Source organism: Chelativorans alearensis, from assembly GCF_010993735.1.
Lineage (GTDB): Bacteria > Pseudomonadota > Alphaproteobacteria > Rhizobiales > Rhizobiaceae > Chelativorans > Chelativorans alearense.
In genome coordinates this window covers 114,281-171,951 of record NZ_WQNI01000005.1, presented here as the reverse complement: position 1 = coordinate 171,951, position 57,671 = coordinate 114,281, and the positions used below count along the sequence as shown (strand labels likewise).

Annotated in this window: 49 protein-coding genes and 1 pseudogene (2 of these 50 running past the window's edge); 14 read left to right on the top strand and 36 right to left on the bottom strand. The window is 65.2% G+C overall.

Annotated features, from left to right (window positions below; genetic code table 11):
* From fliR to GPJ75_RS09020, 34 genes are all read right to left on the bottom strand, one after another.
* Window positions 1-403: the 5' portion of a flagellar biosynthetic protein FliR gene (fliR, locus tag GPJ75_RS09185; RefSeq protein ID WP_163267328.1), read on the bottom strand. It extends 344 nt beyond the left edge of the window; 403 of the gene's 747 nt are visible here — the first part of the coding sequence; the start codon lies at window positions 401-403; its stop codon lies off the left edge, out of view.
* A 51-nt stretch (window positions 404-454) separates the two neighbouring features.
* Entirely contained in the window at window positions 455-2,542 is a 2,088-nt protein-coding gene (gene flhA / locus GPJ75_RS09180) for a flagellar biosynthesis protein FlhA (RefSeq protein ID WP_163267326.1), read from the bottom strand.
* Between the two features lie 103 nt (window positions 2,543-2,645).
* A complete protein-coding gene (locus GPJ75_RS09175; protein ID WP_163267324.1) occupies window positions 2,646-3,524 on the bottom strand; it encodes a sigma-70 family RNA polymerase sigma factor in 879 nt (292 codons plus the stop codon).
* On the bottom strand, window positions 3,524-3,982 hold the full coding sequence (locus GPJ75_RS09170) for a carboxymuconolactone decarboxylase family protein (RefSeq protein ID WP_163267752.1): 459 nt from the start codon (window positions 3,980-3,982) through the stop codon (window positions 3,524-3,526). The genes GPJ75_RS09175 and GPJ75_RS09170 overlap by 1 nt, the downstream gene beginning before the upstream one ends.
* 112 nt (window positions 3,983-4,094) lie before the next feature.
* Entirely contained in the window at window positions 4,095-4,361 is a 267-nt protein-coding gene (fliQ, locus tag GPJ75_RS09165) for a flagellar biosynthesis protein FliQ (protein WP_159589111.1), read from the bottom strand.
* A 3-nt stretch (window positions 4,362-4,364) separates the two neighbouring features.
* Window positions 4,365-4,754: a flagellar hook assembly protein FlgD gene (gene flgD / locus GPJ75_RS09160; RefSeq protein ID WP_163267322.1), complete on the bottom strand. Its 390-nt coding sequence runs from the start codon at window positions 4,752-4,754 to the stop codon at window positions 4,365-4,367.
* 2 nt (window positions 4,755-4,756) lie between these two features.
* Complete coding sequence (gene flbT / locus GPJ75_RS09155; RefSeq protein WP_163267320.1) at window positions 4,757-5,194, bottom strand: flagellar biosynthesis repressor FlbT; 438 nt, start codon at window positions 5,192-5,194, stop codon at window positions 4,757-4,759.
* Complete coding sequence (gene flaF / locus GPJ75_RS09150) at window positions 5,191-5,538, bottom strand: flagellar biosynthesis regulator FlaF (RefSeq protein ID WP_163267318.1); 348 nt, start codon at window positions 5,536-5,538, stop codon at window positions 5,191-5,193. Before flaF ends, flbT begins: the two co-directional genes overlap by 4 nt.
* Before the next feature lie 41 nt (window positions 5,539-5,579).
* Entirely contained in the window at window positions 5,580-6,620 is a 1,041-nt protein-coding gene (locus GPJ75_RS09145) for a flagellar hook-associated family protein (RefSeq protein ID WP_163267316.1), read from the bottom strand.
* A gap of 2 nt (window positions 6,621-6,622) precedes the next feature.
* Entirely contained in the window at window positions 6,623-8,071 is a 1,449-nt protein-coding gene (gene flgK / locus GPJ75_RS09140; protein WP_163267314.1) for a flagellar hook-associated protein FlgK, read from the bottom strand.
* Window positions 8,072-8,102: 31 nt separating this feature from the next.
* Window positions 8,103-9,353, bottom strand: coding sequence for a flagellar hook protein FlgE (locus GPJ75_RS09135; RefSeq protein ID WP_163267313.1), 1,251 nt, complete (start codon window positions 9,351-9,353; stop codon window positions 8,103-8,105).
* Window positions 9,354-9,437: 84 nt separating this feature from the next.
* A complete protein-coding gene (locus GPJ75_RS09130) occupies window positions 9,438-10,109 on the bottom strand; it encodes a response regulator transcription factor (protein WP_163267312.1) in 672 nt (223 codons plus the stop codon).
* Window positions 10,110-10,234: 125 nt separating this feature from the next.
* A complete protein-coding gene (locus GPJ75_RS09125; RefSeq protein WP_163267311.1) occupies window positions 10,235-10,786 on the bottom strand; it encodes a lytic transglycosylase domain-containing protein in 552 nt (183 codons plus the stop codon).
* A complete protein-coding gene (locus tag GPJ75_RS09120; protein ID WP_163267310.1) occupies window positions 10,755-12,056 on the bottom strand; it encodes a flagellar hook-length control protein FliK in 1,302 nt (433 codons plus the stop codon). The genes GPJ75_RS09125 and GPJ75_RS09120 overlap by 32 nt, the downstream gene beginning before the upstream one ends.
* Window positions 12,053-13,198: a chemotaxis protein gene (locus tag GPJ75_RS09115; RefSeq protein ID WP_163267309.1), complete on the bottom strand. Its 1,146-nt coding sequence runs from the start codon at window positions 13,196-13,198 to the stop codon at window positions 12,053-12,055. Before GPJ75_RS09115 ends, GPJ75_RS09120 begins: the two co-directional genes overlap by 4 nt.
* Complete coding sequence (locus GPJ75_RS09110) at window positions 13,195-14,499, bottom strand: MotB family protein (protein WP_163267308.1); 1,305 nt, start codon at window positions 14,497-14,499, stop codon at window positions 13,195-13,197. Before GPJ75_RS09110 ends, GPJ75_RS09115 begins: the two co-directional genes overlap by 4 nt.
* On the bottom strand, window positions 14,496-15,137 hold the full coding sequence (locus tag GPJ75_RS09105; protein ID WP_246248988.1) for a hypothetical protein: 642 nt from the start codon (window positions 15,135-15,137) through the stop codon (window positions 14,496-14,498). The genes GPJ75_RS09110 and GPJ75_RS09105 overlap by 4 nt, the downstream gene beginning before the upstream one ends.
* Window positions 15,137-16,780: a flagellar basal-body MS-ring/collar protein FliF gene (gene fliF / locus GPJ75_RS09100; protein ID WP_163267306.1), complete on the bottom strand. Its 1,644-nt coding sequence runs from the start codon at window positions 16,778-16,780 to the stop codon at window positions 15,137-15,139. The genes GPJ75_RS09105 and fliF overlap by 1 nt, the downstream gene beginning before the upstream one ends.
* Before the next feature lie 118 nt (window positions 16,781-16,898).
* Window positions 16,899-17,813, bottom strand: coding sequence for a flagellin N-terminal helical domain-containing protein (locus tag GPJ75_RS09095; RefSeq protein ID WP_163267305.1), 915 nt, complete (start codon window positions 17,811-17,813; stop codon window positions 16,899-16,901).
* A 235-nt stretch (window positions 17,814-18,048) separates the two neighbouring features.
* Window positions 18,049-18,786 carry a flagellar type III secretion system pore protein FliP gene (gene fliP / locus GPJ75_RS09090; protein WP_163267304.1) on the bottom strand — a complete coding sequence of 246 codons (738 nt, stop codon included), beginning with the start codon at window positions 18,784-18,786 and terminating at the stop codon, window positions 18,049-18,051.
* Window positions 18,783-19,289, bottom strand: coding sequence for a flagellar basal body-associated FliL family protein (locus tag GPJ75_RS09085; RefSeq protein ID WP_163267303.1), 507 nt, complete (start codon window positions 19,287-19,289; stop codon window positions 18,783-18,785). The genes fliP and GPJ75_RS09085 overlap by 4 nt, the downstream gene beginning before the upstream one ends.
* Before the next feature lie 11 nt (window positions 19,290-19,300).
* Entirely contained in the window at window positions 19,301-20,008 is a 708-nt protein-coding gene (gene flgH / locus GPJ75_RS09080; RefSeq protein WP_163267302.1) for a flagellar basal body L-ring protein FlgH, read from the bottom strand.
* Window positions 20,005-20,529: a MotE family protein gene (locus tag GPJ75_RS09075; protein WP_163267301.1), complete on the bottom strand. Its 525-nt coding sequence runs from the start codon at window positions 20,527-20,529 to the stop codon at window positions 20,005-20,007. Before GPJ75_RS09075 ends, flgH begins: the two co-directional genes overlap by 4 nt.
* A gap of 9 nt (window positions 20,530-20,538) precedes the next feature.
* A complete protein-coding gene (locus GPJ75_RS09070) occupies window positions 20,539-21,639 on the bottom strand; it encodes a flagellar basal body P-ring protein FlgI (RefSeq protein ID WP_246249012.1) in 1,101 nt (366 codons plus the stop codon).
* Window positions 21,639-22,112, bottom strand: a complete 474-nt coding sequence (gene flgA, locus GPJ75_RS09065; protein WP_163267299.1) for a flagellar basal body P-ring formation chaperone FlgA — start codon at window positions 22,110-22,112, stop codon at window positions 21,639-21,641. The genes GPJ75_RS09070 and flgA overlap by 1 nt, the downstream gene beginning before the upstream one ends.
* Before the next feature lie 7 nt (window positions 22,113-22,119).
* Window positions 22,120-22,908: a flagellar basal-body rod protein FlgG gene (flgG, locus tag GPJ75_RS09060; RefSeq protein WP_163267298.1), complete on the bottom strand. Its 789-nt coding sequence runs from the start codon at window positions 22,906-22,908 to the stop codon at window positions 22,120-22,122.
* 11 nt (window positions 22,909-22,919) lie between these two features.
* The gene (gene fliE / locus GPJ75_RS09055; protein WP_163267297.1) at window positions 22,920-23,222 is read right to left on the bottom strand and encodes a flagellar hook-basal body complex protein FliE; all 303 of its coding nucleotides are present in this window, start codon (window positions 23,220-23,222) and stop codon (window positions 22,920-22,922) included.
* Window positions 23,219-23,641, bottom strand: coding sequence for a flagellar basal body rod protein FlgC (gene flgC / locus GPJ75_RS09050; RefSeq protein ID WP_163267295.1), 423 nt, complete (start codon window positions 23,639-23,641; stop codon window positions 23,219-23,221). The genes fliE and flgC overlap by 4 nt, the downstream gene beginning before the upstream one ends.
* A 4-nt stretch (window positions 23,642-23,645) precedes the next feature.
* Window positions 23,646-24,023: a flagellar basal body rod protein FlgB gene (gene flgB, locus GPJ75_RS09045; RefSeq protein WP_159589155.1), complete on the bottom strand. Its 378-nt coding sequence runs from the start codon at window positions 24,021-24,023 to the stop codon at window positions 23,646-23,648.
* A gap of 155 nt (window positions 24,024-24,178) precedes the next feature.
* The gene (locus GPJ75_RS09040) at window positions 24,179-24,544 is read right to left on the bottom strand and encodes a hypothetical protein (RefSeq protein ID WP_163267293.1); all 366 of its coding nucleotides are present in this window, start codon (window positions 24,542-24,544) and stop codon (window positions 24,179-24,181) included.
* Between the two features lie 99 nt (window positions 24,545-24,643).
* A complete protein-coding gene (locus GPJ75_RS09035; RefSeq protein ID WP_163267291.1) occupies window positions 24,644-25,246 on the bottom strand; it encodes a hypothetical protein in 603 nt (200 codons plus the stop codon).
* The gene (gene fliI, locus GPJ75_RS09030) at window positions 25,236-26,612 is read right to left on the bottom strand and encodes a flagellar protein export ATPase FliI (protein WP_163267289.1); all 1,377 of its coding nucleotides are present in this window, start codon (window positions 26,610-26,612) and stop codon (window positions 25,236-25,238) included. The genes GPJ75_RS09035 and fliI overlap by 11 nt, the downstream gene beginning before the upstream one ends.
* Complete coding sequence (gene flgF, locus GPJ75_RS09025) at window positions 26,612-27,331, bottom strand: flagellar basal-body rod protein FlgF (RefSeq protein WP_163267287.1); 720 nt, start codon at window positions 27,329-27,331, stop codon at window positions 26,612-26,614. The genes fliI and flgF overlap by 1 nt, the downstream gene beginning before the upstream one ends.
* 3 nt (window positions 27,332-27,334) lie before the next feature.
* The gene (locus GPJ75_RS09020; RefSeq protein WP_163267285.1) at window positions 27,335-28,111 is read right to left on the bottom strand and encodes a DUF1217 domain-containing protein; all 777 of its coding nucleotides are present in this window, start codon (window positions 28,109-28,111) and stop codon (window positions 27,335-27,337) included.
* A gap of 143 nt (window positions 28,112-28,254) precedes the next feature.
* Between GPJ75_RS09020 and motA the strand changes: the two genes are divergently transcribed.
* From motA to GPJ75_RS08990, 6 genes are read left to right on the top strand one after another with little or no spacing between them, the layout of a single operon-like run.
* The gene (gene motA, locus GPJ75_RS09015) at window positions 28,255-29,139 is read left to right on the top strand and encodes a flagellar motor stator protein MotA (protein ID WP_163267283.1); all 885 of its coding nucleotides are present in this window, start codon (window positions 28,255-28,257) and stop codon (window positions 29,137-29,139) included.
* A 5-nt stretch (window positions 29,140-29,144) separates the two neighbouring features.
* Window positions 29,145-30,086 carry a FliM/FliN family flagellar motor switch protein gene (locus GPJ75_RS09010; protein WP_163267750.1) on the top strand — a complete coding sequence of 314 codons (942 nt, stop codon included), beginning with the start codon at window positions 29,145-29,147 and terminating at the stop codon, window positions 30,084-30,086.
* Between the two features lie 13 nt (window positions 30,087-30,099).
* On the top strand, window positions 30,100-30,459 hold the full coding sequence (fliN, locus tag GPJ75_RS09005) for a flagellar motor switch protein FliN (protein ID WP_163267281.1): 360 nt from the start codon (window positions 30,100-30,102) through the stop codon (window positions 30,457-30,459).
* A 43-nt stretch (window positions 30,460-30,502) separates the two neighbouring features.
* Window positions 30,503-31,507, top strand: a complete 1,005-nt coding sequence (locus tag GPJ75_RS09000; protein ID WP_163267279.1) for a flagellar motor switch protein FliG — start codon at window positions 30,503-30,505, stop codon at window positions 31,505-31,507.
* Between the two features lie 15 nt (window positions 31,508-31,522).
* A complete protein-coding gene (flhB, locus tag GPJ75_RS08995) occupies window positions 31,523-32,605 on the top strand; it encodes a flagellar biosynthesis protein FlhB (protein ID WP_163267277.1) in 1,083 nt (360 codons plus the stop codon).
* Between the two features lies 1 nt (window position 32,606).
* Complete coding sequence (locus GPJ75_RS08990) at window positions 32,607-33,041, top strand: hypothetical protein (protein WP_159589175.1); 435 nt, start codon at window positions 32,607-32,609, stop codon at window positions 33,039-33,041.
* On the opposite strand, the gene GPJ75_RS08985 is transcribed toward GPJ75_RS08990, so the two are convergent.
* Complete coding sequence (locus GPJ75_RS08985) at window positions 33,038-34,321, bottom strand: NAD(P)/FAD-dependent oxidoreductase (RefSeq protein WP_163267275.1); 1,284 nt, start codon at window positions 34,319-34,321, stop codon at window positions 33,038-33,040. The two genes, GPJ75_RS08990 and GPJ75_RS08985, sit on opposite strands and share 4 nt — an antisense overlap.
* A gap of 890 nt (window positions 34,322-35,211) precedes the next feature.
* Here GPJ75_RS08985 and GPJ75_RS08980 point away from each other — a divergent pair.
* The 7 genes from GPJ75_RS08980 to GPJ75_RS08950 all read left to right on the top strand — a co-directional run bounded on the left by GPJ75_RS08980 (window position 35,212) and on the right by GPJ75_RS08950 (window position 55,506).
* Window positions 35,212-39,792 (top strand): DUF7507 domain-containing protein, encoded by a 4,581-nt coding sequence (locus GPJ75_RS08980; RefSeq protein WP_163267273.1) that lies wholly within the window; start codon window positions 35,212-35,214, stop codon window positions 39,790-39,792.
* Window positions 39,793-40,752: 960 nt separating this feature from the next.
* Window positions 40,753-44,442 carry a DUF7507 domain-containing protein gene (locus GPJ75_RS08975; RefSeq protein WP_163267271.1) on the top strand — a complete coding sequence of 1,230 codons (3,690 nt, stop codon included), beginning with the start codon at window positions 40,753-40,755 and terminating at the stop codon, window positions 44,440-44,442.
* Window positions 44,443-44,966: 524 nt separating this feature from the next.
* Window positions 44,967-49,526 (top strand): DUF7507 domain-containing protein, encoded by a 4,560-nt coding sequence (locus GPJ75_RS08970; protein ID WP_163267270.1) that lies wholly within the window; start codon window positions 44,967-44,969, stop codon window positions 49,524-49,526.
* A 237-nt stretch (window positions 49,527-49,763) separates the two neighbouring features.
* Window positions 49,764-50,360, top strand: a complete 597-nt coding sequence (locus GPJ75_RS08965) for a methyltransferase domain-containing protein (RefSeq protein ID WP_163267268.1) — start codon at window positions 49,764-49,766, stop codon at window positions 50,358-50,360.
* A 295-nt stretch (window positions 50,361-50,655) separates the two neighbouring features.
* Window positions 50,656-52,605 (top strand): PrkA family serine protein kinase, encoded by a 1,950-nt coding sequence (locus tag GPJ75_RS08960; RefSeq protein WP_163267266.1) that lies wholly within the window; start codon window positions 50,656-50,658, stop codon window positions 52,603-52,605.
* Window positions 52,606-52,630: 25 nt separating this feature from the next.
* Window positions 52,631-53,944 carry a YeaH/YhbH family protein gene (locus tag GPJ75_RS08955; protein ID WP_163267264.1) on the top strand — a complete coding sequence of 438 codons (1,314 nt, stop codon included), beginning with the start codon at window positions 52,631-52,633 and terminating at the stop codon, window positions 53,942-53,944.
* An 11-nt stretch (window positions 53,945-53,955) separates the two neighbouring features.
* Window positions 53,956-55,506, top strand: a complete 1,551-nt coding sequence (locus GPJ75_RS08950; protein ID WP_163267262.1) for a SpoVR family protein — start codon at window positions 53,956-53,958, stop codon at window positions 55,504-55,506.
* A 120-nt stretch (window positions 55,507-55,626) separates the two neighbouring features.
* Here the strand turns inward: GPJ75_RS08950 and GPJ75_RS08945 are convergent.
* Window positions 55,627-56,436, bottom strand: a pseudogene (locus GPJ75_RS08945) (GlxA family transcriptional regulator); the annotation flags it as partial.
* Window positions 56,437-56,669: 233 nt separating this feature from the next.
* Between GPJ75_RS08945 and GPJ75_RS08940 the strand changes: the two are divergent.
* A protein-coding gene (locus GPJ75_RS08940; RefSeq protein ID WP_163267260.1) for a class I SAM-dependent methyltransferase crosses the window boundary here: on the top strand, window positions 56,670-57,671 show its 5' portion. The gene runs 81 nt beyond the window's last position; the window shows 1,002 of its 1,083 coding nt (coding positions 1-1,002); it begins with the start codon at window positions 56,670-56,672; the stop codon falls past the right edge of the window.

Sequence of the window (57,671 nt, the reverse complement as noted above, 5' to 3'; positions counted from 1 at the left end):
AAAGCAGAAGCAGTGCGGAAAAGGAGATGAGGGCGGCGACCGCCGGCTGCGGCTCGTTCTCCTCGACCGCCACGCCGCCGCCGGCCATGCCATAGCCCATCATCATGGCCATGGCGGCGCCGATGAACTGGAGCGCCAGCACGTAGAAGCGTGCGACGAGGCCGATCAGCGCGCCGATGAGGAGCTCGGAACCGATGAGGACGAGCATCGCCTGGGGTTGGCGCGAGACATGCGGCACGATCGCCTCCCACAGATGCGCAAGCAGCGCCAGCGAGGCGCCGACGGCGACGAAGAGACGGACCTGCACGGGAACGCGCGCGCTCCCCAGCCCCGGCAGGAGGAGGAAACAGGCGCCGATGCGGCAGAAGGCGAGGAAGGCGGCGAGGATGGCGGTTTCCAGCATTGGTTACCGCGATACTGGGCGTGGTGGGGGAAGGGGGCTCGGCATTGACGGTTAGGAGATCGACCCCAGGACGCTGATCTCCACGCCCTTGGCGATCTCGACGTGGCTCAGCACCGGCAGGGTCGGGAACAGGCGCTCGACGATCATGCGCACGTAGGGGCGGGCCTCGGGGGCCGTTACAAGCACGAAGCGCTCGCCGGCGTCGATGTGGTTGCGGATTGCCTTGCCCGCTTCCTGGCCGAACTCCTCGAGCTGGCGCGGGTCGATGTCGAACTCGCGCACTTCGCCCTTGGGGTCGCGCTTCAGCGCCTGGTGGAAGGCGAGGTCCCAGCGGTTGCCGAGGCGGAGCACCTTGAGGACGCCGCCCTCGCTCAGATCGCCGCAGATCTGCTGCGCCATGCGGATGCGCACGTGCTCGACGATCTGCTCCGTGCGGCGGATATGCGGGGCGATCTCGGCGATGGCCTCGATGATGAGATGCAGGTTGCGGATGGAGATGCGCTCGGCCAAGAGCAGCTTCAGGACCGCCTGGAGGCCGGGGTAGGTGATGTGCGAGGAGCAGATCTCGTCGGCCAGCTTGCGGTACTCGGGGTCGAGCCGGTCGATCAGCGCCTTCATATCCTTGTAGGAGAGAAGCTGCGGCAGGTTGTTGCGGATCACCTCGGAAAGGTGCGTGAGCAGAACCGACATGTTGTCGGCGTAGGCAAGCTGCTTGTTCTTCAGTTCCTCGGCGAACATGTCGGAGACCGAATAGGCGCGCAGGCCGAAGGCGGGCTCCTTCACCTCTTCGCCCGGCAGGTCGGGCGCCGGCTTGCCGCCCAAAAGCACCATCAGCTCGCCGACGCGCAGGCGGTGCTCGGCCACGACCGTGCCATGGATATTGATGCGGTAGCTCTTGGGCGGGATGGTGAAGTCGTCGGTGAGCCGCACCTCGGGCACGACGAAGCCGTATTGCGCGGCGAATTTCTTCCGCATCTTGTTCATGCGGAAGGCGAGCTCCTGATGCGAGGCGATGAGCCGGGTGGAAAGCTGCTTGCCGATCAAAAGCTCGATCTCCGCCGTCTTGAGCGAGGATTTGACCGAGTTGCGCTCCTCCTCGACGGCGTCGAGCTTCTCGCGGCGCACGGCCTCGGCGGCGGCCTCCTCTCGCTGCCGTTCGCGGCGCGGCAGCAGATAGCCGAGCCCGGCCATGGTGCCGGCCAGCGCCAGGAAGGGCAGAGCCGGCAGGCCCGGCATCAGGGCGAGAACGGCAAGCAGCATGGCCGCCACGAAGAGGGCACGCGGATAAGCGCCCAACTGGTCGAATACGGCCTTGTCGGCCGAGCCGCGCGTGCCCCCCTTGGAGACGAGCAGGCCAGCGGCGAGCGAGACGATGAGGGCAGGAATCTGCGAGACGAGGCCGTCGCCCACCGAAAGCCTGGTGAAGACGTCCGAGGCCTCGCCGAGGTCCATGTCGTGGCGGGAATAGCCGATGGCGATGCCGCCGACGATGTTGATGGCGGTGATGATGAGGCCGGCGACGGCGTCTCCACGCACGAATTTCGATGCGCCGTCCATGGCGCCGAAGAAGGAACTCTCCTCCTCCAGCTCGCGGCGCCGGCGCTGGGCCTCCTTGTCGTCGATCATGCCGGCGGACAGGTCCGCGTCGATCGACATCTGTTTGCCGGGAATGGCATCGAGCGTGAAGCGCGCGCCGACCTCGGCGATGCGGGTCGAGCCCTTGGTGATGACGACGAAGTTCACGACGACGAGGATCAGGAAGATGATCAGGCCGATGACGAAGTCGCCGCTCATCACCAGCTTGGAGAAGCCGCCGATGACATGACCCGCCGCGTTGGTGCCCTCGTGGCCCTCGGACAGGATCATGCGCGTCGTCGCGATGTTGAGCGACAGGCGCATCATGGTGGCGATCAGGAGGATGGTGGGGAAGGAGGAGAAGTCGAGCGGGCGCTGGATCCACAGCGCCACCATCAGGATGAGCACCGAGAAGGCGATGGAGAAGGCGAGGCCGACGTCGATGAGGAAAGGCGGGATCGGCAGGAACAGGATCGCCAGAATAATGATGACGCCGACGGCAAAGCCAATGTCCCGGCTGTGCTTGCGGGGTTCGCTGCCGACAATGCCTTCGCTCAACGCCATTCACGCCTCCATGTGGGCGGGAGGATAGGCGGCGAAGCTTGTGCGAGGGCGGAAAGGGCGTCTGGCGGCAGCGTGTGTGCACCGCCGCCAGATCGTTGGCCGGTCAGTGGACCACGTGATCCTTCACATGCGCCAGCTTGTCGGGATTGCGGGTGATGTAGATCGCGGCGATCTTCCCGTCCTCGATCTGCAGCGCGGTGGTCTGCAGGATATCGCCCGGCTCGACCGTGACGAACCCGGGCAAGCCGTTGATGAAGCCGTAACGCACGAGTTGCGACATATTCTCGGCGAAAAGACGGGCGAGCGAGGCGTGGAGTTGCATGGCGCCTTCGAGCCCGACGATCGGCCGCGGCGCGGCCGGTGCCTTGCCGCCGCCATCGGCGTAGATGGTCACATCTTCCGCCAGGAGCGAGCGCAGTTGCTGCATGTCGCCGCCGCGGGAGGCCGCGAAGAAGGCGGAGGCGATTTCCAGGACGCGCTCCTTCGGCACCGCGAAGCGCGGGCGCGCGGCGCGCACGTGACCGCGCGCGCGGCTCGCGAGCTGACGGCAGGCCGCCGGCTCGCGCCCGATCGTCGCGGCAACCTCATCGAAGCCGACGCCGAACACGTCATGGAGGAGAAAGGCGGCGCGTTCGAGCGGCGACAGGCGCTCCAGCGCCATCATCAGCGGCAGCGTGACGTCGTCGTCGATCTCGTCCTCCTCCTCGATGACCGGTTCCGGCAGCCATGGCCCTACATAGGTCTCGCGGCGGTGGCGGGCGGATTTCAGATGATCGAGGCACAGACGCGTCACGATGCGGCGGAGATAGGCTTCGGGCTCCCGCACCGCATCGCGATCGGTGTTGAGCCAGCGCAGGAACGCCTCCTGTACGATGTCCTCCGCGTCGGCAACGGATCCCAGCATCCGATAGGCGACGCGGATCAATCGCGGACGCAGCGGATCGAAGGCCGCCGCTGCGTCCTGGCTGGGAATCCCCGCCATCAGGCGGCTTGGCGCTTTTCGACCGGGTGGATGCCGCGAAAGCCGACCTGGACCCGGTTCCAGCCGTTGATGGCTACGATCAGCAGGGTGAGATTCACCTGTTCCTCCTCGGTGAACTGAGCCTGCAGCGCATCATACACGTCATCGGGCGCGCGCGTCTCCGCCACCAGCGTCAGGGCTTCGGTCCAGGCAAGCGCGGCGCGTTCACGCTCGCTGTAGAGTGGCGATTCGCGCCATGCGTCGAGCAGATAGAGGCGCTCCTCCGTCTCGCCCTTCGCCCGGGCGTCGGTTGTGTGCATGTGAAGGCAGCGGGCGCAGCCGTTGATCTGCGAGGCACGTATCTTCACCAGTTCCATCAGGCTGGGTTCCAAGCCGCTGCCGATAATGTCCTTCCCAAAGGCGAGGAAGGATTGCAGGGAAGCGGGCGCGGCGGCAAAGGGGTCCAGTCGTGGTGTCATGTCGATCTCCTTCATCAGGGACAATTCCCGATGACATGACGAGATGGATCGCCGGTATGTGACACGCGGGCGAGATTTTTTGTAATCGCAGCGGATCGCGGGAGTCACAGCGTTAGAAGCTGTTCTCGATCCGCTGGAAGATCACCGTCGTGAAAGAGGATATCTGCGCGCCGACGAAGGGTCCGGAAAAGGCCACGGCCAACAGGATGGCGACGATCTTGGGGACGAAGGTGAGGGTGATTTCCTGCACCTGGGTCAGCGCCTGGACGAGCGCGATGCCGATGCCGACGACCATGGCGACGATCACCGCCGGGCTGGCGGCGATCAGCACCGTCCAGATGGCATACTGGACGATGTCGAGGGCGTCGGCCTCGTTCATGGGTCAGCGGATCACGACGCCGGGGCCGACGATCACTTCCTGGCCGCCTTCGAGCTTGGCGACCACGCCGTCGCTGTAGAGCTTCACCTCCGAGACGATGCCGGTCACCGTGCCGTCGGCCGAGGTGATCTCGCGGCCGACGAGGCTGCCTGCCTGGGAGAGCGAGGAGGCGGCGAGGATCTGTTCCAGCTTGTCATTGATCTGCACGGACTGCTCAACCTGGGAGAAGCTGGCGAGCTGGGCCACGTAGTCGGTGGATTCCATCGGGCTCGTCGGGTCCTGGTTCTTCATCTCGGCGACGAGCAGCTTGAGGAAGGACTGGTAGTCCACGGCCTGAGGCGCGGCGGTGCTGGTCTGGTCCTGCGCGGTGCCGGTTACGGTCGAAACGTTCATGTCTATTCCCCTACGGCCTTGGCGAATGCGGTTTCCTGGTGCCGGCGCGGCCCTTCCAGGATTTCCTCTTCCAACGGATAGAGCGCGCGGATCGCCTTCAGCGCCTCGTAGACCTGGCCCTCGCATACGAGCGTGTCGACGTGCTTCAGCCCGGCCAGCACGGGCTCGTTGCGGAAGGTGGCAAGCAGGTTGGCAAGGGTCCGGCGGAAGAGTTCGTGCGCGTTGTCCCCGCCGTCGGGGTTCATCAGCATGATCTGCACGATGAAATAGAGCTGGCGCAGCGGCGTCTTCGCGTCCTCCGGCTGGAGGACGTGATTCTGCAGCAGGAACTGCACGTCGTTCAGGAACTCCAGCGAGACCTTGCGGTCGACCTTGATGACGGCACCGTTGACATAGATCTTCTCGCCGGCTTTGAGCGATATCTTGAGCGTGTTGGTCATTTCAGCCCGTCGCGGATGATCTGCGAGACCTCGATAAGCCCATCGAAATTGTCCGAGCGGCCCTGGCGCACCTCCTCGCCCTCGCGCAGAAGCCACAGGCCGATGGAGATCAGGTTGGCGCGCAGCTCCTTCGGCAGCTCGTTGTCGGGGCTGCCCAGGTCGCTGATGAGCGAGGTCCACACCCGGTTCATGAACAGGATGGCCTCGATCGTCTCGCGCGCATTCGGCCCGGCGTCGCGCGCTGTGGCGAGAAGGTCGATGGAGCGTGTCAGCAACTGGCGCTCGCGGTCCTTCGCGTCGGCAACCGAATCCGTCTGAACCTCGCTATAGGAAAACTGGTACATGGGGTCTGAGGTCTCGCTTCCTGGTCGTCACGGATATGTCGTCACAGATATCGTAAGAGGCTGAGCTGCTGGATGCGGGCGGTCAGCGCGTAGGCGGTTTCGATCTGGGTCAGGAGGTCATTGACCTTCGTGGCGGCCTCGAACGGGTCGACGCCTTCAAGATCCGTGACCAATGTGTTGAACAGGTCGATCTGCGAGGAGATGCGTTCGCTGGCTTCCTCGACGCGGGTCTCGGCAAGGCCGACCTCGGATTGCGCGTGCGCGAAATCGGCGACTGCCGCGCCGACCAGCGCGGTGGCGCGCCCGTAGAGCGCCTGCAGCGCCTCGTCGTCAAGGGGTATCTGCATCAGATCGGTGAGTGCCGCGGTGGCCATGGCAAGCCTGCGCATGCCCGGGCCGTTGGCCGTGGTCGAGGTCTCGGCCGTCTCGTTAAGGGTGATGCGGCTGGTGATCTTCTGGTCCGAGGCCTCGGACCAATCGCTCCAGCCGGCGCCCATGAAGCTCGCCTCAAGGTCATCGAGGAACGCCGCCATTTCCGCGGCGGTGATGTTCTCGGCGGCGGGGTCGGTCTGGGCGAAGCCGAAATGGGCGGAGAAAAGCGTATCGAACTGCGCCTTGTTGGGCGAAGCGGGATCGGTGAAGTCGTTGAGCGGCTTCACATCGGTGTTGATGCCGGCGAACAGGTATTCGCCGTTCAGGTTGCTGTTGAGGATGCTCGTCATCGATTCCAGCGCCTGCTTGGCGCTGGCGCGGATGATCTCCGGATCGCTGTCCCCGGAAGATGCGGCCGTCAGCGCCTCCAGCATGTCTTGGGCGATGCCGCCGAGCTGCTCCAGGCCGTTTTGGGTGGCGGAGAGCCGGCCGGAGGCCAGGCCGTTGGCATCGATCAGGCTGTCCAGCCGCGCCATGTCGCGCGTCATGGAGAAGCTGACGCCGGCGCGGGCGCCCAGCGTCACGCCGGGATCGGCCACGCGGCCGGTGGTGGCCTCCTGCTGGCGCTCGGCTAGTTCCACCTGCATGCGCATCATCTGGTAGCGCAGGGTCTGCGAAATGCTGGAGGTGGAGATGAAGGAGGTTTTCATGGCTAGCGCGCGACCTCCATCAGTGTGTACAGCATCTCGTCGACGACGCTCATCAGCCGCGCCGAGGCCTCATAGGCGTGCTCGAGGTCGAGCAGCAGGGCCATCTCCTTGTCGATGTTGACGCCGGTGGCGTTGGAAAGTGCCGTGGCGGTGTGCGTGGCCAGCGCCTCCTTGGCCTCTACGCCGGTGGCTGCATCCTTGCGCAGGCTCTCCAGCCAGCCGATGGACTGGCTGGAGAAAGCGGTGAGGCTTAGCGTGGCGCCGAGGCCGGCAGCCGGATCGAAGCCCGCCGGCTCATCGAGCTTGGCGAGATAGGCGTTGAGGAGGTCGGAGTAGGACGCGCCGCCTTCTGTGTTGTGGACATAGCCGGCGCCGTTGGCGCCGCCGTCGCGCAGCAAGGTTGGGTCGGCCTCGAAGGCGGCGTTGAGCGTGATATTGCCGGCCAGCCCATCCTCCAACGCGCCGGCTGCTGGCAGGCCGGGGCCGCCGGGCCAGGTGAACAGACCCGCCGCGTCGGCAAGAACGCCGTCGGGATCGGTCTCGGCGAAGGCGGAAATCAGACCGCGGGCGATCTCGTCGAGCTGGCGCTGCATGCCCACCGCCACCTCGTCACGCAATTGCAGGTTTGCGGCCAGGCTGCCCGAGGCGGTGGTGTTGCCGCCGTTGCCGGCCGTCAACGGCACGCCATCGATGTAGATCGCATTGCCGGCCATACCGGCGGTGTAGGTGCCGTTGGGGGTGAAGGTGACGGGGCGCGCGACGGTTTCGAACAGCGTCACGCCGTCGGCCGTCAGCACGACCATGTCGTTGCCGGCGCGGGTGATGGTGGAGACCGGCACATAGGCCGAGATCTTCTTCAAGAGCGCGTCTCGCTGGTCGAGCGCGTCGGAAACGTCGCGGCCGGTGCGGGTGCCCGAGGTCACCTCCTTGTTGGCGGCCTCGAACTCGGCCAGGAGCCGGTTCAGCTCTTCCACGGAGATGGCGATCTCACGGTCGACATCGGCGCGGAAGGACTGGACGGCGGTGGTTCCGTTGTTGAGGGAGCGGACCACGCCGCGCGCTGCTTCGAGCGCGCTTTCGGCCACGGTGCGGTTGGAGGGCGCGGCGGCGTAGCTCTGCAGCGCCTCCTGCAGCTTGGTGAGCGCGGATGCCGGCGAGGTGGCGTTGTCGACGCCGTTCACCCGGATCTGCAGGCTGTCGAGGCCCCGCGACAGGGCGGACTGGCCTTCCCAGCCGGACAGGGCGGAAAGGTTCTGCCGGAAGAGGACGTCGTCGGTCGCCCGCTGGATGCCGCTGATGCGGGCGCCGGGCGCCGTGCTGGTGGTGATGCCGGAGCGGCGCGCATAGTCGGGGTTGGAGGCCTCGGCGACATTCCGCGAGACGATGCTGGTTTGGCGCGACGTGTTGAACAGCGCCGATTGGGCGGTACTCAGTGCGGACGTAAGCGACATTGCTTCCTTTCTCGACCCCTCTTCACATCAATTACCTTTTCAGGTTCACCAGAAGCTCCATGAGGTCGGAACCGGTCTGGAATACCTTCGAATTCGCCGTGTAGCTGCGCTGGGACTCGATCATGTCGGTGAGCTCCTGGGCGATGTCGACGTTGGAATTCTCCAGCGCCCCGGAGACGACCTTCCCAAACCCCGCCTCGCCGGCGAAGCCGATGCGCACGGCGCCGGACTCCGCGCCTTCGGCAAAGACGTTGCCCGAGACGACCTGTAGCTGGTCCGGGCTCGGCACGGTGGCGAGCGGAATGCGGTAGAGCGGGCGGAAGGAGCCGTCTGCATACTGCGCGTAGACGATGCCGTCGGTGCCGATCTCGACGCTTTCGATACCGCTCGGCGGCGTGCCGTCCACCTTGGCATCGGCAACGGCGAAGTCCGAGTCGAGCTGGGTGAGGGTGGAAAGGTCGAGCTCCAGATTGTCGCCGTCCGGAACCGGTATGGTGATGCCGGTGGCTGGACCTGTGAGCTTGCCGGTCGTCGCATCGAAGGTGAGGGTCTGCGTGGCCAAGGGCGCCGAGGCATAGGGGAAGGAGGTGTTGGGCGCCGCGTCGGCCCGGTCGAAGACGGCGACTTCCCACGTGTCGTCCGCCGTCTTGGTGAAATAGACGTCGAGCAGGACCTCTTCGCCGCGGTTGCCATAGGCGACCAGCGAGGTCTTGGCCGAGTATTGGGCGGTCGCCGCATTGCCCGAAGGCAGATCGGCGACGATGTCGGCGTCGAGCGGCAGGTTGCCGGCGAAGATGCCGTTGCGCGACGGCGATGCCACGAGCTCCGCCTGGGCGATGGTGATGGGCTCCAGGCCTGCATAGCCGTTGGCCGTGGGGGCGGGCTCGCCGTTTGCGTAGCTGTAGCCCATCAATTGAAAGCCGGCCGCGTTGACAAGGCGGCCTTCGCCGTCGAGGACGAACGAGCCGGCGCGCGTCAGATAAGGCTGGCCACCGGAATCCTGCACGACGAAGAAGCCGTCGCCCTCGACCGCGAGGTCGGTCACCGAGGTGGTGTACTGCAGCACGCCTTGCGTGGAGATCGAATTGCGCACCGAGGTGGTGACGCCGCCTGAATTGTAGGAGCCGGACGTGCTCGGGACGACCAGCGTGGAGAACTCGGTCTTTGCCCGCTTGTAGCCGTTGGTGCTGGAGTTGGCGATGTTATCGGCAACCGTGGACAATCGGTTGGCCTGTCCGTTCATGCCGGACACACCGGTTCTCATCATGCCATACAGACTCATCGCGGACCTCTCGTCGCTTTGCGCATTCGGGGCAAAGGCTAGCCGATGGGACTTGCGTGAAGCTGGTCTGCCGCCTGCGCGGCCTCAGGTGACCAGCCGGTATCCGAGGTAGCGTTTGGATTCGATGGGATCGAAGCCCAGCCTGGTGCGCAGTTTCTTGCGCAGCTTGCTGATGTGGCTTTCCACGACGTTCTCTTCGACTTCCTCGTCGAAGATGCCGTAGATGGCGTTGAAGATCTGCGTCTTGGTCACGCGGCGGGAGGCGTTGCCGGCGAGGTATTCGAGGATGCGCCGCTCACGGCGCGGCAGGGGCAGGGGCTCGCCGTCGATCTCCGGGTCACGGCCGTCGGCGTAGATGCGCATCGGCCCGACCTCGGTGAAGCTCGTGTCCTGCTGCTGGGTGCGGCGGCTGATGGCGGCGATGCGGGCGAGGATTTCGCGCACATGCACCGGCTTGCGCACCACATCGTCGACGCCGTATTCGAAAAGCCTCAGCGTGTCTTCGAGGGAGTTCTGCTCGCTCAACGCGATGACCGGCGCGTTCGACCTATCGCGGATGCTTCGCGCCGGCTTCTCCGGCGTATCGCATTGGCCGAGGAGGAAGGCGCTGACCGCCTTCAGGTCGTCTTCGGCCGCCGTTTCCACCCATTCGCCGAATTCGCCGGGCCCGAAACCCGCGGTGGCAACGCCTTCTCGGCCGAAAAGTGATGTGTACCCATCGGTTACGAGTTCGCGTTCGTCCACAACGACAATCATCAGCCCGCCTCCGAATCAGTTACCCCACCAAGAGGTACCCGGTGAGAGGAATCTCGCACAACTATTTATTTTTGTAATAAATCTTTAGGGATATTTTGATCCGCAGGTGCGAATCGGGACTTCAATCAGGAGTGGCAGAAGGAGCGCGCTTGCGGTGTCCACTCGCCGAAGCCGGTGGCGACCATGTTGGCGATGACGCGGCACAGGTAGCGCTTCTGCGCGGGATCGTTGTCGGGCCCGGCATGATAGCGCGCAACGGCCATGGACCAGGTCCCGTGTCGCCGCTTCAGCTGGGCTAGGAAGCGGGCCGCGTAGTCGACGTTGCGGCGCGGGTCGAGCATCTCGGCGAGGCTGCCGAACCGGTCGCCGTGGTAGTGGTGGTTGATCTGCATGCAGCCGAGGTCGATCAGCCTGGCGCCGCGCTCCCGTGCCTTTGCGAACTCCGTTGCCGCTTCCCTGGTGCTGCGGGCGAAGACGGCCTTGCCCTCGATGTTCAGCGCATACGGCTGCAGGCTGCCTTTCACGCCGGTTTCCGTAAGGCCTACCGAATAGAGGATGCCGGGCGGAACGTCGTATTTCTGCGCTGCGCGCAGGATTTCGGCCTCGCACGGATTGGCCGCGGCGAGGGCGGTCGAGAAGAGCAGGCTAGATATAAAGACCGCGGCCCGCGTCAGCATCGCGATGGTCCTCGTCCCTTCCGCGGGTGCCGTGCCGTTCGCCGCTGCGGTTGCCTTCACCCCGGGTGCCTCCGCCTTGCCGTCCCTCGTCGGCGGCCGACTGGAAGCCGGGTTCGCGGCCGCTCGTGCCGCTGCCCGCGTTGGCGTTCGTGCCGCCCGGCGCCTGCTGGACCGTCACGCGATCCACCTCGTAGCCGAGCGCGCGCAATGCCCGCGTCATGGCTTCGCCATCGGCATTCAGCTTCTGCCGGGCTTCCGCGGTCTCGACCTGCAATTCAACCAAAAGTTTGTCGCCGGAAATGCTGAGACGGGCCGTCACGGGGCCGAGTTCGGCCGGCTGAAGCTGGATTTTCAGGGTGTGCAGGGTTTCGTTTGCGCGCTGTGTGCCGGTGGCGATGGCGTTGGCGGCTTCCATCGCGGCCGATGCGAAGGCCGGACTGGCCTCGAGCGTGGAGATGAGGGCGGCGCTCGTGGGGCTCGTGCCGAAGGGGGAGGCCGGCGCGGGGGCGGACTGGACGCTCACCACACGCACCGGCGGCTTGCCGCTCTCGGCGTCCTGGCGGCTGCCGCCGGAGGGGTTGTCCTGTCTGGCTCCGTCCTGCGCCGTCAGCGTCGAGGCGGGGCGTGTGTCGGTCTTCGCGGAAGGCTCGGCGCTGTCTGTAAGGCGCGGTGGTGCCGGCTGGTCGGCCTCGGGAAGAGAGGAGAGTTCCTGCGGGTTCTGCCGGGCGTTTGTCTTGTCCGTGGTGGTTATGCTGGCCGGTGGCGCGCTGTCGCGGAGGAGGGCCGCGTCGTTCGTATCGGGTGCATCGGACGAACCGGGCGAGGGGGAGGTGGCGGCGGCCTTCTCGGAGCCTGCAGCCTTTCGCTCCGATATGGCCGTGTCTGGCCGCGCCGGATCCATCGCGGTCGCGATTTCATCCTCTTTCGCTTCGTCGGTTGAGGGGGCGGTGCTGGTTTCTCCGTCCTCATGCTCCGGTGCTTCGGCTTTCTTCGTCACCGGCAGCATGTCGAGGGTTTTGTCTTCACCGAATCCTTCTTCCCCCGGTGCGCCGGCTCCATGCTGCAAGGGGAGGGAGAGCTTTTCGGCGAGGTCGGCGAGGCGCCATGTGTGGCCGTCCGTTTCCCGCAGTAGGGTCGGCATCTTGTTTCCATCCTCCAGCAGGGCATCGCTGAAGGCTGGTGCCTGCAGGGGAGACCCCTTATAGCCGCGCGCACCGTCCCGCGCACCGAAGATGGCGGCAAGGCCAGCGGCTTTCACGGCCTCGGTCATGGTGTCTCCTCCTGAAGCAGCGCGTCGATCGCATGGAGCCTTTCCAAGGTCTCGGCGACGAAGGCGGTGTCCCCGCCATCCTCGGGCGGCGTTTCTTCTTGCGCCATGGGTTCCGGGGAGACCGGGCGCGCCACCACCCTTTCGGCGATCTTAGTCGCCGCCTTCAGCAAGCGCCGGTCGTTCGCGGAAAGACGCCGCACGTCGATACCCTTCAGCGTCTCCAGCACGTCGCCCGCGTTCTGCGAGTTCACGGAGGCGACGTTGGCGTAGAGGATGGCGCGCGGGTCGCTCTCCTCCTGCTCTCCGGCCACGTATTTCTCGGCATTGCGGGAGGCGAAGGCGAGCAGTCTTTCGTGGCCCTCGATGGCGCTCTGGCGGGCTATCCGCAGGTAGATGACGTGCGCCTGCTCGGTGTTCATCTCCATTGCCACCTCCTCGATCAATTCGAGGTCGACCTCTTCGTGCAGGGTGATGATGGCGGAGACGAAGGCCTCGGCGAACTGGCTGGCGTAGGGCGAGTGCAGGAAACGGCGGACATATTGCGATGCCGCCAGGGCAAAACGGTCCACATCGTGCAACGTCGCGCTGACGGCGATGGTGCGGCGCAGCGCCGCCTCCTCGATCAGCGTGCCGGGGCTCAGGAGCCGGGCCTCGTCGAACAGGCGGAGCGCGCCCGAAGGGTTTTCCTGCACCAGGAGTGAGCCGATCACCAGCGCCAGCGGGGCCGACAGCTCATCGGTCACATCCAGCGGCTCGACGTCGCGCAGGATTTCGCGCGCGCCGGAGAAATCGCCGCGGGCGTAGCGCACGAGGCCGTCGCCCAATGTCTGTTCCATTCCCTCCAAGGCGAGGCGCGAGACGGCCATGTCCAGCGTCGCGGGGTTGCCGCCGCTGGCGCCGTAGACGAGGAGGGCGTGGAAGTTGTGCGGGTCGTCGAACTCCTCCGGCCCGGCTGCGCGCAGGCGCTCGTCTATGATGCCCAGAAGCTTGCGCTGCATGGGAAGGGCGGCGTGGTCGCCGTCGGCGATCCGGTCTTGCAGGCGCTGCAGCGAACGCACCATCTGAAAGGGTTGCAGCCCGCCGGCCAGGGCCTGGCCGGACAGCATGGCGGCAAGGGCGATGGCGCCGAGATACCGCTTCATCGCTGCACCTCCAAGAGGATGTCGATGCGGCGGTTGGCGTCGGCCAGCGGGTCGTCGGGCAGCTTCAGACGCCGGTCGGCGAAGCCCGCCACTTCGGCGATGCGGCCTTCGTCCAGGCCGCCGCGCACCAGCATGTACTGCGCCGCATGGGCACGAGCGGTGGACAGCCGCCAGTTGTCGTAATCGCCGCTGTTGAACGGCCGTGCGTCAGTGTGGCCGTGCACGCGGATGGCGCCGGGGCGCTCTGCGAGCGTGCGGCCGATCTTTTCCATGGCCAGCACGAGCTGGCGCACCGGCACCGCCGAGCCGACAGCGAACATGCCGTTTTTCACTTCGTCGGTGACGGAGATCAGCACGCCGTCCTCTCCCGACGTCACGGTGACGGAGGTGTCGAGGCCTTCGCTCGCCAGTGCCTCCATGATCTCGGTGCGCACCGCATCGGCGGTCTTCTCGCGCGCCTCGGTGGCTTTGACGTCCGGTTCGGCTTCTCGTGCTTTTTTCTCGTTGCGTGCCTGCTCGGGTTCTTCCGGTCGGGCTGCAAGCGGCTCCACCTCAGGGACGGGCGCGAGTGACGTGGCCTCTTCCTGCCGGCTTTCCAGCTCGATCTCCGCGTTGGCGGCGGCAAGCTGATGCTTGCCCGTCTCGGCAGCTTCGGCGTCGGCGCCAGCCGGTTGCTCGCGGGCCTCATCGGGGTCGCCCTCCACGCCGATCCGCGGGACGGCGACCTGCTGCGACCAGAAGTCCGGCGCGAAGGGATCGCGGTAGGCTTCGCCGCCGGAGGCACCGGAGGAGGGGCCAGCGTCCTGTTGGCCGCCCTCGCCTTTTTCGGAGATGTTCTGCTCAGTGCCGATGTCGGCAGCGATCTCGGCCAGCACGGCATAGGGATTGGAGAAGAAGTTCTGGTCAGAATATTTGCGCGTGTCGGCGAGGTCGGCCGAGTTCTTGAAGGTCGAGGGACCGGAGGTCTTGTCGTTTTCGCCGGCCGGGGCATCGGTGATCTTTTCCGCGTCGGTGTCGCTCGACGTTGCCTGCGGGCCCTGGCCGATCTCCTCCAGGCCCTTGCGGTTGGTGTTGCGGTCGATGAGCTTGACGGGGTTGAAATAGCTGGCGAGGGCAGCGCGCGTCTGCTCGTTGGCGGCGTTGATGAGCCACATGACGAGGAAGAAGCACATCATCGCCGTCATGAAGTCGGCGAAGGCGATCTTCCATACGCCGCCGTGATGGCCTTCGTCCTCATCATCGCCGCCGCGGCGCACGATGATGATCTCGGGGTGGCGCTCCTCGCCGTCGGCCACGCTCATGACAGAACCTCGGCCAGCGCCTCGGACCATTCGGCAAGGCGCGTCTCGAACAGGCTCTCGTCTATCTCGGCGGTCAGGTCGAAGCCGGATGCCTCGGTAAAGCCCACCTGCTGAGCACGCTCGCCGAGCTTGCCCTTCAAGGCGCTGCACAGAAGCGTGGTGCCGCGGATGCGTATGCGCACCGCCTCACGGTCCTCCAGCGCCGCCTCGACGATGCGCGCGAGTTCGTCGACGGCGCGCTTCTGCAGGTCTTCGGTAAGCACCACGCCGAGGATGCGCGCCGTCACGGCGCTGGTGAGCGCCACTACCTCCCGCTGCATTTCGGCGAAGCGGGCGGCAACCGCAGTACCGGCTTCCTCGCCAAGACGGGTCATCGCCTCTTCCATCTCGGCGGCGTGGCGCTCTCGCTCGGCAGCAAGCTTCTCTTCATGCTCGCGCTGCAGACGTTCGGTGAGCGTGGCCTCGGCTTTGGCAACGATCTCCTCGATCGTCGGCCGCCGTTCGGCCGTAGCCACAGCTGGCGCCGGGGGCGCCTCCCGCAGCGTTCCGAAAGTGTCCGCGGCGGGTTTGCGCTTGCCGGGCGCGGATGCTCCGGCGCCGAAATCCGGCAGCGCGTCGGCAAGGGCCACAACCGGCATCAGCCCGCGGCCTCCGCTTCGGTGCGTGCCCATTTGCGCAGGATGTGGGCCGTGCGTTCCTCGCTAAGGTCGACCATGCGGGCGAGGCGCGCCTGGGGCGCCGGCCTGATCTTCAGCCGGAACTCCTCGTTCTCTTCTTCCATCTCCAGGCCGTCCGCCTCCTCGTCGCCGGCGGTGGGCAGGCGCGGCTCGCCGGCGGGGTTGGGCAGCGAGCGCTGCGCGGCGGCCGACTCCAGTTCGCCGACGGCCGCCGGCCGCATCAACGCGGTGCCGAGCGGCTTCAGGCCGAACCAGGTGACGAGGAAGGCGACGAGCACGAAGGCGGCGGCGTTGATCAACGTGCCGGCGTGCCGGTTGACGAAGGCCAGGGGGCCGGGCTCGGCGATCTCCACCCCGTCGAGCCCGTCGATGAATTCGACGGCGGTGACGTTCAGCACATCGCCGCGTGCTTGGCTGAAGCCGGTGGCCGAGGCCACGACCGCCTGTATCTCCTCGATGCGCGCCTCTACCTGATCGGGCGCGGCGCCCTCGCCGAGGATGGCGGTAAGGCGTGCCTCATTCACCACCACGGCGATGGAGAGCTTGGAGACCTGGTAGCCGTTGCTGGTGGTGGCGATGCGTTTCGTGTTGAGTTCATAGTTGGTGGTTTCCTCGCGCCGTTCGCTCTCCTCGGAGGAGCGGGGCAATTCGGCCGCCGGCGTTTCCTCCTGCGGCAGGTTCTGCAGGACGGTCGTCGGCGTGGCCGCCGTCTCCTGGGTGGCGTTGTCGCTGGAGCGCACGATCTGCACGGACCGCTCGACGCGCGAATCCGGATCGTAGATGATCTCCTCCACCTGGCGGGCGTCGGTGTTGACCTCGGCCCTTACGCTGGCGCGGAAGTTATCGGGGCCGAGATAGGGTGCGAGCGCGCGGCGAATGTTCTCTTCCACCTGGGTTTCCACCGTGCGCTCGATGCCGATGGAGCGCTGGGCGGTGTTGTTGGCCGGATCGTCGCCGGCGGCGAGCAGCGCGCCGGAGGAATCGAGCACGGTCACCTTTTCCGCCTCCAGCCCCGGCACGGCGGCGGAGACCAGGTAGCGGATGGCGGCAGCCTTGTCGGCGCCGTCGAGACCGGAGGCGCGGATGACGACTGAGGCGGAGGGCTCCTGCTCCTCGCGGCGGAAGTTGCCGCGCTCGGCCATGACGATATGCACGCGCGCGGCCCTCACCCCGGAGATGGACTGGATGGTGCGGGCGATCTCGCCCTCCAGCGCGCGCACGCGGGTCACCTCTTGCATGAAGGTGGTGAGCCCTAGCGAGCCGACATTGTCGAACAGCTCGTAGCCGGCGTTGGTGCTGGTCGGCAGGCCCTTTTCGGCGAGGAGCATGCGCGCCTGCGCCGTCTTGCCGGCCGGCACCAGCACGGCCGTGCCGTCCGAAACCACGTCGAAGCCGATGCCCGCCTCGCCGAGCACGAGGCCGATCTGGTTCACGTCCGAACGCTCCAGGCCGACATAGAGCGTCTCGTAGGCGGGGCGGTTGAGATAGACGGCGCCGGCGACGATGACGGCCATGACGAGCGCCAGGACGCCGCCCATCATGGCGAGGCGCCGCGGCCCCAGGCTTTTCAGATTTTCGACGACGGTCTGAAGCTGCTCCGGCAACGCCCCGATACTCCCAGCAATGAACCGGGGCGAGACTAGCGGTCGAAGCTTGTGCGAAAATGAAATGGGGCCGCACGAGACGGCCCCATCTTCCTGCTTGGTGGGCTGTTCCCCGAACTTAGCGGAACAGCGACAGGATGCTCTGAGCGTTGGAGTTGGCGATCGACAGCGCCTGGATGCCGAGCTGCTGCTGGGTCTGCAGGGCGGCGAGGCGGGTCGACTCCTCGTTCATGTCGGCATCGACGAGCTGGCCGACGCCGCGGTCGATGGCATCCATCAGCGCCGAGGTGAAGCTCGTCTGCAGATCGATGCGCGACTTGGCGGCACCGAGCGAGGAGGCGCCGGTGGCGATGTCGCTGAGGGCGGTTTCGACGCCGGTCAGCATCTCGTTGAAGTCCGTGTCGTCCAAGCCCGCCGCGGTGACGTCGAGCGTCAGGACCGATGCCGTGACGGCGCCGGCGCCGGTGGTCGTGAACGTGGTGTCGAGGATGCCAGTGTCGGCACCGCTGTCAACCAGCCGGATGTCGGCCAGCGTCACCGAGATCTCACCGGTCGTGACGTTGCCGGTAGCGTCACGGCTGTAGGAGGAGATGACACTGAACTCGGTCGCGGTACCCGTGGAGTCGGTGGTCAGAAGGCTGGAGCCGGCATAGCTTGCCGAGGCGGCCTCGGTGAGCTGCGCCTGCAGGGCAGTGATCTCGCTCTGGATCTTGGTGCGGTCCTCGGTGCTCGACGTCTTGGCGAGCAGGACCTTTTCCTTGATCTGGTCGACCACGTCCTTGGCCGAGTCCATCGCCGTGTAGGCGGTGTCGATCTTGCCGGCGGCGAGGCCGAGGGCGTCCTGGACGACGGAGTTGGCCTTGTTGTCCGAGCGCATCGTGGTGGCGATCGACCAGTAGGCGGCGTTGTCGGACGCCTCGTTCACGCGCAGACCGGTGGAAATGCGGTTCTGCGTGGTGGCGAGGTCCTTGTTGATGTTGGTCAGGGTCTGCAGCGCCGTCATGGCGGACGCATTGGTCAGAAGGCTGGACATAGGAAGTGCCCCTTTGATTCGAATGGAGATTTTTGAGGGACATACCGGGCGATCCGGTATGGCGGGACGGCATCATGCCTGTGAGCTCGTTCGAGATCAGCCCGCCATGCGTTCGGCGCCCTTTATGGCGGGGAACTTCCTACCAAATCGTAATCAGGTGAAATTATTCGTGAACTTTTTGTTTTGTCGCAATTCCGGAGGGAAAACCGGCTTCCGCTTTTCCTGGAATTGCTATCTATGCGAACGAGCGCACGAGGCTGCCAACGAGCAGGTTCCAGCCGTCGATAAGCACGAAGAACAGGATCTTGAAGGGCAGGGAAACGACGGTTGGCGGCAGCATCATCATGCCCATGGACATGGTGATGGTGGCGACGATCAGGTCGATGACCAGAAAGGGCAGCACGACGAGGAAGCCGATCTCGAATCCGCGGCGGATCTCGGAGATCATGAAGGCGGGGATGAGGACGCGCAGATCGGCTGTTTGAGGGGAGACCTCAACCCCGCCGCGCTCGGCAGCCAGGTCGGCGAAGAGGTTGTAGTCTGCTTCCCGCACATTGCCGGCCATGAAGGCACGGAACGGCTCGGCGATCCGCGCCACCGCCACTTCCTCGGAAATCTCGTTATCCATCAGCGGGCGCATGCCGTCGTTCCACGCCCGGTCGAAGGTCGGCGCCATGACGTAGAATGTCATGAAGAGCGCCAGGCTGATGAGGATGAGGTTGGCCGGGGTCGTCGGCAGGCCCATGCCGGCGCGCAGGATGGAGAAGGCGATGACGAAGCGGGTGAAGCTCGTCACCATGATGAGGAGGCCAGGGGCGATCGACAGCACCGTCAGAAGGCCGAAGAGCTGGATGATGTAGCCGACGGTCGTCCCGTTCGCATCGCCGGCGAGGGCACCGAGGTCGAACGTCTGCGCGGCGGCGGGAGCCGCGGCGGCGACAAGGATCGCTATGGCAAGGCCGAGGCGCTTCATTCGTAGATGAAGGTTATGACGAGAACGTCGCTGACGCGGCCCTCGCTGCGGATGCGGGCGCGCTCGCGCAGGTCCGCCTTGAGGTACTGAAAGCCGCTGGCGCTTTCGATCTGCCGCAGCTTGACCGTGCGCATGTAGGCGAAGAGGTCCTGGTGGATCGCCCGGGCGAGCGCCGGGTCCGGCTCGCCGTCGAAGACGACCGCCAGTTCCATGCGCACCCAGACCTCCGTCGGGTCGGCGAGATTGGCGGTGATCGGATCGAGGACGGTGACGGTCGGCGCCGGTCGGGCCTCGCCCTCGCCATCCACCTGCTCTTCCTTGCTCTCGACGCTGCCTTGGTCCTTGATGGTGCCGGGTTCGGAGACCGGTGCCTGATGGCCTTCCAGATACCCCCCCGTGTACCATCCCATGCCGACGGCGAGCGCGGTCACGACCAGGAGCGCTGCCGCCTGTACGATGGGCGAGGGGCCTTTCTTCTGTTCTTCCTGGGAGACCAGCGCCATGTTCCTCGCCTCTAGAACGGCAGCACGGTGTCGAGGATCTGCTGCCCGTAGGGGGGCTGCTGCACCTCGGTGAGCCGGCCTCGGCCGCCGTAGGAGATGCGCGCCTCGGCAATGCGCTCGTAGGAGATGGTGTTGTAGGGGCCGATGTCTGCAGGGCGCGCGATGCCGGCGATGGTGAGCACCCGAAGCTCGGCATTGACGCGCACTTCCTGGGTGCCGGAGATGCGCAGGTTTCCGTTCGGCAGCTTCTCCGTCACGATCGCCGCCACCACCAGCTTGATGTCCTCCGAGCGTTCGGTGGCGCCAGTGCCGGTGGTCGAGGTGCCGGAGCCGATCTCGCCTTCGGCTTCGGCCGCGCCGCTGGCACCGCCGGTGTTGAAGGAGCCGCCAAGGCCGAGGCTGCGGCTTACCTGGCGCGAGCGCTCCGATTCGTTCTTGAACCGCGCCTTGTCGTTGATGACGATCTCGACGGTGAGGATATCGCCCACCGCGAGGGCGCGCGGATCGGTGAACAGACGGCTCTGGCGGTCGCTCCACAGCGAATAGCGGGTGATGGGCCGCGCCGGCTGGCCGGCATAGTGATAGGCCGGCAGCATCGTCGGCACTGCGCCGGCGCCGACGGGAGAGAGGGCCGACGGCCTGCCCAGCTCCTCGGTCGAGGCGCAGCCGCCGAGCGCCAGGGCGGCGGCGAGGAGTGAAATGCCCGCGGTCTTTTTCATGATGGATCCTCAGGACGGGCCGCGCTTGCCATGATGGTGGTCAGGGCGGCGGCGTCCTTGCTGTTCATCTCGTTGAGGATAACGCCTGCCGTGCGCGGCTCGAGCTTCATCAGGATGGCCGCCGCGAGCTCCGCCCGCACTTCGGCCAGGCGCTCGGCGGCGGCGTCGGGCCGCATGTTGGAGTAGATCTCGACGAGGTTGCCCTCGGCCCTGGCGAGGAAGGCGTCGCGGCGTGCGAGCCAGGCTTCGTATTCGGCACGTTTTTCCTCAAGGGCGGCGATGCGCGCATCGACCTCGCCGCGCAGCCCGTCCAGCTCCTGCGCCTGCAGCGCGTAGCGCCGGTCGCGCGCGGCATCGGCGATGTTGGTGCAGAAACGCTCCACCTCGTCCTCTGGCGCATTCGCTGTATCGGCGGCACGGGCGCCGGGCACGGACAGGAGAACGACGGTGGCGAGAGCGGCCAGCGGCAGCCTTGTCCGTCCTGCCGGCGCTGCGGTTCTTGCACAGAAGCTCCTCTTCATCGCTCGCTCCTATTGCAGCACAAGCTCGGCCTGCAGCGCGCCGGCGGATTTGATGCCCTGCAGGATGGCAATGATGCCGTCCGGCTTCACGCCGAGGCGATTGAGACCGGAGACGAGGGTCTGCAGGTCGGGCCCGTCGAGCACGGCTACATTGGCGTCGGGCTGGTCGGCTTCGATGACGGTGAAGGGCTCGATTTCCGTCTCGCCGCGCGAGAAGGGCTCCGGCTGGACGACGCGCGGCATCTCCGTCACCCGCACCGTCAGCGCGCCGTGGCTGATGCCGACGCGGGAGATGCGCACGTCGTTGCCTATGACGACGGTGCCCGTGCGCTCGTCGACGACGACGCGCGCCGGGGCATCGGCCTCCACCATGAGGTTTTCCAGCTCCGCGTAGAAGCGCGCGGCTGAGACTCCCTTCGGCTTGCGGATCACCACGGTTCGCGAGTCCTGCTCGGCGGCGAGGCGAGCGCCGAAGCGCCGGTCGGTGTAGGCGTTGATGGTGTCGGTGATGCGCACGGCGGTGGAAAAATCCGGGTTGCGGAGCTGCAGCGTGAGCATCAGCATTTCATCGAAGGAGGCGGCGACGTGGCGCTCGATGATGGCGCCGTTGGGCACGCGGCCGGCTGTCGGCACGCCCTGGGTCAGCGTCTCGGCCTGGCCCTCGGCGCTGAAGCCGGAGACGACGACAGGGCCCTGCGCCACGGCGTAGATATCCCCGTCGGCGGCGCGCAGCGGGGTCATCACCAGCGTGCCGCCGGCCAGCGACGTGGCGTCGCCCAGCGAGGAAACCGTGGCATCGATGCGTGCGCCGGATTGCACGAAGGGCGGCAGGTTGGCGGTGACGATGACGGCCGCCACGTTCTTCGCCCGCGCCCGACCGCCTTCCGTGGCGATGCCCAGGTTCTGCAGCATGGCGCGGATGGACTGCTCGGTGAAGGGGGCGTTGCGCAGGCTGTCGCCGCTGCCGTTGAGGCCTATCACGAGGCCGTAGCCGACGAGCTGGTTGTCGCGCGAGGCTTGAAGCTCGGCCACGTCCTTGATGCGCGAAGCGGCCGCCGCGGGGAAGGCGGCGGCAATGAGGGCAAGCGCGAGAACGAGGCCGCGCAGCATCATGACGCGCCGACCCTGACGGTGCCGTCGCCCATGACGATGCCGGTGATGACGGCGCCGCTGTCGGCGTTGCGCAGCTTGACGAGGTCGCCGGCGGCGCCTGATTGCAGCGATACGGCCAAGAGGGAAATCGTCAGCGCGCCTTCGGAGAAGACCACCGTTACGGCTGCGCCCTTCTCGACCAGATAAGGTTCGCGTACGGATGACAGTGGCACCAGCCGGCCCGGCAGAAGCGTGCGTCGCGCGACCTTGCCGTCGAGGTCCTCGGGCAGGCGGGCGATGGCCGCCATGCCGCTCCGAGGGTGGCGCAGTAATACTTCGTCCAGCACGTCGGCCGAGACGGTCTCGCCGGGATAGATCACGCGGACGGGGACGACCACCGTCTCCTGGGCGGCGGCAGGGGCGGAAAGGAGCGGCAGGGCCGCAAGGAGCCCCGCCAGCCAGACACGCCGTTTGAGAAAGCCGCCGCGCATGATCGCCCTACCGCATTGACTGGGTAACGGTGGCGGCCATCTCGTCGGCCGCGCGGATGACCTTGGAGTTCATCTCGTAGGCGCGCTGGGCGGAGATCAGGTCTGTGATCTCCTTCACCGGGTCGACGTTGGAATCTTCCAGATAGCCCTGCTCGACGGTGGCGAAGCCGGGATCGCCCGGCACGCCGACATTGGCGGGGCCGGAGGCCACGGTCTCGCGGAAGAGATTGTTGCCGATGGGGGCGAGGCCGGCTTCGTTGGAGAAGGTGGCGAGCGTGAGCTGCCCAAGTTCCTGCAACTCGTTCTGCCCATCGATGCGAGCGAAGACCTGGCCGGATTTGTTGATGATGACGTCCACCGCATCTTCCGGCACGACAATGGCCGGCATGACTGGGAAGCCGTCGACGGTGACGAGCTCGCCGTTGGCGTTGGTATTGAAGGCGCCGGCGCGGGTGTAGAGCGGCTCGCCATCCGCGCCGCCGATCTCGAACCAGCCCTTGCCAACCAGCGCCACGTCGAACTTGTTGCCGGTGTTGTTGAGCGATCCCTGGATATGCACGTTGCGCACGGCCGCCGTCTTCACGCCGAGGCCGATATTGGCGCCTTCCGGGACGATGTTCTGGTTCGCCCGCTCCGGCACGCCCTGAAGCCGCTCCACCTGGTAGAGCAGGTCGGAGAACTCGGCACGGGCGCGCTTGAAGCCGGTGGTGTTGATGTTGGCGATGTTGTTGGCGATGACTTCCAGGTTTGTCTGCTGGGCGTTCATGCCGGTGGCGGCGATGGACAGGGCTTTCATGGGCTTGCTCCTCAGATCGCCATGCGGCTGATGTCGAGATAGGCGTTGACGATCTTGTCGCGGATGGCGATGGCCGCCTGCAGCGACTGTTCGGCGCTCATCACCGCGTCGACCACGGCGCGCGTATCGGCCTCACCCTCGAGCGCCTTGAGCGACAGGTCCTCGGCGTTTTCGAGCCGTGTAACCGTGTTGGTGGCAAGCTCGGTGACCATGGCCGAGAAGGCGTCGCCGGTGGCGACCTCTGCCGTTCTCGTTTCGGGAAAGATCGATTGCGTGCCCGAAAGCGGGGCGATGTTGCCGATGCCGGTGATCATGAGTTGCTCCGCAACAGGTCGATGGTCATTGAAATCATCTCCCGCGCCTGCTTGATGGTTTGCAGGTTTGCCTCGTAGCCGCGGTTTGCCTCGCGCATGTCGGCCATTTCAACCAGCATGTTCACGTTGGGCATCTTGACGTAGCCGAGTTCGTCGGCGGCCTCGTGGCCGGGCTGGAACTCGACCGGGAAGGCCGTCGGATCGCGGGCGATCGCCGAGACCTCGACCATGCTGCCGCCGGTTGCGCGGTCGAGCTCGGCGGAGAAGCTGACGGTCTTGCGCCGGTAGGGATCGCCGCCGGGGATGTCGCTGGTCGACTGGGCATTGGCAAGGTTTTCGGAGACGATGCGCATGCGCTCCGACTGCGCAGTGAGGCCGGAGCCGCCGACTTTCAGGGCGGTGGAAAGGGCGTCGACCATCCCTCTAGCTCCTCGTCGTCATGGTCATCATGCGGTGGAAGGCCTTGACGATGGCCGTGTTGAGCTCGAAAGCGCGGCGGATCTCACCGGACTTGACGAGTTCCTCCTCCAGCACGACGCTGTTTTCCGACGGCAGGAGCTTCGGGTCTTCCTGCTCGTTGAGGGCGAAGGAGGCCGCGGTCGCGCCGGTCTTCTGGTGCACCGCGTGGGTTGCCTGCATGGCGACGCGGCTGTTGGTAAGCACGTTCTCGAACGGCTCTACGTCGATGGCCTTGTAGCCGGGCGTGTTGATGTTGGCGATGTTGCCGGCCACCGCCGCCTGGCGCACCGAGAGCCAGCGCGCCTGCTGCGTGGCCAGATCGAACAGGTTGACGGGTTGCATGGCGACTCCCACGGAATTTGTATCCGAGGCTATGTCGCCAGTCTTGCGTGGGCCTTGCGTCCGTCAGCATGTCGCACCGGCCCGGTTTTCGGGCCGGTGTCAATAATTGCAAAGTACTTTATGTCCCGAAAAGGGCACGGCGCTTGGGCCAGGGTTTACCCGCGATTGAAGCGGATGCTGCAGCCCTTCTTGCGCGCTGCGGCCTCGATCGCTTCCTTCTCGCCCTTCAGCTGGCCAAGCTCGGCGGCGAGATGGTCGTTGCCTTTGGTGAGGAGGAGCGCGGGCCAGAAGACGATGACGCCTGCCCCCACGATCCACTTGTCGTTCGTGGCGCGTCTATCCTGCGTGCCGGAAAGCTGGGCCGCCTTGGCGGAAACGGCCCTGGCCTCTTCCGCAAGCTGAGCGCAGCTATAGTTCTGGTACTGGGTGGCCGAAACATAATTGGCAGCAATGTCTGTCGATTTCGTCGCGCATCCCGCAGCAAGCGCGAGACAGGCAAGAAGCGCAAGGTGGTTCTTCATTAAAATTATTCCAATACGTTGCGTTTACAATGTACTGTACATTGCATAGTAAAATAGGTAAATCAATGGTATATAGGTATTCTGCCCTTGTCCCCACGCTTAGCGTGAAAGGGCGATTTCCGCCTTATTGGACGTAATCAGCATCCAGGTTCCCTCGCGCTCCAGAATTTGCGCCACGTGGCTGCCGTCGGGAAGGGGAGAGCCGCGCTCGACGATCCAGAAGCCGTCCTCGTCCTCGATCATCGCCCGGCCGTTGCCCGCCTCGACAAGGCGGAAGCTTTGCCGATCGCCGGGGTAGGGTTGCTCCGGCGGGTCGTCGTTGTCAAACGCCGGGGTGGCGGGCACCGTGCCGGTGGGGATGAAGTCGAGCTGCGGGAAGCTGTCGACGGATAGAGGGACGCGCTCGCCCACGAGCTCGCCTCGCGCCGCAAGGCCGGTGGCGTCGAAGCCGCCCGGACGCCCGGAGAACTGCAGCGGCCTTATGCCGAATGCCTCCTGGTTGAAGAAGATGTACCAGGGAAACAGCGCGCATATGGCCGCCAGCCCGATGCCGCAGCCGATGGTGAGCCAATCGCGGCCTTCACCGCCGGCGCTGGGGGCTTTGCGGTGGCCGAAGTTTCCTTTGCTCTTCGTGGGCTCTTCCGCCGTTTCTTCCACGGGCGTCGCGTCGGGCAGCACGAGGCCGGCGAGCTTATCCGTCACGGGGCGCCTCCCTGGCCTTCAGTTGCGTGGCGAGCTCGGCGAAGGGATCGGCCACCGGCGGGTCCTTCGGGCCTTGCCGCAGCACGTCGTAGATGACCGGCACCTGGCGCACGGCAAGGTCCAGCTCGGCATCGAGGCCGGCCTGGAAACCGCCCAGCAGCCGGATGTCGCGGGTTTCCTCGAAACGGGCGATCATGGCCTTGAGGCGCTGGATCAGGAGGCGCTTGTCGTCGCTCCAGGCACGGTCGGCCAGGCGGGAGATGGAGGCGAGCGGATTGACCGGCGGATAGCGGCCCTGCTCGGCGACCGCCCGGTCGAGCACGATGTGCCCGTCGAGGATGCCGCGCACCGAATCCGCCACCGGATCGTTGTGGTCGTCGCCGTCGACGAGGACGGAGAGGATGGCGGTGATGGACCCGCGGCCATCTTCGCCCGGCCCGGCGCGTTCGAGGAGCTTCGGCAGGTCGGTGAAGACGGAGGCGGGGTAGCCGCGAGCGACCGGCGGCTCACCGGCCCCGGTGGCCACCTCGCGCGCGGCGTGCGCGTAACGGGTGATGGAATCGAGGATGAGCAGGACTTTTTCGCCGCGGTCGCGGAAGCTTTCGGCCACGCGCATGGCGGCGTCGGCGGCGCGGCGGCGCATCATGGCGCTCTCATCGCTGGTGGCGACAACGGCGACGGTCTTCTTCATGCCGGCTTCGCCGATGGTGTCTTCCAGGAATTCGCGCACCTCGCGGCCGCGCTCGCCGATCATCGCCACCACCACCGTCTCGAAGGCCTCGGCCCTTGCCAGCATCGCAAGCAGCGTCGACTTTCCGACGCCGGAACCGGCAAAGATGCCCATGCGCTGGCCGTGGCAGAGCGGGGTGAACAGGTCGATGACGCGCACGCCGGTGAGGAAGGGCGTGGCGACGCGCTGGCGGCGCAGCGCCGGCGGCGTGCGCGGTTTCTTGCCGGCAGCCGTGACTGGCGGACGGATGAGCGGCGGGCCATCGTCCACCGGACGCCCCAGCGCGTCGATGACGCGGCCGCGCCAGCTCTCATGCGGGACGATGTCGAGCGGGCCGGCGGTGAAAACCGGCTGGCCGAGGCTCGCCTCGGCGTTACGCTCGAAGGGCGCCACCAGGACGTCCTCGGCGGAGATGCGCACGACCTCGCCGCGGTGCTCGGCGCCGTGGGCGCGGTAGGAGACGACATCGCCCAGGCGCGCCGCGCGCGACAGGCCGCGCACCCGGTAGTGCACGGGGGTGACCTCGGAGATGCGGCCGCCATGCTTGACGATGTGGCGCGGTTCGCGGAAGCGCAGATAAGCGGATTCCAGGGCTGTCAGGGCGTCGCCGCCCGCGCGCTCGGCACTGCTGCCCATTAGGAGCCCATCGTCTTGATGGCGTCCTTCATCGAGGTGTCGCTGTCGCGCATCAGCGTGGTGACCTGCTCGAAGGCGCGCTGCACCTGGATCAGGCGCATCATCTCCTGAACGGCATTGACGTTGGAGTCCTCAAGGAAGCCTTGCGCCACACCGACATCCGGCTGATCGACCACCGGCTGTGGCTGCATGCGGGGCAGGAAGCCGGAGTTGCCGTAGCGCTGGGTGTTGGGGCCGGGCGTGAAGGCGAAGAGCCCGATGGCGCCGAGAAGCTGGCCGTTCTGGCGCAGTGTGCCGTCGGCGCCGGCCTCGGGCGGGCCGGCCTGCGGGTCGAGCACCAGCGGCGCGCCGCCGGCGTCGAGCACGGGGTGGCCTTCCAGCGTGACAAGCTCGCCCGTCTCGAGCATGGTGAAACGGCCGTCGCGCGTCATCATCGGACCGGCTTGCGTCTCGACGGCGAACCAGGCGTCGCCCTGCACGGCGAAGTCGAAGGGGTTGCCGGTCTCCTGAAGCCCGCCGGCGCGCGTGTCGTAAAAGTCGTCGCCGGCGGAGACGAAGCTTACCGACTTGTCGGTGAGGCCGCTCATCACATCGTCGAAGGTGATGCCGCCGGCGCGGAAGCCGACGGTGCCGGCATTGGCGACATTGTCGGCGAGTGTGGTGAGCCGCCGCTCCAGCGCCATCTGAGAGGACAGGGCGACGTAGAGTCCGGTCTGCACGGTCTATTTCCTCATCTGGGCAATGGTCAGAAGAACGTCGGTGGAAATGCCGAATTCGGCTGGCTGGGTGAACAGCGCAGCGATGGAGCTTTGCGCGTTGTTGCTCGGGTTTTCGACTTCCCAGAGCGCGGTGAAGCGCTTGAGGAACTCATTGAGCTTTTCGGGGTCCTTGAAATCCTCGAGGTCGATCCGGGCCTTGAACATCTCCGCCTGCTTGTCGATGTCGGCCTGGGCAAGTTCGTCGGGGAAGCCGAGCGCGGTGCGCACGACCTGCGACATGGCGGGGTCGGCCAGCACCTCGTAGAACGATTTCAGGCTGCCCGCCTTGCGCTCGAAATAGAGCGCCAGGCGCACGCCTTCGTTCCGAGCACCGGCGTCCTCCTCGAGCGATTGGCGCAGGTATTTGTCGACGGTGCCGGTCGTGGGGCTGTAGAAGGTGGTCGTCTCCTCGCCGTAGCGGGCGAAGTTGAAGGTTTCCACGAAATCCTTGTAGCGCTTGTCGGTCAGCTTGTTGGCAAAGCTGTCCTTGTCGTCGACGCCCTCCTCCATCGCCTTGACCATCAGGGCCTTGGCATAGGCCATGTCGTCCAGCCCGTGCGCCTTCATGGCGTAGCGGAAGAGGCGGTCGTCGGCGACGAACTCCTCGATCGATTTCACATTCTCGATATTGGCACGGTAATACTCCGTCTCGCGGCTCACGATCGGCTGCGCCTCGATGCGGCTGATGGACTGCGCCATGTCGCGCGTTATCAGCTGATAGCTCGTATAGGTGTTGATCACGCCCGGCTCCCGCAACTCCGTAGGATGAAGCTAGCGGGCCTGCCTTGTGCGAAGCTTTCTTCGGGCCGTTCGCCCCCTTTCAAGCCTCACGCAAGCCACGGGGGCTACTTCGGGGAAGTTGTTCTTCATACGAAGGTCGTGACGTGGGCATTCTCATCGGATTGGTTGTCACCTTTGGCTGCGTGATCGGCGGGTTCATGGCCATGGGTGGGCACCTGGACGTGCTCATGCAGCCGTGGGAACTGGTCATCATCGGCGGCGCGGCGCTCGGCACCTTCCTGGTCGCCACGCCGATGGGGACGGTGAAGGACACGGGCAAGGCGTGCCTCGAGGCGTTCAGGCACGCCGTGCCGAAGCAGACGGAATATCTGGAGACGCTCGGCGTGCTCCACAGCCTGATGCGCGAACTGCGCGCCAAATCGCGCAGCGAGGTGGAAGCCCACATCGACAACCCAGACGAATCGGCGATCTTCCAGGCCTTCCCCACAGTGCTGAAGAACCGGGATCTGATGAACTTCATCTGCGACTACTGCCGCATCATCATCATCGGCAATGCGCGGCCCTTCGAGATCGAGGCGCTGATGGACGAGGAGATCCAGACCATCAAGCGCGACAAGCTGAAGCCTTATCACGCGCTGACGGCGGTGGCCGACGGCCTGCCGGCGCTTGGTATCGTCGCGGCGGTGCTCGGCGTCATCAAGGCGATGGGTGCGCTCGACCAGTCGCCGGAGATCCTCGGCGCGCTGGTGGGGGCGGCCCTTGTCGGCACCTTCCTCGGCATCTTCCTGTCCTACGCCGTGGTCGGCCCCATCGCCACGAAGATCAAGATCGTGCGCGAGAAGAACAACCGGCTTTACGTGATCGTCAAGCAGACACTGCTTGCCTACATGAACGGCTCGCTGCCGCAGGTGGCGCTGGAGTTCGGACGCAAGACCATCTCCGCCTACGACCGCCCGTCCATCGACGCGGTCGAGCAGAACACGCTGGCGCCGGGTGCGCCGGGCGATGCGGAGAAGAAGGCGGCGTGAGTGAAATGAAGGCGCAGGTCGAAAATCCGGAGCTGATGCGCAAGCTCATCGTCGAGCGGCTGGTCGGCGAGACGGGCGACCCGCGCCACGTGGTCGAGACGGCGCGCGCCGCAGCGATGCGGGCCCTGCCCATCGTGGCCGATACATTCAGCGAGAAGTTTCCCACGCCGATGGCGGTCGACGTGGCGGGTATCGATGTCGTCCGCATGGCCGAACTGAAGCCGGAGAGGGATTCGCTCGACGCGCTGGTGGTGGTTCCCGCGACGACATCGCGCGATGCGCTGACCATGCGGCTCGACCCGCAGGCGCTTTCGCTGCTCGTCAGCACGCTGTTCGGCGGCGATCCGGACATTCCGCCGCCGCCGCTCGACAGGGCGCCGTCGAAGATCGAGCTCGACGTGGCGGCAATCGTCTTCGAGGCCTTCGCGCGGGCCCTCGACGGCAATGGGCCGCGGGCGCTGGGCCTGCGCCTGCCGGTGCCGCAGCCGCTTTCCGGCGTGAGCGATTTCAAGCGCTTTGTCGTTCGCGACGGACCCGGCGTGCGCATCACTTTTTCCCTTGGCGCGGGCGACGAGGTGGGGCTTCTGTCTGCCTGGATGCCGCAGCGCGTCCTCCTGGAGCGTGGTGCCGCCCCTCCGGACTCGGCCGAGGAGCGGGTGCAGGCGGTCGCGTGGCGGCAACGTTTCAACGACGAGGTCCTGCGCTCCAATGTCGAGCTGACGGCGACCATCCCGCTCATGAAGATGCCGCTCAAGGCGCTGGCCGGCCTCAAAGAGGGTCAGGTGCTGGAACTGCGCGAGAACGCGCAGGCCGAGACCCGGCTTTCGGTGCGCGGCCGCACGATCTTCACCTGCGAGTTCGGCAGGCTGGGGCAGCATTACACGGTACGGGTGAAGCAGCCCTTCGACGCCAGGCAGGACGTCCTGGACGGGCTACTGGCCGGCTAATCAGGAGAGACCGATGGGCAAGAGCGATCCGGCGACCGACGAGAGCGACGACGAGCAGCTCAACAAGGCGATCGAGGAGCTGCGCGACGTGTTGCAGGACGAGGCCGCCCCCGGGGTAGCCACCGGCCATGCCGGCTTCGTCATGAACATCCCCGTCGAAGTGCAGATCGTGCTTGGCAGCGCGGAGATGCCGGTTTCTGAACTGATGGCCTTGCAGAAGGGCTCCACGGTCTCGCTCGACCGGCGCATCGGCGAGCCGGTGGACATCATCGTCAACGGCCGGCGTATCGCGCGCGGCGAGATCACTCTTCTGGAGCACGATCCGAGCCGCTTCGGCGTGCGCCTGACCGAGATCGGCGGCGCGGGTAAATGATGGGTTCCGTTCCCCCCTCTCCGGTTACGATCGGGGGCAGCCGATGGGGTTGCCGGTGAAGCTTACGCAGGCGCAGAAGGCGGCGGCGATCCTCGTCGCCATGGGCAAGCCCTCGGCAGGAAGGCTCCTGAAGTTCTTCAAGCAGGAGGAACTGAAGTCGCTGATCGAGGCAGCAAGGCTCTTGCGCACGATACCGCAGGCCGAGCTGGAAAAGGTGGTGCGGGAATTCGAGAACGAGTTCACGGAAGGGGCGGGCCTGCTCGATTCGGCCGACAGCATGGACAGGATCCTGACAGACTCGCTGTCGCCGGAGGAAGTGAGCGTGCTGATGGGGCACAGCGAGCCGCCGCCCGTCAGCATGGAGGAGGTCTGGCGTGAACTGGAAAAGCTCGACGCGGACCGCCTGGCACAGGTGCTGGCGCGCGAGCATCCGCAAACCGTGGCGGTCATCCTCGCGCATATGGCGCCACAGGCCGCCTCGAAGGTGGTGCTCGTCCTCAAAAAGACGCAGCGCGGCGAGGTGATGCGGCGCATGGCCTCGATGGGGCAGGTTCCGCCCGCCGCCCGCATCGTCATCGAAAAGCGCATCGCCGAAATCCTGCGCGCGGAGGCCAACGGCAGGGATGCCTCCGCGGGACAGGCGCGGGTGGCAAGTGTCCTCAACGAGATGGACAAGGCGCAGATCGACGAGGTCATCGGCGATCTGGAGGAGGCGGGCTCCGAGGACGTCGAGGCGATCCGCGGGCGGCTCTTCACCTTCGAGGAGGTGGTGCACCTGCCGCAGAAGGCGCGGGTGGCGCTGTTGGACGGGCTGGCCACGGATCTCGTCACGCTCGCCCTGCGCAACGCGCCGAAAGACCTCGCCGAGGCGGTTCTTTCAGCACTCGGCGCCCGTTCGCGCCGCATGATCGAGGCGGAACTCGCCATGCCGGCGGACGGCATCCCGGCCGAGGAGATCGCCCAGGCGCGCCGACGCATCGCCGCCGCCGCCGTGGCGCTTTCCCAGCAGGGCCTGTTCGAGCTGCCGTCGGCGCAGAAGGCGGCGTAGCGAGCCGGAGCGCGAATGGCTGAAGGGCCGGACAAGGAAAGCAAGACAGAAGAGGCCACGGAAAAGAAGGTCCGCGACTCGGTCGAGAAGGGGCAATTGCCGTTCTCGAAGGAGGCGCCGGTCTTCGCCTCGTCTCTCGCCATCCTTGCCTTCGTTCTGTTTTTCGCCCGCGACAGCGCCGTGGACCTCGGCCAGTTTCTTTCCATCTTCATCGAGCGGGCGGACGACTGGTCGCTCGAGACGCAGTCGGACGCGATCGCCCTTTACCGCATCGTCTTCCTGGAGATCGCAAAGGTGGTCAGCACGGTCATGCTGCTCCTGGTGTCGGCTGGGATCGCGGCTTCCGTGCTGCAGAACATGCCGCGTTTCGTGCTTGAACGCATACAGCCGAAAGCCTCGCGCATCTCGCTCGCCAAGGGCTGGTCGCGCCTCTTCGGACCGCGCGGGCTGGTCGAGTTCGCCAAGTCGCTGGGCAAGCTGCTGGTGGCGGGCACTTTCGTCGCTTTCATGCTGCGCGCGGCCGATGTACGGCTGCTCTCCGGCATGGTCACCCACCCGTTTGCCTTCACGGTTACCATCCGCGACATCGCCATCGACATCCTAATCGCCGTGACGCTGGTCATGGCGCTGATCGCGGTGGCGGACGTTGTCTGGTCGCGCTTCAACTGGCGGCAGGACCTGCGCATGACGCGCCAGGAGGTGAAGGACGAGCACAAGCAGACGGAAGGCGATCCGATCGTCCGGGCCAGGCAGCGTTCTCTGGCGCGCGACCGGGCACGGCAACGCATGATGGCGGCGGTGCCGCAGGCCACGCTGGTGATCGCCAACCCGACACACTACGCCATCGCCATGCGCTATCAACGCGATAAGGACCCCGCCCCGGTGGTCGTCGCAAAGGGGCAGGATCTCATCGCGCTCAAGATCCGCGAGATCGCGCGCGAGCACGACATTCCCATTTTCGAGGAGCCGGCGCTCGCCCGCTCCATGTACAAACAAGTTTCGGTGGATAGCATGATCCCGCCTGAGTTTTACAAGGCCATGGCCGAGCTTGTGCGCCGCGTCTACAGGCTGGCAGAGGGAGAGAGAAGGGCGACATGAGATGAACCGGCAGCCGCATTCCGCCGCCCGCGAGATCGTCGTGGCAAACGCCATCCAGGATGTTGCCAACGAGCTGAGGCTCATCGAATTGGCCGACTACGTGGCCTTCATCCGCCTGGAGAGCATGGCGAGCATTGCCGATATCGTGGAATCGGCGGCCGAGCTCTACTTCATGCCAGGTACACTGAGGCTCGGCCATGGCTGCGAGGCGCATGTCGGTTGGACGGAGACGCCGCGCATCGCGCTCGATCTGGAATTGCGGCCGGAGGGAGCGACGGTCTATTTCACCCTGTCGCTGAGCGCGCTGCAGGCGGCGGTGGAGGTGAGCTACGTGGCATTCGACCGGCCTTCGGACGATCCGGAGGACAATTCCGCCTTCCTGGAAGCCGCGCTCGCCAAGGCCCGCATTCGCAGGACGCTGCCGAGCTGCGTTTAAGCTATCGTCCGCATCAGGTGAAAGGCCTGCGCGCCCCATTCGAGGCCGGCCTCGTGCAGGGCACGCAGCGGCCGCGGGCGGGGCGGGGTGACGGGTAGGGGCAGGTCCGCCTCCGGAAGGCTACCGAGGATGTGCTGCGCCAGGACCTGGCCAAAAACCGTGCCGGGGGCGATGCCGCGGCCGTTGTAGCCGCTGAAGCCAACGATATTGGGCGCCAGGCGGTGGAATTTCGGCAGGTGGTCGTCGGTCATGCCGATCATGCCGTACCAGGCGTGGCTGAACGAGACGTCTTCCAGCGCGGGGAAGAGCCGGCGCAGGGTCCGCCGCGCCCAGGCGGCATGCACCTGGCGCCCGGTGCCACGAAGCGTGCCGATGCTGCCGCAGATGAGCCGGCCCTGGCGGTCCATCCGGAAAGAGGTCAGCACCTTGTTGGTGTCCCAGGCGCCCTGGCGCTCGGGCAGGATGCGCTTTCGCAGCGCCTCGCTGAGGGGTTCCGTGGCGAAATTGAAATAGGGCATACGGACGAGTTCGGTGCGCAGCTCCGGCCACAGGTGCCCGGTATAGGCGTTGGTGGCGGCTACCACCCACTCGGCCGTGACGCTGCCCGAAGGTGTCACGACACGCCAACGCGCACCGTCGCGTTCGACCGCCATGGCCGGTGCGCGGGTGAAGATTTGAGCGCCGGCGCTAATCGCCGCGCCCGCCAGGCCGCGGGCAAAAGCGAGTGGCTGGAGGGTGCCCGCACGCTCGTCGAGCAGGGCGCCGGCATAGGCGGCGGTGCCAGTCTTGGCGGCGGTTTCTGCAGCATTGAGCAGGCGGACGGGCGCGCCCCGCGCCCGCCATTGCCGAGCGCGCTCCTCGATCTGGCGGAGGCCGTTTTTGCCCGCCGCGCAGTGCAGGGTGCCTGTCCGCTCCGGCTCGCAGGCGATGGCGTGCTTCTCGATGAGGTCGAAGACGAGGCGCGGGGCCTCGCCCAGGAGGGCGAGGAGCCGTTGGCCGTAGACATCTCCGAGCGTGCTCGGCAGGTCGTCCGGCATGACCCACATGCCGGCGTTGACGAGGCCTACATTGCGGCCCGAGCCGCCATGACCGATTTCCGCTGCCTCCAGGACCGCCACCTTCGCTCCGGCTCCTGCCAGGTGCAGCGCGACGGAAAGGCCGGTGAAACCGCCGCCGACGATGGCAACGTTGGCAGTGAGGGAGCCGGAGAGAGGGGCGGTTTCAGGCGCGGGCGGGGCGGTCTCGGCCCACAGGCCCTGACCGTCGGCATCGTCATGCATCGTGGTAAGCTCATGGCTCGACAGAACTCCGCTGGAGATTTCGCACGCGGCGAGGGAAATGCCAATGGCCACTTACGGGCGGCCTTCTTTGCTCTCCCTCTTCTGCCGAGGCGGTGTTGGCCGGCTCGGCGAGGATATTGTTACCGTAAATTTACTCCGACGATACGGATCGCATCTCACGCCTTCTGCTCTATGCAGGGAAGGAAGAGTGCCGATTACCGTAAACATACCCCATCGCAACTGAACGAATCACCTGCGTCTTTCCTACGACAGGGGCGAGCGCGCTGCGCCCGACGTGTTCTTTACGTCTGCCGTAGTTCTCCAAAGCCGAAAAGGCAAAGGTAGGGAAAGGCGTAATGTCCAACGGTGCCGACTGCACTTCGTTAGCTTTCCGTAACCGGCTGCTACGGGTTCGCGGATTGCGGCGGATGCTTGCGGCCACATTCTCGTTTACTGCCGATCGATTCACCCAATTCTTCCCTGCGACTGAACCGGGCGGGGCAGCCGGTTTGTGTGCATGGAGCGCACGAACCGCCGCAAGAAATCATGAAATCAGCGATGGCGTTTGGAGACAGGAAATGACGAGAGATATTCAAGGTCGGGCGACAGATTCCGGTAAATTCGACGGAGCATGGCGCAAGGGCGGGAAGGCTTTCGCGATTATGCTCGCAAGCGCCCTGTTCATGGGTGCCCATATGGGCGTGGCGCAGGCGGTTCAGCGAAGCTTTCTCAACCTTGGGTTTGAAGAGCCGACGATGAATCCTAACCGAGCTAACAACGGCGCTGGTTCCTGTGAATCGATCGTGATCCCGATGGAAAGCGGATTGGTGCCCGGGTGGAAGACGACTCATGCGACGCTGACGGATGGAGGGCACAGCGGGCGATGCACGTTGACGAGCGGGCAGGACTACTCGGCTACCGGCAAAATGATCGATATCTGGTACACCGGAAAGGTCAACGGGATACCTTCGTACGCGGGAAACCAACTCGCGGAACTGAACGCGCTGGATGTATCGCGCATATATCAGTCCGTCTGCCTGCTGCCGGATGACGAGATCGGGTGGTACTTCAGCCATCGCGCCCGCACGAGCAGCGGGGATACGGCGGTCTTCAGGATCAACGATTCCAACGGCGCCCTGCTTTGGGATATCGCGGAGGTCACGAGCGACACCAACGGCAACGGCAACGTCGATGCCTGTTCCCACGGCACCTGTGCCCCCGCTGCAAAGGTGAACACCTGGTCCTATTATGAGGGCAACTTCACATGGACACAGGCCGCGGGGGAATACCAGTTCGGCTTCGAGGCGCTGGGGAACGGTGGCGGCCAGTTGGACTACGGCAATCTCATCGATGAAATCAATATCTCCGGCCTCGTTCCCTTCGTCGAACTGGAGCAGGCGAGCGGCGAGGGCGAGGAGGGCACGGCAAGTCCGGGGAACATCCTCGTCAGCGGCGAAGTCAAGCCTGGTGAAACGCTCACCGTGACCCTCGCGGTCATCGACGGGACGGCAACCGGACCTGCCGACTACAGCGGCGGGCCGACGGTCACGATCACAATCCCCGAAGGCACATATGACGCGGAGCCCTTCGCGATTCCCGTGTCGATCCTCACGGACCAGGAAAAGGAAAACAGGGAACAGTTCACCATCGAAGTGGTGGAGAACGAAGCCGCCTACATAATATCCAGCACCAGCCAATGCGGTGGCGCCGGCATCGACTCCATGACCTACACGATCCTGGATGCGCATATGGAGATCACGAAAGCCGCGGTATACCAGGACACAAACGGGGACGGTTTTGCGAGCGACGGCGACACGATCCAGTACACCTTCACGGTGACGAACACGGGGGATGTGGACCTTACCAATGTAACGGTCACGGACCCGACGGTGCCAGTCACCGGCGGTCCAATCGCGACGCTTGCGGCGGGGGCGACGGACAGCACCACCTTCACGGCAGCCCCCTACACCATCACCCAGGCTGACGTGGACAGCGGCTCCGTAGAGAACCAGGCGACAGTGACGGGGACAGCTCCAGGAGGGCAGGACGTCACCGACATGTCCAGCGATCCGAACAATCCGGATGGCGGCCCGGACGGCCCGACGGTGACCGAGCTGGCGCAGGAGCCGGCTCTCGAGCTGGTCAAGACGGGGACGTTCAACGACGACGGTGCCGGCGCCGCGAGCGGAAATGGCTTTGCGGAGCCTGGGGAGACGATCAGCTACACGTTCACGCTTACGAACAACGGCAACGTGCCGATCACGGGCGTCACGCTGACGGATGATTTCATCACGGCGAATGGCGGGCAAATAACGGGCGGGCCGATCAGGCTGGAGCCGCAGGGCACCGACAGCACCACCTTCACGGCCACGTATACGATTACGGAGAACGATATTGCGGCGGGGGGTGTCACGAACCTCGCGACGGCGACGGGCACGGACCCGTCGGGCCAGGATGTGACGGCGCAGTCGCATGACGGTAGCGGGACGCCGGGGACGGGAACCTTTACGGAATTGAAGCAGGGCGCGCCGGCTCTCGATCTTCTCAAGAGGGGGGCGTTCCAGGACGATATGGTTCCCAACGGCTATGCCGAGGCGGGCGAGACCATCACCTATACCTTCACGCTGGAAAACAAGGGCGATGTGAAGATAAGCGGGATCGTGGTGACGGACCCGAGGATCGCGTTGCCGGCCATGACGCCGGTGGACCTGGAGAAGGGGGGCACGCACGAGTTCACATTCGACTACACGATCACGGACGCGGATATCGACGCAGGCGGGTTCGAGAACACGGCCGTGGCGACGGGTACGGACACGTCGGGCAAGGATGTGACGGCGACCTCGCACGATGAGAACGGGAACGCGGGGACCGAGGTCGTGCTGGAGAGGGGCTCTTCGGCCTATACCGTGGTCAAGTCGAGCGGCGCCTTCCAGGACGCGAACGGCAACGGCTATGCCGACGAGGGGGAGACGATCACCTACACCTTCAAGGCCATGAACCTTGGCGATGTGGTGCTGAGCGATGTCGGCGTGGAGGACGCCAGGATCGGCTATGTCTCGCAGAAAGCGACGCTGCAGCCGAAGGGCACGGCGGGCGACACGCATGAGTTCACCTTCGACTATGCGATCAAGAAGGACGACCTGGAGGAGGCCATGATCGAGAACGTCGCCGTGGCGACGGCAACGGACCCGACCGGCCAGAAGATCCCGCAGAAGTCGCATCCCGAGGGCAAGCCGCCGGGCACCCCGACGGTGACGGATATTCCCCATGGGGACAGCGACTTCATCAAGACATCCGTCGGCGTGGTGGACCACAACGGCGACGGGGTGACGGGGAATGCGGGCGACCGCATCAACTACGCCTTCACGATCGTCAACCTCGGCAACGTGGCGATCGAGGCCTTCGCGATCGACGATCCCGGGGCGGTGATCGAGGGCACGCTTGCCGCGCCGATCCCGGTCGGCGGCCAGGACGATACGAGCTTCACGGGCTATCACGTGATCACGCAGGAGGAGATCGACGCGGGCTCCTTCACCAACCTTGCCGAGGGGACGGCGACGACGACGGGGGGCGGGACGTTCACTAAGACATCGCGCAACGACAAGGAGGGCAGCAAGGAGGGTGACGCGACCGAAACGCCGCTGGAGGCGACGCCGGGTATCGAGACCGAGCTGGTGTGCACGCCCAAGGACACGAACGGCACCGGCATCATCGATGCCGGCGACAAGCTCCAATGCGACGTCATCGTCACCAACAACGGCAACGTGACGCTGAACGATGTGGCGGTCGCCGGGGTGGAAACACCCGGGGTGCCGGGAGCGACGACGCCCCTGGCCGATGTTGCGGGCGGGCCGATCCCCGTGCTCAAGCCGGGGGAGTCCAACAAGACGAACTTCACCGTGGAATACACGCTGACCCAGGAGGATCTGGATGCCGGCGGGGTGTTGTTGCAGGTGGAGGGGGTCGGCACGCCGCCGCCCAAGGCGGACGGCAGCCCGGCGGACCCGGTGACGGACCTTTCGGACGACCCGGCCAACACGGCCGACGAGGATCTGGACGGCGACGGCACTCCCGACGATCCGGCCCATGTCCGGCTGCCGGAAGAGGTGAAGCTGAAGGTGACGGACAAGGAAACCGTCATGCCTGAGGGCTTCCCCAAGGCCGGCGATGTGATCGAGTACCGCGTGACCATCGACAATGTGGGCAATGTGACGGCCAAGGATGTGAAGCCGAAAGATCGCGGCCCGACCTTTGCCGGCAAGCCTGGCACGGGTACCCTATCGGCCTTCGAGCCGGCCGCAGTGGCCGCGCTGCAGCCGGCCGACGCCCCGGCGATATTCACCGCCTTCTATACGCTCTCCGCCGAGGATGTGGCGCGTTCGGCCGGCCAGCCGGAGGGGGTCCAGAACACCGCCAGCGCCGAGGGCGGCTCGGCGCGCAGCGGCAAGCCGATCGACAATGTGGAGCCGGCGACGACCAAGGCGGAGCTGCCCAGCTTCGGGCTCACCAAGCAATCGCGGCTTTCGCAAGCGCGGCGGGGCGAGCGGGTGCCCTACACCATCACCATGAGGCCGGTGGGCATTGAGGACGACACCCAGTCCGTCACGCTGATCGACACCATGCCTCCCGGCTTCATCTATGTCGAGGGCTCGGCGAGCATCGATGGCGTGGCGGTGAGGCCCGAGCAGCGCGGCCGCGAGCTCGTCTTCGAGAACGTGCCCTATACGGTCGACACCGAGGAGATCGTCGTGGAATTGAGCCTCGCCGTCTCGGCCGCCCTCAAGCCCGGCGAATATGCCAATCAGGCGAAGGTGATCGTGGATGGTGTCGAGGGGCAGGTGATTTCCCCCATCGCCAAGGCCACGGTCGAGGTGGTGCCCGAACCTGTCTTCGACTGCGGCGATCTGATCGGCAGGGTGTTCGACGACATCAACCGCAACGGTTACCAGGACGAAGGCGAGCCGGGATTGGCAGGCGCTAGGGTGGCAACGGTGGACGGGCTTCTCCTCACCACCGATGCGCACGGCCGCTTCCACGTGGCCTGCGCCGACATGCCGGACGGGCGCATCGGCTCGACCTACCTGATGAAGCTCGATCCGCGCACGCTGCCGACCGGCTACCGCATCGTCAGCGAGAACCCGCGCACGGTGCGGCTGACGGCGGGCAAAGCCTCGCGCCTCAACTTCGCTGCCGCACTCAGCCGTGTCGTGCGCGTCGACCTGAACGATGCTGCCTTCGAGCCAGGCATGCAGGAATTGAAGCCCGAGTGGCAGGTGAAGCTGCCGCTGCTCATCGCTCTGCTGGAACCCGAGGAATCGGTGCTGCGCCTCGCCTATGTCGACGCCGGCGCAGACCGCAAGCTCGCCGCCAACCGCATGAAACACATCCGCCGCGCCATCGATGGCATGTGGAAGGAAAAGCCCGGCCGATACCGGCTCGAGATCGAGACCAAGATCGAGCTGAGCAAATAGATCGGGCCGAGCGGCGGCGTGTATGGCCATCGCTCACGGTAAACACACCGTTAGCAAACTGACGTAAGCGTTCTGCCTTTCCTATAGTGCCGCTGATCTTTTGCTCGCGCTCGAAGCGCAGCTCCCCCGTACGCGTCCCCGTATATGTGTCACCCCGACAACCATCGTCATGAAGCAAGGGAGTTCTTCCTTATGCCCAACATATCAATCCGCCGGTTTCTCCGTGGCACGCAGGAGCATGGGAGATGGAATCTGCCTGGCTTTTGGATGGTGGGCCGCGCGCGGCCACGCGCGGCGGGCATCATCCGCCGCCTTCGCTCCCGGCTTGAATCGGTTTGGCGCACGGAGAAGCTTTCGCGCGCGCTGCCCGCCGTCGTGCTTCTGGTGCTGTTGGCCCTTTGCGCAACGCCCGCTACTGCGCAGAACATTCCGCCGACATCTCCGTGTGAACTGGGTTACAATACGGTGCCTGACGGTTGGCGAGCGGTTGTTTCGACTCCGGATTGCTCTTCGGTTGATGGGTGGGGGGCAGGGGTCGATAACGGTTTTGGTACTCCCGTCGCGTGGGAGAACGGGGACCTTCCCCCGCTTCCGACTGGAGACCCTACTTTCGAATCCATGATAGTGCAGACGAACAACGACGGGAAAGTCGCCGAGTCTGTCGCGACCGAGATGACAGGCCTCGTCCCGGGACAAGAATACCGGATTTCGTTCTTCGGCATGGGAGCTAAAGTATCGTGGGACACTGGTAGCAATATAATCGTGTATGAATCATGTCCTGGATTAACACTTTCGACTGGCACTACTCAGCAAGACTTCACGGTTCCCAACGAAACCTGGGGTTATTATAGCTTTGCCTTCACGGCGACGGCCGAGACGCAAGACCTTTTCGTGGAAGCCTGGGGCGGTAACGAAGATAATTGTCTGGTCAATTTCGCGCTCGGCGTCGAAGCTCTGGACGTGACCAAGACTGCGTCGACCGGCGCGACCGAGGCGGGCGAAACCGTCACATTCACTATCGTGGTGAGGAATATCGGCATCGACACGCTGACGGGAACCGGCGTGGACGATAATGTGCTCGAGCGCGCCGACGGCACACCGCTGCAGTTGACTTCCGGGCCCACCTTCGTCGCCAACAGCGGTGGCTCCCCGCAGGGCACGCTCCAGCCCCAGGAGGAGGCGACCTTCACCGCGACATATGTTCTGACGCAGGAAGATGTTGATGCGGGCCTCATCCAGAACCAGGCCACAGGCGTGGGAACGCACGCCACTGCTGGCGAGTTCGTCGCCCGCTCGCGGCCCGGCCCGGGGGAGCCCGAGGGCCCGACCGAGGTGCCGATCCCCGCAAATCCGGCCATCGACGTACTCAAGCAAGGCACGTTGAGTGACGATGGGACGACCATCACCTACACCTTCACGGTTGAGAACACCGGCAACGTGACGGTTAGCGGGATTACAGTCACCGACCCTCTCGTAACCGTGCAGGGTGGACCTATCACTCTGGCGCCGGGCGATCCTGCGGACAGCACTACCTTCACGGGGACCTACACGGTCACCGCGGGCGATATCGCGGCGGGCCAAGTGGAGAACACGGCCACGGCGACGGGCACCGACTCGGGCGGCGATCCGGTGACGGCGCAGTCGCACGACGTGGGGGAGACGCCGGGCACGCCGACGGTGACGGAGCTGAAGAAGAACCCCGACTTCGACCTCACCAAGACAAGCACATTCAACGACGAGAACGGCAACGGCTTCGCCGAGCCCGGGGAGACGATCGGCTACACCTTCACGGTTGAGAACACCGGCGATGTCGACCTGACCAATGTGACGGTCACCGATCCGAAGGTAAGCGTCATGGGCGGGCCGATCGCCACGCTTGCAGTGGGGGCGACAGACAGTACAACCTTCACGGCCACTTACACGATCACGGCGCATGATATAGCGGCGGGCCAGGTGGAGAACACGGCCACGGCGACGGGCACCGACCCGGGCGGCGATCCGGTGACGACCGATTCGCATGACGCAGGGCAGACGCCGGGCACGCCGACGGTGACGGAGCTGGAGGAGGGCGCCTCCACCTTCGACCTCACCAAGACAGGCACGTTCAACGACGAGAACGGCAACGGGTATGCAGAGCCCGGGGAGACGATCGGCTACACCTTCACGGTCGAGAACACCGGCGATGTCGACCTGACCAATGTGACGGTCACCGATCCGAAGGTAAGCGTCACGGGCGGGCCGATCGCCACGCTTGCGGCGGGGGCGACGGATAGCACCACCTTCACGGCCACCTACACGATCACCGCTGACGATATAGCGGCGGGCCGCGTGGAGAACACGGCCACGGCGACGGGCACCGACCCGGGCGGCAACGATGTGACGGCGCAGTCGCATGACCAGGGGCAGACGCCGGGCACGCTGACGGCGACCGACATTCCCTTTGGGGACGGCGACTTCATCAAGACGTCGGTCGGCGTGGTGGACCATAACGGCGACGGGGTGACGGGGAATGCGGGCGACCGCATCAATTACGCCTTCACGATCGTCAACCTCGGCAACGTGGCGATCGAGGCCTTCGCAATCGACGATCCCGGGGCGGTGATCGAGGGCACGCTTGCCGCGCCGATCCCGGTCGGCGGCCAGGACGATACGAGCTTCACGGGCTATCACGTGATCACGCAGGAGGAGATCGACGCCGGCGTATTCAAGAACCTCGCCACGGGGACGGCGACGACGACGGGGGGCGGGACGTTCACCAAGAAATCCCGTACGGAGCAAGGCGTCGAAGGAGACGAGACCGAGACGCCGCTGGAGGCGACGCCGGGTATCGAGACCGAGTTGGTGTGCACGCCCAAGGACACGAACGGCACCGGCATCATCGATGCCGGCGACAAGCTCCAGTGTGACGTCATCGTCACCAACAAAGGCAATGTGACGCTGAACGATGTGACGGTCGCCGGGGTGAAAGCACCCGAGGTGCCGGGAGCGACGACACCTGTGGCCGATGTTGCAGGCGGGCCGATCCCCGTGCTCAAGCCGGGGGAGTCCAACAAGACGAACTTCACCGTGGAATATACGCTGACCCAGGAGGATCTGGATGCCGGCGGAGTGTTGTTGCAGGTGGAGGGGGTCGGCACGCCGCCGCCGAAGGCGGATGGCAGCCCGGCGGACCCGGTAACGGACCTTTCGGACGACCCGGCCGACCCGGCCGATGAGGATCTGGACGGCGACGGCACCCCCGACGATCCGGCCCATGTCCGGCTGCCGGAAGAGGTGAAGCTGAAGGTGACGGATAAGCAGACGGTCATGCCCGAGGGCTTCGCCAAGGCCGGCGATGTGATCGAGTATCGCGTGACCATCGATAATGTGGGCAATATCACGGCCAAGGACGTGAAGCCGAACGATCCCGGACCGACCTTCGGCGGCAGGCGCGGCACGAACACGCTGTCGGCCTTCACTCTGGAAGATGGCGGGCCGGTTCCGCTGGCCGAGTTGACGCCGGACGACGCACCGGTGACCTTCATCGCCACCTATGTGTTGAGCGCCGAGGACGTGAAGAATGCGCAGTTGCAATCGGGCGAAAGCGAGAATACCGCCTCCGCCGAGGGCGCTTCCGCGCGCAGCGGAAAGCCGATCGACGACGTCGAGCCGGCTACGTCCCTGGCGGAGCTGCCGAGCTTCGGCCTCGACAAGGCATCCCGCCTTGCCGAAGTGCGGCGCGGCGAAACGGTGCCGTACACCGTCACGTTGAGGCCACGGAGTATAGAGAAGGGCAGCGAGGAGCCCGTCACGGTGATCGACACCACGCCGCGGGGCTTCACCTACCTGGAGGGCACGGCGGCGATCGGCGGCAGGCCGGTCGAGCCGGAAATACGTGGCCGCGACCTGGTGTTTGTGAATGTGCCTTACACGGCCGACATGGAGGAGATCGTCATCAGCTACCGGCTTGGCGTGTCGGGGGCGGCAAGCCCCGGCAAATATGTCAATCGCGCGCGGGTGGTCCTTGCCGATGGCACGGCAGTCTCCGCGATCGCCTCGGCGGAGGTGGAGGTGGTGACCGAGCCTGTCTTCGACTGCGGCGACCTGATCGGCCGTGTGTTCGACGATCTCAACCGCAACGGCTACCAGGATGTGGGCGAGCCGGGGCTCGGCGGCGTGCGGGTGGCGACAGTGGACGGGCTGCTTGTGACCACCGACGCGCACGGCCGCTTCCACGTGGCCTGCGCGGACATGCCGAACGCGCGCATTGGCTCGACCTTCATCATGAAGCTCGACCCGCGCACGCTGCCGACGGGCTATCGACTGATCAGCGAGAACCCGCGCACCGTGCGGCTGACGGCAGGTAAAGCCTCGCGCCTCAACTTCGCCGCTACGGTGAACCGCGTGATCCGCCTCGACCTGAACGACGCCGCCTTCGAGCCGGAGGCGCTGGAGTTGAGGCCCGAATGGCAGGTCAGGCTGCCGCAGATCATTGCCCTGCTCGAACCCGAGGTCTCCGTTCTGCGCCTTGCCTATGTCGACGCCGGCGCCGACCGCAAGCTCGTCGCCAACCGCATGAGGCACATCCGCCGCGCCATCGGCGGCATGTGGAAGGAAAGGCCGCGCCGATACCGGCTCGAGATCGAAACCAGGATCGAGACACGCGAGTAAGGGCGTCAGCCCTTCCGCGCTGCTTTCCCACCTTCGGCTTCGACAGCGCCCCGCCGCTTGCGCGGGGCGCTTTTTGCCGCCCAATTCCGGACGGAAAACCGGTTTCCACTTTTCCTGGAATTGCCCAAGCAGCCTCGGCCTCCCCAGTTTCCCTTGCCGAGTGCGAGCGGTTGGAAAAGTGCCGACTACCGTAAGCATACCCCATCGCAACTGAACGAATCACCTGCGTCTTTCCTACGACAGGGGCGAGCGTGCTGCGCCCCCACGTATTCTTTACGTCAGCCGCAGCTCTCCAAGCCGAAAAGGCAAAGGCAGGGAAAGGCGTCATGTCGGACGATACGGAGTGCACAGCGTTTATGTTTCCGTAAGCGATCGATGCTGGCCAGCGAGCTTCCGCGGGCCGGCTCGTCCGTTCGCTGCCGGCAGCACTACGCGAACCTCCCCCTGCCCCGAAGTCAAGCACGCCGCGCGGTGCGTCCGCCGCGGCCTTTCGAGGACAAAGAGCGAAGGCAGGGAAAAGCACAATGTCAAACGATATCAGTCGCGCAGCACCGGCTGCGCATTACCGGCCGCTGGCCACCGGCGGATTGCGACGGGCGCCGGGGGGTGCGTTTTCGCTTGCCGTTGCCTCGGTGATCCCCCTTCTCGCATTTTCTGCAGTTGTCGTCAGCGCGGGTTGGTCCACTGCTCATGCGCAGGCAATCTGGCAAACGCTGGTAGCCGAAACCTTCGAGACCGGCGTCGATAACTCCAGCCAGGATCCCGGTGCCCAGATGCTCCCGGGAACCACCAGTTACAGAGCATTGCCGAATTCCACAGATGCCGGCACTTACGCGGTCGTCAAGAACCCTGACCACATCGACGCCGTCACGGGAGAGAATTGGCAGCATGCCGGCGACCACACGACTGGCACGGAGTACATGGCTATATTCAACGCCGACCCAACCCGGCACGGTGAGGCGGACGGCACCTATTATCTCTTCAAGGCCGCGACGTCCGACGTCCCGGGCGCGACCTATCGGATGAGCTACTGGACGGCCAATCTCATAGCATACGACGCTGGGAATGGTTTCTACGACGCATATATTGGCCTTACCGTACGCGACCAACCGGGTGGCGCCGGCACTTTATATGCAAGCCATCCGGACAATTCGACTGAGGTACCGCGCGCCGTTGGGAATCAGGATTATCTCCCCTGGATTGAGCGCACCGTCAATTTTCAGTTGCCTGTCGACCATGTGGGCGACGCGGTATATTTTAACTTTTTCAATTCCGCTCCGGACTTTGTGACCGCGGCGGGAAACGATCTTGCCATCGATGATCTTCTCATCGAGATGGCGAGGGCAAGAATTTCGGGGCAGATATATGTAGATAACAATGAGAATGGTGTCTTCGATGCGGGAGACGAGACCGTTTCCGGTCCTCTGCCGTATGTTGCGGTGATTGGCGCGAATGACACTGTTATCGACTTTGTCCAGGTCGCTGCGGACGGCACCTATCTGCTTCAGAATGCCGCTTATTCGACGGCGGATATCGGGCAGAGGCTTATATTGCTCGATTCAGCGCCCCAACTCGGGCAGGTGGCTGCGGTCGCCCCTCCTGCTGGCTATGCGGTTGTAAGCGAGACTCCGAACGCGACCTATGGCACGACGGGCGCTCTGCCACTTGACGGCGTTCTGAACGTCGTCAGTGCGGACTCGGCGACAGGAGATCATCCAGACTTCAATATCGGCCTTAGGCTGATCGAGGCCGATCTACAGATCACCAAGGAGGGCGGTGAGGAGGGCTACGTGCCAGGCGCGGATGTCACCTACACCATCGAAGTGTCGAACGACGGCCCGTTCGGCGTGCAGAACGCATTGGTGAGCGACCCGCTTCCCGCCGGCATCACCACGGCGAACTGGACCTGCGGCAGCCCGACGAACGGTGCCACGTGCGGCGTGGCGAGCGGCACTGGCGCCATCGCAGATGTGCCTGTGAACCTGCCCGTTGGCAGTTCGGTCACCTTCACGCACACCCTGACGGTGCCGCTGGACTTCACCGGGGATCTCGTCAACACGGCCACCGTCACCAATCCAGGTGATACCCCGGACCCTGCCCCTGAGAACAACACGAGCACGGTGACGAAGAAGCTCGCCCGGCTTGCGGTCGAGAAGACGGGCGCGTGGATGGACCAGAACGGCGACGGCTTCGCCAAGGAGGGCGAGCCGATCGAGTACACCATCACGGTTCAGAACACCGGTGAGGTGCCGATCTTCAATATCGCGGTGGAGGACCCGCTGATCAGCGCTTTCCAGGGCACGGTGCCCAACCCGCTCAATCCGGGCGCCAGCGCGACGTTGACCGGCACCTATCCCCTTTCCGAGGCCGACATCGCCAGCGGCTCGGTGACGAATTCGGCCATAGCCACGGGGGAGACCGAGGGCGGGACGCCGGTTGAGGACACGTCCGACGATCCGGCCAACCTGAAGGACGAGGACAGCGACGGCGACGGGGACCCGGACGACCCGACGGAGACGGAGTTTCCCCGGGAAGGGGCGCTCGACATCATCAAGACCGGCACGATGAACGACGAGAACGGCGACGGCTTCGCCAATGTGGGAGAGACGATCACCTACACCTTCACGGTGGAGAATATCGGCGATGTGACGCTCACCGACATCGTCATCACCGATACCAAGGTCAGCATGGCGGGCGGACCGGTCGCCAAGCTCGATCCGGGCGACATCGACACCGGCACGTTCACGGGCATCTATACGATCACCGAGGCCGACATCGAGAGCGGATCGGTGAAGAACCTCGCAACGGGGACGGGCAAGGACCCCGACGGAAAGGAGATACCGCCGGTCGAATCGCACGGGGAAGACGATGTGCCGGGGACGCAGACCGAGACGAAGGTTCCCTTCGGCGACGGCGACTTCGTCAAGGAAGCGCTCGACGCATTCGACGATCGGGACGACAGCGGAAGCCTCACCGCCGGTGACCGGATCAACTACAAGTTCACCATCATCAATACCGGCAACATCCCGATCACCGACATCGTCATCGAGGATCCGGACGCGGTGATCGAGGGCACGCTTGCCGCGCCGATCCCGGCCGGCGGGACGGACGACACCAGCTTCACCGGCTGGCACGCGGTCACCCAGGAAGAGCTCGACGCGGGGCTTCTCGCCAACGTGGCGGAGATGACGGCTACCGTGACGGACGAGGACTACACCAACACCTTCGAAGAGACGTCGCGCACCAAGGACGGTGTGCCGGGCGATCCGACGGAGAAGGAGCTGCCGCACGAACCGGATATCCGCCTGGAGCTGGAGGGCGAGCATGAGGACACCAACGGCGACGGCGTCATGGATGTGGGCGAGCCGGTCCGCTACACGATGACGGTCTGCAACACCGGCAATGTGACGCTGAGCGAGGCGACGGTGACGGACTCCGGCGAAGGGGGAGAGCTTATCGTCGACGGCGGGCCGGTTCCCGAGCTCGGGGCGGGCGAGTGCGACAGCGAGACCTTCACGGGCACCCATATCCTGACCCAGGAGGACATCGACAGGGGCTATGTGGAGGTGAACGGCCTGGTGGCGGGCCAGCCGCCCCTCGACAAGGACGGCAATCCGGTCGACCCGGTGACCGGCCTTTCGGACGACCCGACGAATGCGGAGAACGTGGACCGCGACGGCGACGGCATCCCCGACGATCCGGTGCGCACCGCCATCCCCGAGGTCTCGCACCTGAAGGTGAGCGGGAAGGAATCCATCCTGCCCGACGGCTTCGTGCGGGCCGGCGACAAGATCGAATACCGGGTGACCATCGAGAATGTCGGCAACGTGACGGCGAAGGAGGTGGCGCCCGACGATCCCGGCCCGAGCTTCAACGGCAAGCGCGGCACGGGCAGGCTTTCGGCCTTCAAGCCGGCGTCGGTGGCCTCGCTGGCGCCGGAGGACGATGCGGTCTTCACGGCGGTCTACACGCTGAGCCAGGAGGACGTGGCGAACGCGGCCGGCGTTACCAACGGGGTGACCAACACGGCCACCGCCACCGGCATCTCGGCGCGCGACGGCGAGCCGGTCGACACGGTGGAGGAGGGCGCCGACGTGGCGGAGCTGCCCGGCTTCAACGTGAGCAAGACAGCCCACCTCGCCGAAGTGCGGCGCGGCCAGCGCGTGCCCTACACCATCACCATGGCGCCCTTGGAGGTGGACGGCCTCACCGAGCCGGTGACGCTGATCGACACGATGCCGGCGGGCTTCGCCTATATCGAGGGGACCGCCACGGTGGGCGGCACGGCGCACGAGCCGAAGATCGAGGGCCGCAGGCTCATCTTCGAGGACATCCCGTACGCGCCGGACGAGGAGATCGTCGTCGACATGCAGCTCGGCGTTTCGGCCGCCGTCAGCCCCGGCAAGTTCGTCAACCGGGCGCAGATGGTGTTGGGAGACAGTGTCGTGGACGTGGTCTCCAATGTCGGCATGGCCGAGGTGGAGGTGGTCATCGAGCCCATCTTCGACTGCGGCGACATCCTCGGCAAGGTGTTCGACGACATCAACCGCAACGGCTACCAGGACGAAGGCGAGCCGGGATTGGCGGGCGTGCGGGTGGCCACGGTCGAGGGCCTTCTGATCACGACCGACAAGTACGGCCGCTTCAATGTCGCCTGCGCCGACCTGCCGGACGGGCGCATCGGCTCGACCTTCATCATGAAGCTCGACCCGCGCACGCTGCCGACGGGCTATCGGCTCATCAGCGAGAACCCGAGGACGGTGCGGCTGACGGCGGGCAAGGCATCGCGCCTCAACTTCGCCGCCACCATCGGCCGGGTGGTGCGCGTCGATCTCAACGATGCCGCCTTCGAGCCGGGCCTTGCCGATCTGAGGCAGGAATGGCTGGCTCAGCTGCCCGGTCTCATCAGCATGCTGGAGGGGGAGGAGTCAGTGCTCCGGCTGGCCTATGTCGATGCCGCTGCCAACCGCAAGCTGGCGGGTCATCGGGTCCGGCAATTGCATCGCGCGATCGCCAGTCTGTGGAAGGCCAGGCCGCGCCGATACCGCCTCGAGATCGAAACGAGGATCGAGACGCGGCAGTAGGAAGCGCCAGAGCGGCCCCGGCCATCGCCGTGCGATCGGCCGGGGCAAGGTGGTAAGCCAAGAAGGGTGGAAGACACGGCTGCCCTCCCCGCTTCTCACTTAACCCCCTTCTGCCTGTCTTGCGCGGGGGCGGGCCGTTCTCCACAATCGCCGCGGGATGGAAGATGCGGAGACGTTCATGAGCGGTTTGCGGCCATGTGCCGCGGCGAAGGTCGAGCGGGCGGGGATGACGGCCGCATGACGAGTGCGCTTCATCGCCGCCGCATCAACGCCGTCGTCGCCGAGCTCGACAGGGCCGAAGTGAAGAGCGTGCTCGACCTCGGCTGCGGCGACGGCGATCTGATCTTGGCGCTGGCGGCCCTGCCGGGAATCCGCCGCATCACGGGCGTCGATGTCTCGGGGGAAGCCGTTGCCGGCGCGCGGCAACGCGTTCTCGACGCCGGCACAAAGAAGGAGATCGAGATCGTCGCGGCCTCGCTGACGGAGCCTGCCGAATATCTCAAGGGTTTCGATGCCGCCGTTCTCCTGGAGGTGATCGAGCATATCGACCCGCATCGCCTCCCCGGTGTAGAGCAGGCCGTGTTCAAAACCCTGGTTCCCGCAATCGTGATCGTGACGACGCCGAATAGCGCGTATAATCCTTTTCTCGGCGTCCCGCCGCAAAGGTTCCGCCATCCGGATCATCGCTTCGAATGGGATCGCGAACGGTTTCGGGCCTGGGCGGACGGTGTTGGCCAGCGGAACGGTTATGCCGTCCGGTATGCGGATGTGCCTCCGGGGCTTCCGCGCCTCGGCGGGCCTTCGCAGATGGCGATCTTCAAGCGAAAGTGCTGACGATCATTCGTCCGGCTTCCGCCGAAAGGCGGATGTCGACCGGCAAGAATTCACCGAACAATCGCTACCGGACACCCTGCAAAAGGACGAAAGCGTGCTTAGATATAATAATAAAGGAGGGCGAGGGTGAAACGCACCTATCGCCATAAAACGGTCTGCGGTACGCTTCACTATTGGTTGTTGAGTCGCGTCAGTTCCTGCGAGGAACCTTTGAAGGCGGGAAATCGTTCCGACCAATGCAGGAGCCGACAGGCAGTGTCCCGGACCTCTAACCGCCCTGTCACGAGAGAGCACGATGCAAAGGAGCGAATCTGAAGTCTTTGATCTCTTTTCCGAGATCTACACCAGCGCAACGCGCGAGGAGATGAGCCTACAGGAATACCTCCTCGCCTGTCGCGATGACCCCTCCATGTATGCCACCGCGCCGGAGCGCATGGTGGAGGCCATCGGGGAGCCGACCCTCGTTGACACCAGTGCGGACGAGCGCCTCGGCCGCATCTACGCCAATCGCACCATCAAGGTCTATCCTTCCTTCACCGACTTCTATGGCATGGAAGACACGATCGAGCGGATCGTCGGCTATTTCCGCTATGCCGCCCAGGGGCTCGAGGAGCGCAAGCAGATCCTCTATCTTCTGGGTCCGGTCGGCGGCGGCAAGTCGTCTCTGGCGGAACGGCTGAAGAAGCTCATGGAGCAGCGGCCGATCTATACGCTGATGGTAGGCGGGCAGGTCAGCCCCGTCTTCGAATCGCCGCTCGGGCTCTTCCATCCCGAGCGCATGGCGGATCTTCTCGAGGACAAGTACGGCATTGCGCGGCGGCGGCTCACGGGCCTGATCTCGCCCTGGGCGACGAAGAGGCTCGACGAGATCGGCGGCGACATCTCCAAGTTTTCCGTCGTCAAGCTGACGCCTTCCCGCCTGCGCCAGCTCGGCATTGCCAAGACGGAGCCGGGCGACGAGAACAACCAGGACGTCTCGGCGCTAGTCGGCAAGGTGGATATCCGCCAGCTCGAGAATTACAGCCAGGCCGACCCCGACGCCTACTCCTACAGCGGCGGCCTCAACCGCACCACGCAGGGGCTGCTCGAATTCGTCGAGATGTTCAAGGCGCCGATCAAGGTGCTGCACCCGCTTCTGACGGCCACCCAGGAGGGGAACTACAACGGCACCGAGAACTTCGGCGCCTTTCCCTATCAGGGCATCGTCGTGGCGCACTCCAACGAGTCGGAATGGCTCCAGTTCAAGAACAACAAGAACAACGAGGCCTTCCTCGACCGCATCCTGGTGGTCAAGGTGCCGTACTGCCTACGGGTGACCGAGGAGAAGCTGATTTACGAGAAGCTTCTGCGCGAGAGTGAGCTGGTGGATAACCCCTGCGCGCCGGAGGTGCTCGATATCCTCAGCCGCTTCACCGTGTCGACGCGGCTTCATGAGCACGAAAACTCGCCGCTCTATACCAAGATGCGGGTCTATGACGGCGAGAACCTGAAGGACATCGATCCCAAGGCGAAGTCCGTGCAGGAATATCGCGACGCCGCCGGCGTCGACGAGGGTATGACCGGGGTGAGCACGCGGTTCGCCTTCAAGGTGCTGTCGGAGACCTTTAACTACGACACAAAGGAGGTCGCCGCCGACCCCGTGCACCTCATGTACATCCTGGAGCAGGCGATCCGGCGCGAGCAGTTCCCCAAGGAGGCGGAGACGGCGTATCTCGACTTCATCAAGTCGGAGCTTGCCACGCGCTATGCGGAGTTCATCGGCCACGAAATCCAGAAGGCGTATCTGGAATCCTACAGCGAGTACGGCCAGAACCTGTTTGACCGCTACATCGCCTATGCGGACGCGTGGCTGGAGGATCAGGACTTCAAGGACCCGGACACGGGGCAGATACTCAACCGCGAGATTCTCGACAGCGAACTGTCGCAGATCGAGAAGCCGGCGGGCATCGCCAACCCGAAGGACTTCCGCAACGAAGTGGTGAAGTTCACGCTTCGGGCGCGTGCCAAGAACCATGGCCGCAACCCCTCCTGGACCAGCTACGAGAAGCTGCGCGAGGTGATCGAGAAGCGCATGTTCGGCCAGGTCGAGGACCTCTTGCCGGTCATCAGCTTCGGCTCGAAGAAGGACAGCCAGACAGGAAAGCAGCATGCGGACTTCGTCGAGCGCATGGTCGAACGCGGCTACACCGAACGTCAGGTGCGGCGGCTGGTCGACTGGTACATGCGCGTGAACAAGGCCGGCTGAGGAAGCGGGACCCACGGGGCCACCCATGCCGAATTTCATCGACCGCCGCCTCAACCCGAAGGACAAGAGCCTCGGCAACCGGCGACGCTTCCTGAAGCGTGCGCGGGAGGAGTTGAAGCGGACGATCAAGGAGCAGGTCAAGGCCGGCAAGATCGCCGACGTCGACGCGAAGCATTCCGTGCCAATGCCGGAGGACGGCACCAGAGAGCCGTCCTTCCAGAACGCCAGGGGCAGCGGGAAGCGGGAATACGTGCTGCCGGGCAACAGGGAGTTCACACCGGGCGACCGCATCCCGAAGCCGGCTTCGGGCGGCGGTCAAGGCGGCTCCCGCGCGGGCACGGGCGATGCCGAAGACGACTTCCGGTTCGTGCTGTCCCGCGAGGAAGTGCTGGACCTGTTCTTCGAGGACCTGGAGCTTCCCGACATGGTGAAGCTCAGCCTCAAGGAAGCCGTCGCCTACAAGCCGCGCCGCGCAGGCTTCGCCACCACCGGCACGCCTACCAACATCAATGTCGGGCGCACCATGCGCAACAGCTACGGCCGCCGTCTGGCACTGCACCGCCCCAAACGCAAGGAGGTGGAGGCGCTGGCCGAGGAGATCGCCGCGCTGGAGGCGAAGCCGGCCACCGCCGAGAGACGCCGGCGCCTGGAGGCGCTGCGCCAGGAACTGGAGAAGCTGGAGCGCCGGCGGCGGGTCATTGCCTATGTCGATCCCGTCGACATCCGCTTCAACCGATTCGAGCCGCAGCCCTTGCCCAATGCCAACGCGGTGATGTTCTGCCTCATGGACGTCTCCAGCTCCATGGGCGAGCGGGAGAAGGACCTGGCAAAACGCTTCTTCGTGCTGCTGCACCTTTTCCTCAAGCGGCGCTATGAGCGCATCGACATCGTCTTCATCCGACACACGCACGAGGCGCGTGAGGTGGACGAGGAGACCTTCTTCTATTCGACGCAGAGCGGCGGCACGGTGGTTTCCACCGCGCTCGAGGAGATGCTTGGCATCATCCGCGAGCGCTATCCGTCGAAGGAGTGGAACATCTATGCCGCCCAGGCTTCCGACGGCGACAACATCGCCGGCGACTCGGAGCGCTGCGCCTCGCTTCTTCACGAGGCGGTGATGCGGCTTTGCCAGTATTATGCCTATATCGAGATCATCGACGAGCGCGAGACGGAGATCTTCGGGGCGACCGACAACGGAACGTCGCTGTGGCGCGCCTACCGGACCGTCGGCGCGAACTGGCCGAACTTCCAGATGACCCGGATCGCCCGTCCGGCGGACATCTATCCTGTCTTCCGCAAGCTTTTCGCCAGGCAGCCCCTCGGGCAGGCACGTAGCTGAGGGCGGCCGCGATGAAGAAGAGTGAATCCGCGCCAGATCTGCTGTTCCGGAGTTCGGACTGGAACTTCGAAAAGCTTTCCCGTGTCTACGACGCGATCAGCGAGATCGCCATCGACGACCTGAAGCTCGACATCTACCCGAACCAGCTGGAGATCATCTCCTGGGAGCAGATGCTGGACGCCTATTCCTCCATCGGCATGCCGCTGATGTATCAGCACTGGTCCTTCGGCAAGCGTTTCGTCTTCGAGGAGCACCTTTACCGCAAGGGGCATCGCGGGCTCGCCTATGAGTTGGTCATCAACTCCAACCCCTGCATCTCCTACCTGATGGAGGAAAACACCATGGCCATGCAGGCCCTGGTGATCGCGCACGCCGCCTTCGGCCACAATCACTTCTTCAAGAACAACTACATGTTCCAGCGCTGGACCGAGGCGGCCACCATCCTCAGCTATATGGATTTCGCCAAGAAATACATCGCCAAGTGCGAGGAGCGGCACGGGACGGCAGCGGTGGAGAGCATTCTCGATTCCGCTCATGCGCTCATGGACCAAGGCGTTTTCCGCTACCGCCGCGCACCGCGCCTTTCCTCGGAGAAGGAGCGGGAGCGGGCGCGCGAGCGGCTGGAATACGAGGAGCAGACCTACAGCGACCTGTGGCGCACGCTGCCGAAGAAGGAAGCCGACGGAACCGAGGACGAGCGTGAGCGGGAGGCGCGGGACCGCAAGCGGGCGCTTCACCTGCCGGAGGAGAACCTGCTTTATTTCCTGGAAAAGAACAGCCTGATCCTGGAGCCCTGGCAGCGTGAGCTCCTGCGCATCGTACGGGTGATCGCGCAATATTTCTATCCGCAGCGGCAGACCAAGGTGATGAACGAGGGCTGCGCCACCTTCGTCCACCACACCATCATGAACCGGCTCTACGACGATGGCAAAATCAGCGAGGGCGCGATGCTGGAGATCCTGCAGAGCCACTCGAACGTGATCTTCCAGCCTGCTTTCGACGATCCGCGCTTCTCCGGCATCAATCCTTATGCGCTGGGCTTTGCCATGATGAAGGACATTGAGCGCATCTGCACCGAGCCGACGTCGGAGGACCGCGACTGGTTCCCCGACATCGCCGGCAACGGCGACTGGCGAGGCGTCCTGCTGGATGCCTGGGCGAACCATCGCGACGAGTCCTTCGTTCTGCAGTATCTGAGCCCGGCGCTGATACGCCACTTCCGGCTGTTCCAGCTTACCGACGATGCAGATGATCCCTATTGCGAAGTCGCCTCGATCCACAATGAGCGCGGTTATGAAGCTGTCCGCGCGGCGCTCGGCCGCAGCTACGATATCGGCGTCATTCAGCCGGACGTTCAGGTCATCGATGTCGATCTTCTCGGCGATCGCCACCTACGGCTTCAGCACGGGGTAAAGCATGGCGTCGTGCTGGAGGAAGCCACCCGCAATGCAACGCTGCGCCACATGCGCCGCCTGTGGGGCTACGATGTGAGCCTTGAAGGCGTGGACGGGGAAAGTGGCGAAAGGCTCTACGAGTGCTCGACGAAGCAGATTGGGGAGTAAGGGGCAGCAAGGCTTAGATCCCGGCTTTCCCCGCAATGCCGATGTAGCGGTAGCGCTGGCGGTAGCGGGCGGGGTGACGCCGGTGATGCGTTTGAACAGACGGCGGAAGAAGGCCGGGTCGTCATAGCCCGCGAGATGGGCGATCATGTCCGTCGGCTCGGCCGTAGTTTCGAGGAGTTGTTTCGCTTCCTCGATGCGCAAGGCCTGTACATAGTCGATCGGTGCATAGCCGGTCGCCGCCTTGAAACGCCGCTTGAAGGTGCGCTCCGGCAGGCCCGAGAGAGCCGCCATGCGGCTCACCGGATTGGCTTCGGTATAGTGGTCGGCAAGCCACTCCTGGCATCGGCCGATCGCGGCGTCGGAGTGGGCGGGCACCTTGCCCATGGCGGCGAAGGGTAGTTGCCCTTCGCTGCGGTCGCCGAGCACGAAGACCTTGGCGATGCGCACGGCCTCCGCTGCACCGCAGAAGCGGGCGATCAGGTAGAGCGCGAGGTCCGCCCAGGCGCCCGCGCCGCCACCCGTGACTATGCGGTGCTCTGGCCCTGCCGGGCACAGGATGCGCTCCGGGTGCAGCTTCACCTGCGGATAATGCGCAGCGAAAATACCCGTGACGCCCCAATGGCTGGTGGCCTCGACGCCGTCGAGCAAGCCGGCTTCGGCCAGGAAGACCGAGCCGGTGCAGACCGAACAGATGGTCGCCCCTTGCTGGAATTGGTCCCGCACCCAGGCCGCTTCCTCGTTCCATTTCCCGTGCGGATTCTCCTCCGCCGCGAGCGCCAGGTCGGTGACGATGACCACGTCGGCGCGACCGGTATCCTCGAGCCGCGCATGCGGCGCGATTGGCACGCCGAGCGAGGAGGGAAACGGGGCGGCCTGTCTTGCCACGATACGCGTTTTCAGGCGGCGGACATCGACCTCTTCGCCCGTCATCTCCTGCCAGGCCACGCCCACGGAGGAAAAGATCTCGTGCAGGCCGTAGACCGATGTCGGCGTCGTCTCCGGGAGGGCGAGCAGGCAGATGCGCGCCGACGCTGTGTCGGGTGAAGCGTTCATGGGGGCATAAATGGCACAAAAGCCTCGTTCTTGTCCATTTCAGCACTTCTGTAGGCCTACTCCACGGGATACTCCGCCGTCCGGTATTCAATCGTTGAAGGAGAGGAACAATGTCCTTGGCTGCAGAAACCCCGACACTGGATATGGCGACAGCGGAAGCCTTTGCTGAAAATGTCGGCGGCATCCTCAATTCGGGCACGGTGGCGGTGATGATGTCTGTCGGCCACCGGCTGGGACTGTTCGACGTGCTGGCGGCGCTGCCGCCGTCGACGAGCGCGGCGATCGCTGAGCGCGCGGAGCTTTCCGAGCGCTACGTGCGCGAATGGCTGGCGGTGATGGTGACGGGCGGCATCGTCGCCTACGATCCGGCGGGGAAAACCTACCGTCTGCCGCCTGAACATGTCGCTTGCCTGACGCGTGAGGCGCCGCTCGGCAACCTTGCGGTCTATGCCCAGGCCATTGCCCTGATAGGGCAAATGCAGGAGCGGCTCCTCACCTGCTTCGAGACCGGCGAGGGGCTGGCCTATGGCGACTATCCCTGCTTTCACCAGTTCATGGCGGAGGATAGCGGGCAGACGGTCGTCCCCCAGATCTTCGACGTTATCCTGCCTCTGGCCGAGGGGATCGCGGAGCGCATGGAGGCGGGCATCGACGTGCTCGACGCCGGCTGCGGGCGCGGCCTAGCGCTTATCGAGATGGCGAAGCGTTTCCCGAAGAGCCGCTTCACCGGCTACGACCTATGTGCGGATGCTATCGAGTTCGCCAATGAGGCAGCACGGAAGGCGGGTCTTGCAAACATCCGCTTTGAACAACGGGACCTCACCGGCTACGACGAAAAGGCGCGCTTCGACTTCATCACCTCGTTCGATGCGGTGCACGACCAGAAGGACCCGCAGGCGCTGATCCGCAGCCTTCATGGAGCGCTGAAGCCCGGCGGCGTCTATCTGATGCAGGACATCGGCGGCTCGGCGAAGCTCGAGAACAATCTCGATTTCCCGATGGCCGGTTTTCTCTACGCCATCTCCTGCGCACACTGCACGCCAGTTTCGCTGGGCCAGGGCGGCCAGGGGCTCGGCACGATGTGGGGCTGGGAGACGGCAAAGGGAATGCTG

Coding starts and splice junctions, on each gene's coding strand:
- flhA (WP_163267326.1), bottom strand. CDS start 2,542: ATGGCGTTGAGCGAAGGCATTGTCGGCAGCGAACCCCGCAAGCACAGC.
- GPJ75_RS09175 (WP_163267324.1), bottom strand. CDS start 3,524: ATGGCGGGGATTCCCAGCCAGGACGCAGCGGCGGCCTTCGATCCGCTG.
- GPJ75_RS09170 (WP_163267752.1), bottom strand. CDS start 3,982: ATGACACCACGACTGGACCCCTTTGCCGCCGCGCCCGCTTCCCTGCAA.
- fliQ (WP_159589111.1), bottom strand. CDS start 4,361: ATGAACGAGGCCGACGCCCTCGACATCGTCCAGTATGCCATCTGGACG.
- flgD (WP_163267322.1), bottom strand. CDS start 4,754: ATGAACGTTTCGACCGTAACCGGCACCGCGCAGGACCAGACCAGCACC.
- flbT (WP_163267320.1), bottom strand. CDS start 5,194: ATGACCAACACGCTCAAGATATCGCTCAAAGCCGGCGAGAAGATCTAT.
- flaF (WP_163267318.1), bottom strand. CDS start 5,538: ATGTACCAGTTTTCCTATAGCGAGGTTCAGACGGATTCGGTTGCCGAC.
- GPJ75_RS09145 (WP_163267316.1), bottom strand. CDS start 6,620: ATGAAAACCTCCTTCATCTCCACCTCCAGCATTTCGCAGACCCTGCGC.
- flgK (WP_163267314.1), bottom strand. CDS start 8,071: ATGTCGCTTACGTCCGCACTGAGTACCGCCCAATCGGCGCTGTTCAAC.
- GPJ75_RS09135 (WP_163267313.1), bottom strand. CDS start 9,353: ATGAGTCTGTATGGCATGATGAGAACCGGTGTGTCCGGCATGAACGGA.
- GPJ75_RS09130 (WP_163267312.1), bottom strand. CDS start 10,109: ATGATTGTCGTTGTGGACGAACGCGAACTCGTAACCGATGGGTACACA.
- GPJ75_RS09125 (WP_163267311.1), bottom strand. CDS start 10,786: ATGCTGACGCGGGCCGCGGTCTTTATATCTAGCCTGCTCTTCTCGACC.
- GPJ75_RS09120 (WP_163267310.1), bottom strand. CDS start 12,056: ATGACCGAGGCCGTGAAAGCCGCTGGCCTTGCCGCCATCTTCGGTGCG.
- GPJ75_RS09115 (WP_163267309.1), bottom strand. CDS start 13,198: ATGAAGCGGTATCTCGGCGCCATCGCCCTTGCCGCCATGCTGTCCGGC.
- GPJ75_RS09110 (WP_163267308.1), bottom strand. CDS start 14,499: ATGAGCGTGGCCGACGGCGAGGAGCGCCACCCCGAGATCATCATCGTG.
- GPJ75_RS09105 (WP_246248988.1), bottom strand. CDS start 15,137: ATGCCGGTTGTGGCCCTTGCCGACGCGCTGCCGGATTTCGGCGCCGGA.
- GPJ75_RS09095 (WP_163267305.1), bottom strand. CDS start 17,813: ATGTCCAGCCTTCTGACCAATGCGTCCGCCATGACGGCGCTGCAGACC.
- fliP (WP_163267304.1), bottom strand. CDS start 18,786: ATGAAGCGCCTCGGCCTTGCCATAGCGATCCTTGTCGCCGCCGCGGCT.
- GPJ75_RS09085 (WP_163267303.1), bottom strand. CDS start 19,289: ATGGCGCTGGTCTCCCAGGAAGAACAGAAGAAAGGCCCCTCGCCCATC.
- flgH (WP_163267302.1), bottom strand. CDS start 20,008: ATGAAAAAGACCGCGGGCATTTCACTCCTCGCCGCCGCCCTGGCGCTC.
- GPJ75_RS09075 (WP_163267301.1), bottom strand. CDS start 20,529: ATGAAGAGGAGCTTCTGTGCAAGAACCGCAGCGCCGGCAGGACGGACA.
- GPJ75_RS09070 (WP_246249012.1), bottom strand. CDS start 21,639: ATGCTGCGCGGCCTCGTTCTCGCGCTTGCCCTCATTGCCGCCGCCTTC.
- flgA (WP_163267299.1), bottom strand. CDS start 22,112: ATGCGCGGCGGCTTTCTCAAACGGCGTGTCTGGCTGGCGGGGCTCCTT.
- flgG (WP_163267298.1), bottom strand. CDS start 22,908: ATGAAAGCCCTGTCCATCGCCGCCACCGGCATGAACGCCCAGCAGACA.
- fliE (WP_163267297.1), bottom strand. CDS start 23,222: ATGATCACCGGCATCGGCAACATCGCCCCGCTTTCGGGCACGCAATCG.
- flgC (WP_163267295.1), bottom strand. CDS start 23,641: ATGGTCGACGCCCTTTCCACCGCCCTGAAAGTCGGCGGCTCCGGCCTC.
- flgB (WP_159589155.1), bottom strand. CDS start 24,023: ATGCAACCCGTCAACCTGTTCGATCTGGCCACGCAGCAGGCGCGCTGG.
- GPJ75_RS09040 (WP_163267293.1), bottom strand. CDS start 24,544: ATGAAGAACCACCTTGCGCTTCTTGCCTGTCTCGCGCTTGCTGCGGGA.
- fliI (WP_163267289.1), bottom strand. CDS start 26,612: ATGGGCAGCAGTGCCGAGCGCGCGGGCGGCGACGCCCTGACAGCCCTG.
- GPJ75_RS09010 (WP_163267750.1), top strand. CDS start 29,145: ATGAAGGCGCAGGTCGAAAATCCGGAGCTGATGCGCAAGCTCATCGTC.
- fliN (WP_163267281.1), top strand. CDS start 30,100: ATGGGCAAGAGCGATCCGGCGACCGACGAGAGCGACGACGAGCAGCTC.
- GPJ75_RS09000 (WP_163267279.1), top strand. CDS start 30,503: ATGGGGTTGCCGGTGAAGCTTACGCAGGCGCAGAAGGCGGCGGCGATC.
- flhB (WP_163267277.1), top strand. CDS start 31,523: ATGGCTGAAGGGCCGGACAAGGAAAGCAAGACAGAAGAGGCCACGGAA.
- GPJ75_RS08990 (WP_159589175.1), top strand. CDS start 32,607: ATGAACCGGCAGCCGCATTCCGCCGCCCGCGAGATCGTCGTGGCAAAC.
- GPJ75_RS08985 (WP_163267275.1), bottom strand. CDS start 34,321: ATGCATGACGATGCCGACGGTCAGGGCCTGTGGGCCGAGACCGCCCCG.
- GPJ75_RS08970 (WP_163267270.1), top strand. CDS start 44,967: ATGTCAAACGATATCAGTCGCGCAGCACCGGCTGCGCATTACCGGCCG.
- GPJ75_RS08965 (WP_163267268.1), top strand. CDS start 49,764: ATGACGAGTGCGCTTCATCGCCGCCGCATCAACGCCGTCGTCGCCGAG.
- GPJ75_RS08960 (WP_163267266.1), top strand. CDS start 50,656: ATGCAAAGGAGCGAATCTGAAGTCTTTGATCTCTTTTCCGAGATCTAC.
- GPJ75_RS08955 (WP_163267264.1), top strand. CDS start 52,631: ATGCCGAATTTCATCGACCGCCGCCTCAACCCGAAGGACAAGAGCCTC.
- GPJ75_RS08950 (WP_163267262.1), top strand. CDS start 53,956: ATGAAGAAGAGTGAATCCGCGCCAGATCTGCTGTTCCGGAGTTCGGAC.